Source organism: Tropicimonas sp., assembly GCF_047971885.1.
Taxonomy (GTDB): Bacteria; Pseudomonadota; Alphaproteobacteria; order Rhodobacterales; family Rhodobacteraceae; genus Tropicimonas.
The window spans coordinates 57,672-101,241 of the sequence record NZ_JBKEAE010000063.1 but is presented as its reverse complement, the minus strand read 5'-3'; the positions used below and the strand labels follow the sequence as shown (position 1 = coordinate 101,241).

Annotated in this window: 39 protein-coding genes and 1 pseudogene (1 of these 40 running past the window's edge); 15 read left to right on the top strand and 25 right to left on the bottom strand. The window is 65.7% G+C overall.

The window, feature by feature from the left end; all coding sequences use genetic code 11:
• The 6 genes and pseudogenes from ACK5IR_RS06675 to ACK5IR_RS06650 form a co-directional block, all read left to right on the top strand.
• Nucleotides 1-590: zinc-binding dehydrogenase (locus tag ACK5IR_RS06675; RefSeq protein ID WP_416927159.1), on the top strand; the 590-nt coding region annotated here is incomplete at its 5' end.
• Nucleotides 591-889: 299 nt separating this feature from the next.
• The gene (locus ACK5IR_RS06670; protein ID WP_416927157.1) at nt 890-1,774 is read left to right on the top strand and encodes a helix-turn-helix domain-containing protein; all 885 of its coding nucleotides are present in this window, start codon (nt 890-892) and stop codon (nt 1,772-1,774) included.
• Between the two features lie 114 nt (nt 1,775-1,888).
• Nucleotides 1,889-2,614 carry an SDR family oxidoreductase gene (locus ACK5IR_RS06665; protein ID WP_416927155.1) on the top strand — a complete coding sequence of 242 codons (726 nt, stop codon included), beginning with the start codon at nt 1,889-1,891 and terminating at the stop codon, nt 2,612-2,614.
• Nucleotides 2,615-2,645: 31 nt separating this feature from the next.
• A pseudogene (locus ACK5IR_RS06660) lies at nt 2,646-3,377 on the top strand (SDR family oxidoreductase).
• 40 nt (nt 3,378-3,417) lie between these two features.
• Nucleotides 3,418-5,025 carry an FGGY-family carbohydrate kinase gene (locus ACK5IR_RS06655; protein ID WP_416927153.1) on the top strand — a complete coding sequence of 536 codons (1,608 nt, stop codon included), beginning with the start codon at nt 3,418-3,420 and terminating at the stop codon, nt 5,023-5,025.
• Between the two features lie 38 nt (nt 5,026-5,063).
• Nucleotides 5,064-5,762 carry an HAD family hydrolase gene (locus ACK5IR_RS06650; RefSeq protein ID WP_416927151.1) on the top strand — a complete coding sequence of 233 codons (699 nt, stop codon included), beginning with the start codon at nt 5,064-5,066 and terminating at the stop codon, nt 5,760-5,762.
• A 59-nt stretch (nt 5,763-5,821) separates the two neighbouring features.
• On the opposite strand, the gene ACK5IR_RS06645 is transcribed toward ACK5IR_RS06650, so the two are convergent.
• Entirely contained in the window at nt 5,822-6,805 is a 984-nt protein-coding gene (locus tag ACK5IR_RS06645) for an aldo/keto reductase (protein WP_416927149.1), read from the bottom strand.
• A gap of 263 nt (nt 6,806-7,068) precedes the next feature.
• On the opposite strand from ACK5IR_RS06645, the gene ACK5IR_RS06640 reads away from it, so the two are divergent.
• Nucleotides 7,069-8,085 carry a LysR family transcriptional regulator gene (locus ACK5IR_RS06640; RefSeq protein ID WP_416927147.1) on the top strand — a complete coding sequence of 339 codons (1,017 nt, stop codon included), beginning with the start codon at nt 7,069-7,071 and terminating at the stop codon, nt 8,083-8,085.
• Here ACK5IR_RS06640 and ACK5IR_RS06635 read toward each other — a convergent pair.
• From ACK5IR_RS06635 to ACK5IR_RS06610, 6 genes are all read right to left on the bottom strand, one after another.
• Nucleotides 8,079-9,335 (bottom strand): TRAP transporter large permease, encoded by a 1,257-nt coding sequence (locus ACK5IR_RS06635; protein ID WP_416927145.1) that lies wholly within the window; start codon nt 9,333-9,335, stop codon nt 8,079-8,081. The two genes, ACK5IR_RS06640 and ACK5IR_RS06635, sit on opposite strands and share 7 nt — an antisense overlap.
• A gap of 11 nt (nt 9,336-9,346) precedes the next feature.
• Nucleotides 9,347-9,925 carry a TRAP transporter small permease gene (locus ACK5IR_RS06630; protein ID WP_416927143.1) on the bottom strand — a complete coding sequence of 193 codons (579 nt, stop codon included), beginning with the start codon at nt 9,923-9,925 and terminating at the stop codon, nt 9,347-9,349.
• Entirely contained in the window at nt 9,922-10,890 is a 969-nt protein-coding gene (locus ACK5IR_RS06625; protein ID WP_416927141.1) for a TRAP transporter substrate-binding protein, read from the bottom strand. Before ACK5IR_RS06625 ends, ACK5IR_RS06630 begins: the two co-directional genes overlap by 4 nt.
• 104 nt (nt 10,891-10,994) lie before the next feature.
• Nucleotides 10,995-11,747 carry an SDR family NAD(P)-dependent oxidoreductase gene (locus ACK5IR_RS06620; RefSeq protein ID WP_416927139.1) on the bottom strand — a complete coding sequence of 251 codons (753 nt, stop codon included), beginning with the start codon at nt 11,745-11,747 and terminating at the stop codon, nt 10,995-10,997.
• A gap of 29 nt (nt 11,748-11,776) precedes the next feature.
• Entirely contained in the window at nt 11,777-12,805 is a 1,029-nt protein-coding gene (locus ACK5IR_RS06615; protein WP_416927137.1) for a transketolase family protein, read from the bottom strand.
• The gene (locus ACK5IR_RS06610) at nt 12,802-13,656 is read right to left on the bottom strand and encodes a transketolase (protein ID WP_416927135.1); all 855 of its coding nucleotides are present in this window, start codon (nt 13,654-13,656) and stop codon (nt 12,802-12,804) included. Before ACK5IR_RS06610 ends, ACK5IR_RS06615 begins: the two co-directional genes overlap by 4 nt.
• Nucleotides 13,657-13,862: 206 nt before the next feature.
• Here ACK5IR_RS06610 and ACK5IR_RS06605 point away from each other — a divergent pair, with 206 nt between their 5' ends.
• Nucleotides 13,863-14,678: a sugar phosphate isomerase/epimerase family protein gene (locus ACK5IR_RS06605; RefSeq protein ID WP_416927133.1), complete on the top strand. Its 816-nt coding sequence runs from the start codon at nt 13,863-13,865 to the stop codon at nt 14,676-14,678.
• Between the two features lie 43 nt (nt 14,679-14,721).
• A complete protein-coding gene (dhaL, locus tag ACK5IR_RS06600; protein ID WP_416927131.1) occupies nt 14,722-16,494 on the top strand; it encodes a dihydroxyacetone kinase subunit DhaL in 1,773 nt (590 codons plus the stop codon).
• Between the two features lie 570 nt (nt 16,495-17,064).
• Here the strand turns inward: dhaL and ACK5IR_RS06595 are convergent.
• Genes ACK5IR_RS06595 through ACK5IR_RS06540 form a run of 12 tightly spaced genes read right to left on the bottom strand, consistent with a single transcriptional unit; the run spans nt 17,065 to nt 30,348 of the window.
• Nucleotides 17,065-18,570 carry an aldehyde dehydrogenase (NADP(+)) gene (locus ACK5IR_RS06595; RefSeq protein WP_416927129.1) on the bottom strand — a complete coding sequence of 502 codons (1,506 nt, stop codon included), beginning with the start codon at nt 18,568-18,570 and terminating at the stop codon, nt 17,065-17,067.
• Between the two features lie 9 nt (nt 18,571-18,579).
• Complete coding sequence (locus ACK5IR_RS06590; protein WP_416927127.1) at nt 18,580-19,716, bottom strand: fumarylacetoacetate hydrolase family protein; 1,137 nt, start codon at nt 19,714-19,716, stop codon at nt 18,580-18,582.
• Nucleotide 19,717: 1 nt separating this feature from the next.
• Complete coding sequence (locus ACK5IR_RS06585; protein ID WP_416927125.1) at nt 19,718-21,268, bottom strand: sugar ABC transporter ATP-binding protein; 1,551 nt, start codon at nt 21,266-21,268, stop codon at nt 19,718-19,720.
• A 1-nt stretch (nt 21,269) separates the two neighbouring features.
• A complete protein-coding gene (locus ACK5IR_RS06580; RefSeq protein ID WP_416927123.1) occupies nt 21,270-22,244 on the bottom strand; it encodes a sugar ABC transporter substrate-binding protein in 975 nt (324 codons plus the stop codon).
• Nucleotides 22,245-22,277: 33 nt separating this feature from the next.
• Nucleotides 22,278-23,240: an ABC transporter permease gene (locus ACK5IR_RS06575; RefSeq protein ID WP_416927121.1), complete on the bottom strand. Its 963-nt coding sequence runs from the start codon at nt 23,238-23,240 to the stop codon at nt 22,278-22,280.
• 2 nt (nt 23,241-23,242) lie between these two features.
• Nucleotides 23,243-24,010 carry an enoyl-CoA hydratase/isomerase family protein gene (locus ACK5IR_RS06570; RefSeq protein WP_416927119.1) on the bottom strand — a complete coding sequence of 256 codons (768 nt, stop codon included), beginning with the start codon at nt 24,008-24,010 and terminating at the stop codon, nt 23,243-23,245.
• Nucleotides 24,007-25,125 (bottom strand): carbohydrate ABC transporter substrate-binding protein, encoded by a 1,119-nt coding sequence (locus ACK5IR_RS06565; RefSeq protein WP_416927117.1) that lies wholly within the window; start codon nt 25,123-25,125, stop codon nt 24,007-24,009. The genes ACK5IR_RS06570 and ACK5IR_RS06565 overlap by 4 nt, the downstream gene beginning before the upstream one ends.
• Entirely contained in the window at nt 25,122-26,315 is a 1,194-nt protein-coding gene (locus ACK5IR_RS06560) for a CaiB/BaiF CoA transferase family protein (protein WP_416927115.1), read from the bottom strand. The genes ACK5IR_RS06565 and ACK5IR_RS06560 overlap by 4 nt, the downstream gene beginning before the upstream one ends.
• A gap of 10 nt (nt 26,316-26,325) precedes the next feature.
• Nucleotides 26,326-27,108: an SDR family NAD(P)-dependent oxidoreductase gene (locus ACK5IR_RS06555; RefSeq protein ID WP_416927113.1), complete on the bottom strand. Its 783-nt coding sequence runs from the start codon at nt 27,106-27,108 to the stop codon at nt 26,326-26,328.
• A complete protein-coding gene (locus ACK5IR_RS06550; RefSeq protein ID WP_416927111.1) occupies nt 27,105-28,280 on the bottom strand; it encodes an aldose 1-epimerase family protein in 1,176 nt (391 codons plus the stop codon). The genes ACK5IR_RS06555 and ACK5IR_RS06550 overlap by 4 nt, the downstream gene beginning before the upstream one ends.
• Before the next feature lie 53 nt (nt 28,281-28,333).
• Nucleotides 28,334-29,248 (bottom strand): sugar phosphate isomerase/epimerase family protein, encoded by a 915-nt coding sequence (locus ACK5IR_RS06545; protein WP_416927109.1) that lies wholly within the window; start codon nt 29,246-29,248, stop codon nt 28,334-28,336.
• Nucleotides 29,249-29,262: 14 nt separating this feature from the next.
• Nucleotides 29,263-30,348 carry a Gfo/Idh/MocA family protein gene (locus ACK5IR_RS06540; protein WP_416927107.1) on the bottom strand — a complete coding sequence of 362 codons (1,086 nt, stop codon included), beginning with the start codon at nt 30,346-30,348 and terminating at the stop codon, nt 29,263-29,265.
• A 278-nt stretch (nt 30,349-30,626) separates the two neighbouring features.
• Here ACK5IR_RS06540 and ACK5IR_RS06535 point away from each other — a divergent pair, with 278 nt between their 5' ends.
• A complete protein-coding gene (locus ACK5IR_RS06535) occupies nt 30,627-31,637 on the top strand; it encodes a LacI family DNA-binding transcriptional regulator (protein ID WP_416927105.1) in 1,011 nt (336 codons plus the stop codon).
• An 88-nt stretch (nt 31,638-31,725) separates the two neighbouring features.
• Here ACK5IR_RS06535 and ACK5IR_RS06530 read toward each other — a convergent pair whose 3' ends face one another.
• The 5 genes from ACK5IR_RS06530 to ACK5IR_RS06510 form a co-directional block, all read right to left on the bottom strand.
• The gene (locus ACK5IR_RS06530; RefSeq protein WP_416927103.1) at nt 31,726-33,303 is read right to left on the bottom strand and encodes a D-aminopeptidase; all 1,578 of its coding nucleotides are present in this window, start codon (nt 33,301-33,303) and stop codon (nt 31,726-31,728) included.
• Nucleotides 33,304-33,409: 106 nt separating this feature from the next.
• A complete protein-coding gene (locus ACK5IR_RS06525) occupies nt 33,410-34,924 on the bottom strand; it encodes an ABC transporter substrate-binding protein (RefSeq protein WP_416927101.1) in 1,515 nt (504 codons plus the stop codon).
• On the bottom strand, nt 34,921-36,585 hold the full coding sequence (locus ACK5IR_RS06520; RefSeq protein WP_416927099.1) for a dipeptide ABC transporter ATP-binding protein: 1,665 nt from the start codon (nt 36,583-36,585) through the stop codon (nt 34,921-34,923). The genes ACK5IR_RS06525 and ACK5IR_RS06520 overlap by 4 nt, the downstream gene beginning before the upstream one ends.
• The gene (locus ACK5IR_RS06515; RefSeq protein ID WP_416927097.1) at nt 36,582-37,433 is read right to left on the bottom strand and encodes an ABC transporter permease; all 852 of its coding nucleotides are present in this window, start codon (nt 37,431-37,433) and stop codon (nt 36,582-36,584) included. Before ACK5IR_RS06515 ends, ACK5IR_RS06520 begins: the two co-directional genes overlap by 4 nt.
• Entirely contained in the window at nt 37,430-38,368 is a 939-nt protein-coding gene (locus ACK5IR_RS06510) for an ABC transporter permease (RefSeq protein ID WP_416927095.1), read from the bottom strand. The genes ACK5IR_RS06515 and ACK5IR_RS06510 overlap by 4 nt, the downstream gene beginning before the upstream one ends.
• Before the next feature lie 390 nt (nt 38,369-38,758).
• Between ACK5IR_RS06510 and ACK5IR_RS06505 the strand changes: the two genes are divergently transcribed.
• Nucleotides 38,759-39,469, top strand: coding sequence for a helix-turn-helix transcriptional regulator (locus tag ACK5IR_RS06505; RefSeq protein ID WP_416927093.1), 711 nt, complete (start codon nt 38,759-38,761; stop codon nt 39,467-39,469).
• Nucleotides 39,470-39,545: 76 nt separating this feature from the next.
• Entirely contained in the window at nt 39,546-40,460 is a 915-nt protein-coding gene (locus ACK5IR_RS06500) for a proline iminopeptidase-family hydrolase (RefSeq protein ID WP_416927091.1), read from the top strand.
• Nucleotides 40,461-40,485: 25 nt separating this feature from the next.
• Here ACK5IR_RS06500 and ACK5IR_RS06495 read toward each other — a convergent pair whose 3' ends face one another.
• A complete protein-coding gene (locus ACK5IR_RS06495) occupies nt 40,486-41,517 on the bottom strand; it encodes a LacI family DNA-binding transcriptional regulator (RefSeq protein WP_416927089.1) in 1,032 nt (343 codons plus the stop codon).
• Between the two features lie 141 nt (nt 41,518-41,658).
• On the opposite strand from ACK5IR_RS06495, the gene ACK5IR_RS06490 reads away from it, so the two are divergent.
• The 3 genes in view from ACK5IR_RS06490 to ACK5IR_RS06480 are tightly spaced (each overlapping or abutting the next) and all read left to right on the top strand, a layout consistent with a single transcriptional unit that may run on beyond the window.
• The gene (locus tag ACK5IR_RS06490) at nt 41,659-42,675 is read left to right on the top strand and encodes a TRAP transporter substrate-binding protein (protein ID WP_416927087.1); all 1,017 of its coding nucleotides are present in this window, start codon (nt 41,659-41,661) and stop codon (nt 42,673-42,675) included.
• Entirely contained in the window at nt 42,675-43,211 is a 537-nt protein-coding gene (locus ACK5IR_RS06485) for a TRAP transporter small permease (RefSeq protein ID WP_416927085.1), read from the top strand. Before ACK5IR_RS06490 ends, ACK5IR_RS06485 begins: the two co-directional genes overlap by 1 nt.
• Nucleotides 43,208-43,570, top strand: the 5' end (the start) of a protein-coding gene (locus tag ACK5IR_RS06480; protein WP_416927083.1) for a TRAP transporter large permease. 915 nt of this gene lie beyond the right edge of the window; only the first 363 of its 1,278 coding nucleotides appear in the window; its start codon is at nt 43,208-43,210; the stop codon falls past the right edge of the window. The genes ACK5IR_RS06485 and ACK5IR_RS06480 overlap by 4 nt, the downstream gene beginning before the upstream one ends.

The following is a 43,570-nucleotide window of genomic DNA, read 5'->3' as shown; positions in this document are numbered from 1 at the left end:
TCGCCATCGGCATGCAGAGCGCGCTGCGCGCCCGCATCCAGCCCGGTGACATCGGTGTCGTGACCGGCGCGGGACCCATCGGCATGATGACGGCGCTCGCCGCACTCGCCGGCGGCTGTGCAAAGGTCTATGTCGCCGATCTTGCCCAACCCAAGCTCGACATCATCGGCGCCTACGAGGGCATCGAGACGATCAATATCACCCGGCAATCCGCGGCGGAGGCGATCGCCGAGGCGACGAACGGCTGGGGCGCCGATGTGGTGTTCGAATGCTCCGGCGCCGCGCCGGCGATCCTCGGCCTGCCGAAGCTCGCGCGGCCCGGCGGCGCCGTCGTTCTGGTCGGCATGCCGGTCGATCCGGTGCCGGTCGATATCGTCGGGCTTCAGGCCAGGGAACTCAGGATCGAGACGGTGTTCCGCTATGCCAACATCTATGATCGCGCGATTGCGCTGATCGGGGCCGGCAAGGTCGATCTCAAGCCACTGATCTCGGCGACGATCCCCTTCAAGGACAGCATCACCGCCTTCGACCGCGCCGTCGAAGCGCGCGAGACCGATGTGAAGATCCAGATCGAACTGCCGGCGGACTGAGCCGGAGGGACAGACGGATGACAGAAGGACGGCGGGCTTGCCCCTCGTTCTGTCCGGCGGACAACTTGGCCCCGGCGGTCGAATCGGTCGTTGCGCAGCGCCCCATGATACCGGGATGACGAGACGCTGCCCTTGCCCGGCGCCGGATCATGCGCTTTTTTCGCCGTTGACGGTTAAAAAACTATCAGGAACCCGGCTCTGCATGCGTGGAATACCTGCTGCCCGCCTTGCTACAGGTAGTTCACACCGACGGGGGATTCGACCGGGGAGGGCGAAACCCGAGGTGACGGGAGGGTGAGGTGAAGCCGGATCTGGAACTTGTCCATATCAGGAAAGGCGAGTCCTTCGCCGCCTGGCAGCACGGATACCCGTTCCGGACGGTCCGCTGGCATTATCATCCCGAATACGAAATCCACCTGGTCGTGGCGACCTCGGGCAAGTTCTATATCGGCGATCACATCGGCCGCTTCGAACCGGGCCAGCTTATCATGACCGGCCCGAACCTGCCGCAGAACTGGATCAGCGACGTTCCCGAGGGCCGTGTCGAATCCCGGCGCAGCCGGGTCATCCAGTTCACCGAAACCTTCATCGACGGCGCGCTCGATGCCATACCCGAGATGGAGGCGTTCCGCCCGCTGCTGGAGCGCAGCCGGCGCGGGCTTCTGTTCGACCCGGAAACGAGCCGTCGGGTCGAGCCGGTGATGGGCGAACTGGTGAATGCCCGCGGCATCCGGCGCATGACCCTGTTCTGCCAGATCGCCGACATTCTGGTCCGGGCGCCCGGGCCGCAGATTCTGGCCAGTCTCAACTTCCAGCTCAACATGGGCAAGGGAAAGGACAGCGGAATCAACCTCGCCATAGCGCATCTGCGCGAGAACCTGACCGAGCAGATCAGCGAGGCCGAGCTTGCCGCACTTGCCGGGCAGAGCGCCAGCAGCTTCTCGCGCTCCTTCAGGCGCCATACCGGCATGACGCTGGTACGCTACAAGAACCACCTGCGGATCGACCTTGCCTGCCAGATCCTGCTGACGGACCCCGGTATCCGGGTGGCCGATGTCTGTTTCGAGGTCGGCTTCGCCAATCTGTCCAACTTCAACCGCCACTTCCTGCGATTGAAAGGGATGCCGCCGTCGCAGTTCCGCGCGACGTTCGCCGCCAACAACGCGGTCTGGATGACCGCATGATCAACCGGATCGGATACGATAATCCCCGGCAAGGGCTGCAAGCCCGCCGCAGCGGGCAGCAGACAAAAACCGAACGCGGCCGCAGGGCGGCCGGAACATTTCGCGAGGCAGGTCATGGACTTCAGGGGTAAATCCGTCATCATCACCGGTGCCGGCAAGGGGATCGGCCGCGCGACGGCGGTCCTGCTGGCAGGGCGTGGCGCAGAGGTCGTCGCGATCAGCCGGGGGCGCGGGGCGCTGGAAAGCCTCGCCGTGGAAACCGGCGCCCGCGTCATCTCCGCCGACCTGTCGGACAGCGCTGCCGCCCGCGCGGCAATGAAAGAGGCCGGCACCTGCGATTTCCTCGTCAATTGCGCCGGCACCAACGTGCTGGAAACCGTGCTGGAGATGACCGACGATGGCTGCGACACGGTGCTGAACATCAACCTGCGCGCCGCGCTGATCTGCGCTCAGGAATTTGCCCGCGCGCGCGTCGCCGCCGGCGGCGGCGGTGTGATCGTCAACATCAGCAGCATCGCCGGGCATCGCGGCTTCGACGAACACCTGTGCTATGCAGCATCCAAGGCCGGGCTCGAGGGCGCAACGCGTGTCATGGCGCGCGAGCTTGGGCCGCACGGCATCCGTGCCGTCGCCATCGCCCCCACCGTCACGCTGACCGAACTGGCCGCCGTCGCGTGGAGCGATCCCGCCAGAAGCGGGCCGATGATGGTTCGCCATCCGCTCGGCCGTTTCGCCGAACCCGAAGACGTCGCCCGCGCCGTCGCGCTGATGCTGGGCGACGATGCCGCGATGGTGAGCGGCGCGGTGCTGCCGGTCGATGGCGGCTTCCTCGCCGTCTGATTGACGAATCCCCTCAGCAAGGAGACGAGAAATGGCTGAATCACTGACGGGCAGGATTGCCGTCATCACCGGGGCCGCCTCCGGCATCGGGCTGGCCTCCACCGAGGCGATGATCGCAGGTGGCGCGACCGTGGTCATGGTCGATAACGACGAGGCCGCGCTGGCGCGCGAGACCGCCCGGCTGGGCGAGCGGGCGATTGCGCAACTCACCGACCTGATCGATCCCGAAAGCTGCACCCGCATGGTGCCGGAGGTCCTTGCAAAGGTCGATCATATCGACATCCTCTATTGCAACGCCGGTACCTATATCGGCGGCGATCTGATCGAGACCGACGACGCCACCATCGACAGGATGCTCACCCTCAACGTCAACGCGGTGATGAAGAACGTGCGCGACGTGATCCCGCACATGATCGAGCGCAAGACCGGCGATATCGTCGTCACCTGCTCGATAGCAGGTCAGTTCCCGACCTACTGGGAGCCGGTCTAGTCCGGCTCGAAATGGGCGATCACGTCCTTCGTGCAGGGGATGCGCCGGCAGATGATCCCGCATGGCGTGCGCGTGTCGCAGGTCTCGCCCGGGCCGGTCGTCTCGGCACTTCTGGCCGACTGGCCCGAGGAGAACCTGCGCAAGGCAAGGGAATCGGGCAGTCTGATCGAGCCCGGCGACGTGGCCGACGCGGTGATGTACATGCTCACCCGCCCACGCAACGTCACCATCCGCGACATGCTGGTACTGCCCACCAACTTCGATAGGGTCTAAGCTCCCGACCGGATGCCGGCGGCGGAATGGAGGAATTGGCATGGGCCAGTATTACATGGGTATCGACGTGGGAACCGCCAGCGCACGGGCCGGGGTGTTCGACGCCGCCGGTACCCTGCTGGGCACAGCGAAACAGGATATCACCGTTCATCGCGCGCCGGGTTCGATGGTCGAGCAATCGTCGAACGAGATATGGGCCGCGGTCTGCGCCGCCAGCCGCGGCGCCGTCGCGGCGGCGGGGGTGGACCCGGCCGAGGTGGCCGGCATCGGTTTCGACGCGACCTGCTCGCTGGTGGTTCTGGGCGCGGGCGGGGTACCGCTCCCCGTCGGCCCGAGCGAGGAGCCCGAGCGCAACATCATCGTCTGGATGGACCATCGCGCCACCCCGCAGGCGGACCGGATCAATGCGCTCGGCCATCGGGTGCTCGACTATGTCGGCGGCACGATTTCGCCCGAGATGGAAACGCCCAAGCTGTTGTGGCTCAAGGAGAACCGCCGCGAGATCTTCGATGCCGCCTGGCGCTTCTTCGACCTCAGCGATTACCTGACCTGGCGAGCAACGGGCAGCGAGGCACGCTCGGTCTGCACCGTAACCTGCAAATGGACCTATATGAGTCACGAGGGACGCTGGGACGAAAGCTATTTCCGCAAGATCGGCCTGGGCGAACTGGTCGATGACGGCTTCGCCCGCATCGGGGCCGAGATCGTCGATCCTGGAACGCCGCTGGCCGCCGGCCTGACAGGGGCAGCGGCCGCCGATCTCGGCCTGGCGCCCGGCACGAAGGTCGGCGCGGGGCTGATCGACGCGCATGCAGGCGGCGTCGGCACGGTGGGGGCGCGGGGCGGCGGCGGGCCGCAGGAAAACCTCGGCTATGTCTTCGGTACCTCTTCGTGCACCATGACCACCACGGCCGATCCGGTCTTCGTGCCCGGCGTCTGGGGTCCCTATTATTCGGCCATGGTGCCCGGCGCCTGGCTGAACGAGGGCGGCCAGTCGGCGGCGGGAGCGGCGATCGACCGGTTGCTGCGCTTCCATCCCGCCCATGACGAGGCGGCAGCCCTCGCCAGCGCCGCCGGCAGGTCGCTGCCCGGCTGGCTCGGCGCGCGCGCCTCGGAAATTGCCGGAGATGCGGCGGCGCATCTGGCGGACGGATTGCACGTGGTGCCGGAATTCCTCGGCAACCGCGCACCCCATGCCGACCCCTACACCCGCGCGGTGATCGCCGGGCTGGGGATGGAGGCGGATGTGGACAATCTGGTTGCGCTCTATGTCGCGGGCATCTGCGGGCTGGGCTACGGCCTGCGCCAGATCATCGAAACGCAGACCGCGAACGGTGCTCCCATCGGGACCATCGTCATCAGCGGCGGCGCCGGGCGCAGCGACCTTGTGCGTCAGCTTCTGGCCGATGCCACCGGCGTGCCGGTTGCCGCCCCCGCAACCGAAGAGCCGGTGCTGCTGGGCTCTGCCATTCTCGGCGCCGTGGCTGCCGGCGCCTATCCCGACATGCAATCGGCGATGGCGGCGATGTCGTCCAACGTGGCGAGCTATCGGCCCGGAACGGCCGAAACCCGTGCCTATCACAACGTCCGTTATGCACTGTTCGGCAGGTTCCAGGCGCTGGCACGGGATGCGGCCGTTCGCGGCTGAAATCCGGATTGCCTGAACATGCGAAATTCGGAGGCAGGATGACCCCACCGCAAGCCGTGATCTTCGATCTGGATGGCTGTCTCGTCGACAGCGAGCCGCTGTCGCTTGGGGCACTGGCCACCGAGATGCGCGCCGTCGGCATCCCGTGGGCGACATTCGAGGTGGCGCGCGACCGCTATCTTGGTGTCACGGTCGGCGATGTCTGCGGTGCCATCGCCACGGCGCTAGGCGAGCCCTGCCCGGCGGATTTCGTCGAAAACTACCAGCGCCACCTCTACGCTGCCTATGAAGCCGACCTGATGCCGATCGCCCCGATGGTGGACCTGCTCGACCATGTTCAGGGCGCCGGAATCGCTACCTGTATCGCCTCGGGCGGTTCGCCCGATCGGATCGGCCGCACGCTGGAGATTGCCGGCATTGCGGATCGTTTTGACGACCGGACATTCAGCGGCGAGCAGGTGGCGCGCGGCAAACCCGCCCCCGATCTGGTGCTTTACGCCGCCCGCCGGTTGGGCGTGAAGCCCGCCCGTTGCGTGGTGATCGAGGATTCGCCGCACGGGATCGCGGGGGCGCGATCCGCCGGCATGCGTGCGCTCGGCTTTACCGGCGGCAGCCATCTCGACGGCATCCGCGAGGCCCATGCCAGACGTCTGCTCGACGCCGGGGCCGAATGTGTTTCGTCCGATGCGGCGGATATCCTGCGGTCGATCATGGGCGAAATGGCCGATACGATCTGACCGGCTGTCCGGCCGGAAACGGAAAAACCACAGTTGGCTGCCGTCGAACCGGGCGGTGCTCAGCGGTCGATCCTGGCCATTGCGTTTGCGTTGTAGCGCGCGCCGACGATGTCGATCGCGGCCAGCGCCTCGTCGATTGCCCGCAGATCGTCCACGTTCAGCACCACATCCGCCGCGCCGAGGTTCTCTTCCAGCCGTTGCGGCGTTCTTGTCCCCGGAATCGGGACGATCCACGGCTTTTGCGCCAGAAGCCACGCGAGGGCGATCTGCGCTTTCGTCACGCCCCTTGCATCGGCGATGCGGCCGATCTCGTCCACAAGGCGCCGGTTGACACGGCGGTTTTCCCCGGAAAAGCGGGGGACGGAATTGCGGAAATCGCTGTCGCCGAGATCGGTGGTCTCGTCGATGGCGCCGGTCAGAAACCCCTTGCCGAGCGGGCTGAAGGGAACGAACCCGATGCCGAGTTCTTCCAGCACCGGCAGGATCGCCTGTTCGGGTTCGCGCCACCAGAGCGAGTATTCGCTTTGCAGCGCCGCCACCGGCTGCACCGCATGGGCGCGGCGGATCGTATCGACGCCGGCTTCGGACAGGCCGAAATGCAGAACCTTGCCCTCGGCGATCAGGTCCGCGACCGTACCCGCCACATCCTCGATCGGCACGTTCCGGTCGACGCGATGCTGGTAGAACAGGTCGATCCGGTCGGTCCGCAGCCGGCGCAGCGAGCCTTCGCAGGCACGGCGTATGCTCTCGGGCCGGGAATCCTGCGGTTTGGATGCAAGGCCGTCGAGGAAGCCGAACTTGGTGGCGATGACAACCTCGTCCCGCATCGGCGCCAGCGCCGCGCCAACCAGTTCCTCGTTGGTGAAGGGGCCGTAGACCTCGGCGGTATCGAAGAAGGTAACGCCGCCGGCATGGGCCGCCCGGATGATGCCGATGCCATCTTCGGTGGTGACGGGCGTCCCGTAACTGAAGCTGAGGCCCATGCAGCCATAACCAAGGGCCGAAACCTCAAGCCCGCCGGATCCAAGCGTTCGTTTCTGCATGTCTGTCTCTCCTGGCGGCCCGGTCGGCCGCACCTCCGTGAATGGTTGCGGCGATAATAGGGCATTGGGCTTGCGGAAACAGACGCTGAATTTCGATAGCACTTATCGACAGACGATATGAATGCGGCACCATGCGCATCGCGACATTCCGGGCCACGGGGTCGGCAGCGGGCCGGTTTCGTTCATTGCGCGATGGCGCAGGCAGGGGCCGCTTGCTAGGTTGCCCCGCATGGTCCTGTCCGCAACAACCCCGGGGATGTGGGATGCTGAAAGAGGTGAATCTCAACGGGATGCGTTACTTCGAGGCCGTCGCGCGCCTTGGCCAGGTGGCGCGGGCGGCCGAGGAGCTTCAGGTTACCACCTCGGCGGTCAGCCAGCAGATCCGCCTGCTGGAACAGCAATTCGGCGTGAAGCTGTTCCGGCGTCACAACCGGCGGCTGGTTCCGACCGAGGACGGCGAGCGCCTGTTTCACGCCACGTCGCGTGCCTTTCGCATGGTGGCGGATGTGCATTCTGCGATCGTGCGCCAGCGGCACAGCCGGCAGTTCATCATGCGGGTCAGCCCGTCTTTCGGGGTGCGCTGGCTCGGCCCGCGCATCAAGACCTTTCTCGACCGCAACCCGACCTGGAGCGTACGGGTCGACGCGACACCCGAATTCACCGATTTCGCCACCGAAACCGTCGACATCGACCTGCGCTACGGCGGGGATTCCCGCTCGGGCATGTACGAGATCTGCGTCATGCACGATTTCATCCTGCCCATGTGTTCGCCCGAATATCTGAAGGTGTTGTCGGAAAAGGGCGACGACCCGATGGAGCAGATCGGCCGGGCCCAGCTGATCGACAGCGTCAAGACGCTCTATCGCTGGGACATCTGGCTGCCCCAGCAAGGCGTGGGAGAGGTGCCACCGGTCTATGCGCTGCGGTTCGACCGTTCGTCCATGGCGATTCAGCTTGCGGCGGACGGCGCTGGTGTGATCCTCGAAAGCGCCCTGCTGGCCTGGCGCGAACTTGACGCCGGCAGGCTGGTGCCGCTGTCGCCCCGGCTGCCGGTGATCGAGTTCCCCGGCTATCACATCGTCTGCCCGCCCCGGCACACCAACAGGCGGATCGTCCGGCTGTTCACCGACTGGATGGTGGCGGAAGGCGCCGGCCACGAGGCCGAGGTACGCAACTATCTGGAGCGATGCGGCTGCGAGATGGTGCTGGAGGACGGGCCGTCGCGGGACAGGGAGAATTCTCCCGCCACGGCCCGTCCAATGGCGCCGGACCGTCAGTAGAGGGTCAGCGCCGGTACGTAGGAAATCAGCGCCAGTACCAGAAGCGCGACCAGGTAGAACGGCATCAGCGCCCGCACCGTCTCGCCGATCCCGCAGCGGGCGATGGCCGCCGAGATAAAGAGCGTGGTCCCGACCGGCGGCGTATAGAGCCCGATCGACAGGTTGACCACCATCATCAGGCCAAGCTGTACCGGATCGAGCCCGATCGCCTGACCGATGGTGACGAAGAGCGGCCCCAGCAGCAGCACCGCCGCCGGCAGGTCGAGAAACGCACCCACGACGATCATCACCCGGTTGAGCGCCAGGATGACCATCCACGGCTCCGAGAAGGCCGAGGTGACCCAGAGGCTCAGCTCCTGCGGCACGCGTTCGGCGGTCAGCACCCACTGGATCGTCGACGACGCCATGATGATCAGCATCACCGCGCCGGTCATCATCGCGGTCTCGACGGCGGCCTCCCAGATTCCGCGCGGCGTCAGGTCGCGATAGACCAGACCACTGACGATGAGAGCGTACGCCACCGCGAGCACGGACACCTCGGTCGGCGTCGCGATACCGAAACGCAGGGTTCCGATCACGAACACCGGCATCAGCAGCGCCGGAATCGCGGTCAGGATCTGGCTGCGGAACGCCTTGAAGCCGCCTTCGAGCGGCGAGCGCGGCAGGTTCATCCGCCCGGCGACGAACCAGACAGCCGTGAACATGCCAACACCCAGCAGGACACCGGGCAGGATGCCCGCGACAAACAGGTCGATGATCGAAACGTTCGATACCAGCCCGTACAGGATCAGCGGGATCGAGGGCGGGATCAGCACCGAGACGGTCGACGAGGCCGAGTTGATCGCGGCAGCGAAACCGCCCGGATAGCCCTCGGCCTTCTGCACCGGGATAAGCGCGTTGCCGAGCGCCGAGGCATCGGCCACCGCCGAGCCCGACACGCCGCCGAACATCACCGAGCCGATGATCGAGACCTGCCCGAGCCCGCCCTTGAAATTGCCGACCAGAAGCCGGGCGACATTGACCAGATAGACCCCGAACCTGCCCGACATCATCAGGCTGCCGGCCATGATGAAGAAGGGGATGGCAAGCATCGGGAAGCTCTGCGTCGGCGTGTAGAGCCGCTGGGCGATCACCGCCATCGGCTTGCCGTCGAACCACAGCGCGGCCGCGACCCCGCCCAGCATCGCATGCGCGACGGGCACCGAGATCGCCAGCAAGAGAAAGAACACCCAGATCAGCGGAGCGGTCATGACGTCTCCTTTCAACTCAGGCTTGAGGTTTCGGGATCGTACCCGAAATCGAAATCCGCCTTGCTGGTCAGTGCGCGGACGATATCGACCACAGCAATGATCGCCATGCCGGCAAAGGCATAGACAAGGCTCGCGTAGCCCCAGATCTGCTTGATGCCGAGCGTCGAAAGCGTCTGGAATTTCGCCGCCCTGAGGATCGGCTGGCTGGATTCCAGCACCGCGAGCGAGATCACGAGAATGGCGATGTTGACCAGAACGGCGATCACCTGCCGGCCACGCGGCGGCAGAAGGTCGGGCAGCAGGGTGATGGCGTTGTTGCGGCCGCGCGCGGCGGCGATGACAACCCCGCCCGCCACCAGCCCGGGCAGAAGAAGCGCAGGGATTTCATAGGCCCAGGCGATGCCCGAACCGAATGCGTAGCGCAGCACGACATTGACCAGCAGCGCCACGAAGATGAACAGAAGGCAGGTGGCCGCGATCAGCCGCCCGCTCCAGTCGAGAAGCGTCGAAACCCCGGCGATCCAGGCAAGGAAGGGGCGTTTGGGCCCCTTCCCGTCCTTTGCCGGCACGCCTGTGCCGGTGCCGGTCATTCCAGCCCCGCCGCCTGTCTGAGCGCGGCAACCAGTTCGGGATACTGGGCTGCGTACTTGTCATAGACCGAAGCGGTCGCCGCCCGATAGGCATCACGGTCCGCATCGGCGAAGATCGCACCTTCGGCCTCCATCTTCGGGCGCAGATCGGTGTCGCTGTCCAGCACCATCTGGCGTTGCAGCTTGCCGGCCTCGGCAGTTGCTTCCAGCGCGCAGGCCTGCGTCGCCTCGTCCAGCCCCGACCACCAGACCAGCCCGGCGACAACCGGGGTCGTCTCGTATTTGTGGCCGGTCATCGTGACATAGGGCGTGATCTCGTGAATCTTCGCCGTATAGATATTGACCAGCGGGTTTTCCTGCCCGTCGAAGACGCCCGATTGCAGGGCCGTCGGAAGCTCGGACCATGCCAGCGGCGCGGGCGCGGCGCCAAGCGCCTCGAAGATATCGACTGCCATCTGATCCGGCGGGGTGCGGATTTTCATCCCCTTCAGATCCGCGGGCTCCGAGACGTTCTTTTTCAGATGCGTGACATTGCGGATACCGTTGTCCCAGAAGCCGATCACCTTGAGCCCGGCATTCTGCGCGCGCTGGTCGAGCATCTCGCCGACCTCGCCGTCCAGAACCGCCCAGGCGGTCGGCAGGTCATTGAACAGGAAGGGCAGACCGAGCATGCCGAACTCGGGCACGATCTGCGCCATCGGGCCCTGGCTGTTGGCCGTCACCTGAATGACGCCGGCGGCGGCCGAGGTCAGCATCTCGGCATCGTCGCCCATGGTCGCCGAAGGCGCGACATTGACGGTGCTGGCCCCGCCGGTGCAGGCGGTGAAGAGCTCGGCCCACTTTTCGGCGGCAAGAAAGCGCGGGTTCCCCGGATTCTCGCCATGGGCAAAGATGATCTCGTCGGCCTGCGCGGCGCCGGCAAGCAAGGTCGCGCCCAGCAGTGCGGTGGTCAGGGTCTTTTTCATCGGTTTTCTCCTCCCGATCGTGTGTGTTCCGGCGGCACGGATGCCGCATGTACGATAGCGGTCCGCCGCCCGCGCTTCTCCGGCGCGGGCCGCAGTGTCCCGTTTCAGTGGATGAGCGAGCCGCCGTTCACGTCGACCTCGGTTCCGGTGCAGTAGGCCGAGAGGTCCGAGGCCAGAAACAGCGCGCAGCCGGCAACATCGGAGGCTTCGCCGGCGCGGCCCATCGGAATACCGGCGAGGACCTGTTCGCGCATCTGCGGCGTCAGCTTGCCGGCGGTGATGTCGGTAGCGATGAATCCCGGGCAGATGGCATTGACGCGCACGTTGTCGGGCGCCAGTTCGCGCGCCATCGCCTTGCTCAGGCCCAGCACGCCGGCCTTGGCGGCCGAATAATGCGGACCGCCGAAGATGCCACCGCCGCGCTGCGCCGAAACCGACGACAGGTTGACGATCGAGCCCGATTTCTGCGCCCGGAACTGCGGGATCAGCGCCTGCGAGCAATAGAGCGTGCCGCGCAGGCTGACATCGGTGACCGCCTCGTAATTGTCGGGTTCGATCTCCATGATCTTCAGCGGCTGGGTGATGCCGGCATTGTTGACCAGAATGTCCACCCGGCCCCATTTCGCCACCAGCGCGTCCATGACCGCCTGCACCATCGGCTTGTCGGTGACGTTGCAGGCCATGCCGACATGGCCCGCGCCGAGATCGGCCGCCGCCGCCTCGGCCTGCGCCGCGTCGAGATCGAGGATCGCGACCTTCGCGCCATGTTCGGCGAAAAGCTGCGCCGTCGCCTTGCCGAGCCCGCGCGGCGAGGCCGCACCGGTGATGACCGCATACCGGCCTTCGAGAAGTCCCATCTGTTGTCTCCGTTCTTCTGTGAGGGCTGTCAGAGCCAGCCCCGGATCTGGTCGGCAACGGCGCGGCGGCTGATGCCATACATGTCGTGCAGTGTCGGCAGGGCGCCGGCTTCGAGGAATTCGTCGGGCAGACCGATCTGGCGAAAGACCGGTGTCACCCCGGCCGTCAGGAGCGCCGCCGCCACCGCCTCGCCCAGGCCACCGATGCGCGTGTGATTTTCCGCCACGACCAGCAGCCGGCCGTGGCCGGCCTGCGCCAGGATCGTCGCGGTGTCGAGCGGCTTGATCGTCGGGCAGTGCAGGACGGCCACGTCGATGCCATCGGCGGCAAGATCGGTCGCCGCGTCGAGCGCGCGCATCGTCATGATCCCGGATGAGACCACCAGCACATCGCGCCCGTCGCGGATCATCTGCGCGCGGCCGATCTCAAAGCGATAATCGGGCTTGTGGCGGGTCAGCACATCGGCGACCTGCCCGCGCAGCAGCCGCGCATAGACCGGGCCCTCGTGCGCCGCCATGGCCGGAACCATCTGCGCCACGTCCGTCGCATCGCAGGGGTCGATGATGGTCAGTCCCGGGATGCCGCGAAAGATCGCGATATCCTCGGTCGCCTGGTGGCTGGGCCCGTAGCCCGAGGTCAGCCCCGGCAGGGCGCAGCAAATCTTGACCGGCAGGTTCTCCTCGGCGATCGTCTGGCTGACGAAATCGCAGGCGCGGCGCGAGGCGAAGACCGCATAGGTCGTGGCGAAGGGGATGAACCCCTCGTGCGCCAGCCCGGCAGAGGCCGCCATCAGCACCTGTTCGGCCATTCCCATCTGATAGAACCGGTCCGGGTGGGCCCTGGCAAAGACATGCAGGTCGGTATATTTCGACAGATCGGCCGAAAGTCCGACGATGCGCCGGTCGCTGCCGGCCATCCGGACCAGCGCGTGCCCGAACGGCGCCGACACCGTGCCATAGCCCTCGGCCTCGAGCGAGGCGATCATCGCCGAGGTCGCCTGCTGCGTCGCCGGAACGGCGCGGGGCTGGTATTTCCGGGCGCGGGATGACGTGCTCATTGCGGGGCCTCCTCGTCGAGCGCGGCGAGCGCCTTTTGCCATTCGTCGGGTTCGACCCGGACGAAATGAGTCATTTCGCGGCGTTCGAGGAACGGCACCCCCTTGCACATCACCGTGTCGCAGATGATGACGCGCGGGCGTGGCTCGTCGAGCGCGCGCGCCGCATCGAAGGCCGCGACCAGCGCGTCGATATCGTTGCCGTCGACCCGCTGGGCGAACCAGCCGAATGCCCGCCACTTGTCGAGCACCGGCTCGGCCGAAAGCATGTGCGTCGACGGGCCGTCGGCCTGCTGGTTGTTGAAATCGACGATGCAGATCAGGTTGTCGAGGCGATGGTGGGCGGCGCTCATCGCCGCCTCCCAGGTCGAACCTTCGCCCATTTCCCCATCCGACATCAGATTGAACACAAAGGCCGGATTGCCCTTGCGTTTCAGCCCGAGCGCCCGGCCAGCCGCAACCCCCAGCCCGAGCCCCAGCGAGCCGCCGCTCATCTCCATCCCCGGCGTATAGCTCGCCATGCCCGACATCGGCATGCGGCTGTCGTCCATCCCGTAGGTGGCAAGTTCCTCCTCGGGCAGGATGCCGGCCTCCATCAGGGCGGCATAGAAGGCGATGGCGTAATGACCGATGGAGAGCAGGTACCGGTCGCGCCCCTCCCATTCGGGGTCTTCGGCGCGAAAATCGATGGCATGAAAGAAAGACACCGCCAGAACGTCGGCAACGCCGAGCGCCTGCCCGACATAACCCTGACCCTGAACCTCGCCCATCTGAACGGCCTTGCGCCGGATGTTATGGGCACGCCGTGCCAGCGATACATTCGACCGCTGAGCGGCCCGGTCGTCGATTGCCATGATCCCTCCCACCGGTATGTCGGATCACACCGGTGTATCGAGACTGCGGCAAATTCCGCCGCAGATATACAAACAAGAATTACCAAGATGCGTAGCAGAGCTACATATAAACCCGATGATTTTTGGTTTCTGATCGGGCGCGCCTGCCGGCGCGACGATACCCGCACCCGGGGATCGGCACCGCCAGTCGATGTGGAGGAAATACCATGCAACTCGGTCTGGGAAGTTACGCCTATCGCTGGTCGATCGGGATCAGAGAACAGGTCCCCCCGCGCCCGATGACACCTTTCGACGTGCTCAACGCGGCTCAGGGGCTGGGCCTCGACCTGGTTCAGTATGCGGACAACATGCCGCTCGACCGGCTGCCGCCCGCCGATCTGGAGCGGCTGGCCACGACCGCACGCGACAAGGGCATTACCCTTGAGGTCGGCACCCAGTGTTTCAATGCCGAGGAGGTCGCGCGCTATCTCGGCATCTGCCGTGTGATCGATTCCCGCATCATGCGCGTGGCGCTTGACGCCGCCGACAGCAGGGTGCCGGTACCGGAACTGGCCGCCGAGCTTCGCCCGCTGGTCGAGGACGCGAAATCGGCCGGCATCCGGATCGCCATCGAAAACCACTTCAACTATCCTTCACCGCGCATGGTCGAATTGCTCGATACCGTGGACGACCCGGCGCTCGGTGTCTGTCTCGATGTCGCCAACTCGATCTGTGCCGGCGAGTGGCCGGAAGAGACCATCACCATGCTGGCGCCCTATGCCATCAACCTGCACCTGAAGGATTACGTGATCGAACCCGATCCCTACGGTGTGGGTTTCCGTATTCGCGGCGTGCCGCTCGGCGAGGGGCGGGCGAATATCCCGTGGATACTCGATCAGATTCCGGATCGCGCAGAAGGCATGAGCGTGATCCTCGAACACTGGCTGCCACTCGGCGCGACGCTCGAGGAAACCATGGCACAGGAACAACCCTGGCTGGAACGTACCGTCGCGGCGGCAAGAAATTTCGTCGGCGGGCGCTGAACGCCGGGGCGGGCTGCCCGACGCGAAAGTGGAGGAGAAACAGATGACCGAGAGGCGCGAAGGAATGACCAAGAAGCTGATGAACGGACCCGAGGCGATCATTCCCGAGATGATCGAGGGGATGGTATCGGCCCATCCGGACATGCTGCGGGTCGAGGGCGCGACAGGGCGCGCCGTCGTCGCGGTCGACGGGCCGCGCGACGGCAAGGTGGGCATCGTGATCGGCGGCGGCTCGGGACACGAGCCCGCCTTTGCCGGCTATGTCGGGCGCGGACTGGCGGATGCGGCGGCGGTGGGCAATGTCTTCGCCTCGCCCTCGCCCGAGCAGATCAAGGAGGCCGCGATGGCGGCCGATGGCGGCGCGGGCGTCGTGTTCCTGTACGGAAACTACACCGGCGACGTGCTGAACTTCGACATGGCGGCCGAGGAATGCACCCGTCTCGGGATCGACGTCCGCTCGATCCAGGTGATCGACGACGTGGCTTCGGCGCCGCAGGCACGCGCCGGGGAGCGACGGGGCATCGCGGGCGATTTCTTCGTCTTCAAGATCGCCGGCGCGGCGGCCGATCTGGGCTGGCCGCTCGGCGCGGTCGAGACGGCGGCCCGCAAGGCCAGCGCGGCGACACTTTCGATGGGGGTTGCGCTGTCGGCCTGCTCGATGCCGCAGACCCTGAAGCCGAACTTCGAAATCGGCGAGGACGAGATGGAAATCGGCATGGGCATCCACGGCGAGCCGGGAATGCGGCGCGGCAAGGTGGAAAGCGCCGATTCGGTGACAGACCAGCTGATGGCCCCGATCCTGAACGAAATGAACCTGTCCGATGGCGCGCAGGTTGCGGTGCTGGTGAACGGGCTCGGCTCTACCTCGCTGATGGAGCTTTACCTGCTGCACCGGCGGGTGGCGCAGATACTCGGCGACAGGGGTGTGGGCATCTATCATAGCTGGGTCGGCGAATACTGCACCTCGCTCGAGATGGCGGGCGCCTCGGTCACGTTGCTGCGACTCGACGACGAATTGCGCATGCTGCTCGATCATCCCTGCCGCACGCCCGCCCTGACGGTGGGCGCCCCGCCCGCCCCCGCTGCGGGCGCCCGCCGCAGCCGGCGGGAATATTCGGCAGCACGGGACGCCGCGCAGGTGGACCGTGCCACGCTGAAAGCGGACGGTCCGGTTACACCGGCGTCGTTCCGTGCGATGATGTATGCCGCCGCCGCTGCGATCGCCCGCGACAAGGATCGCCTGAGCGCGCTCGACGGCGTGATCGGCGACGGCGATCACGGGGTGACGATGGATATCGGCTGGACGGCGGTGCGCGCCGCACTGGACGGAAGCGACCAGTCGGCGACGATCAGCGAGACCTCGAACCTGATGGCCAAGGCGTTTCTCGACGCGGTCGGAGCATCGTCCGGCCCGCTCTACGCCACCGCTTTCGCCAGCGCGGGACAGGCGGTATCGGACCGGCTGAACCTCGACGCCGGGGCGATGGCAGCCTGGGTCGAGGGGATGCTCGCGGGTATCCTGAGCCGCGGCGGGGCCGCACCCGGCGACAAGACGATGATCGATGCCTGGAAACCCGCCGCCGAGGCCGCCCGGCGGGCAGCAGACGGCGGTGCCGACACCGCCGGCGTGTTGCAGGCGGCGACGGCGGGGGCGCTGGCGGGGGCGGAGGCAACGAAGGACATGGAAAGCCGGCGCGGAAGATCCAAGAAACTCGGCGCCCGCTCGATCGGCCATGTCGATCCCGGCGCGGCCTCGACCCATGTCATCCTTGACGCCATGACCCGATCCTTCGACACTGCCCGCCGATATAGCTGACGGAAGCAGATTTGATCATCAAATTTGCGCGGCATCAGCGTAAAATCAAAAAGTTATGGCCTGACAACATGATCAGAAGGAAGTCGTCAGGCTATAGCCGCAACCGGGCGCGGGCATCTGCCACCTATCCGAAAGATAGCGTATCCGGCCGGATGCCCGTTTCCCAATTTCGGCCGGCTGACGTAGCATTAAGACAGGAGCAACCCGGGTAACCAACGGCAAAGGGGGTACAACAGGAAAGCCCGGACGGTTCCGACGACGCCGAGGCCGGAACGGCGCATCCGATGATCGGTCCCATCAGCACGCACAGCGCCCGAATACAGCGGAATTCCTGAACAATCAGGAATGACCGGGGCGGACAACCGAAGGCTTCGCAAGCGAGGTCTTTCTGTCCGAACGGCGTGAACGAGGAGCCGCTCGAGAGAACAGCGCGGTATGCCGGACTGTTCTCTGGTGACTCGTCGCCACTCACCCGGTGGTTTGACGGCGGAGCGTATCGCCCGGCGATACGACCATTCCGCCGTCAAACCTGGATTCCATGCATTCTGCAAAGCACGGCCCAAAGGATCGTCAGCGCAGGTCGTCGGGCAGGAGCGTTTCGGGGAAGCCCTGATAGCAGACCGGTCTGAGAAAGCGGCGGATGGACAGCGTGCCGACCGACGGTGCGCCGAACTTGGTCGAGGCGGGATAGGGGCCGCCGTGGACCATCGCGTCGCAGACCTCGACCCCGGTGGGATAGCCGTTGACCAGCAGCCGGCCGGCCCTGCGCTCGAGCACCGGCAGCAGCGCCCGGGCGGTGGCTGCGTCGGCCATGTCCATGTGCAGTGTCGTGGTAAGCTGACCCTCGAGCGCGCGGGCGATGCTCAGGCGTTCGGCCGCATCCGCCACCGTCACGATCAGCCCCACCGGGCCGAAGACCTCCTCGGCGAGCGCGGCATGCGCCAGCCAGTTCGCCCCGTTCGTCGCGAAAAGACCGGGGCGGGCATCGCGCGGGCCGGACGGTACGCCCAGCACCGCGCGCACGCCGGGTATTGCGGCGATCCGGTCGCGCCCCGCCCGGCAGGCCGAGGCGATGCCGCCAGTCAGCATGATCTGGGCGTCGACCGGTTTCAGCGCGGCTTCCGCCGCCTCGACAAAGGCATCGGCCGCCGGGCCGGCGGGCAGCACGACGATGCCAGGATTGGTGCAGAATTGTCCGGCGCCGAGGGTCAGCGACGCCGCCCAGCCGGCGGCGATTTCGCTTCCGCGCGCGGCAAGCGCCGCATCGAGCACGAACATCGGATTGACCGAGCCGAGTTCGCCGAAGAAGGGGATCGGATCGGGCCGCGCGGCGCAGAGATCGAACAGAGCCCGCCCGCCGCCGAGCGATCCGGTGAAGCCCACCGCCCGGATCAGCGGATGCTGCACCAGCGCCTGCCCCACCGCGCGGTTACCGCCCTGAATCTGGCTGAAGGTGCCGGGATGCAGATCGCAGGCCACGCGCGCCGCATCCACCGCCTGTGCGACCAGATCGGAAACGCCGGGATGGGCCGAATGTCCCTTGACCACCACCGGGCAGCCGGCGGCGAGCGCGGCGGCGGTATCCCCGCCGGCGGTCGAGAAGGCCAGCGGGAAGTTCGAGGCGCCAAACACCGCTACCGGGCCGATCGGGCGCTGCATCAGGCGCAGGTCGGGCCGGGGCAGCGGTGCACGATCAGGCAGGGCGGGGTCGTGGCGCCGGTCGAGGTAATCTCCCGCCTCGATGTGATCGGCAAAGAGCCGGAGCTGGCCGGTCGTGCGGCCGCGCTCTCCGACCAGTCGCGCCTCGGACAGGCCGGTTTCCCTCACCCCCATGGCAGTGATCTCGGCGCCGCGCGCCTCGTTCTCGTCGGCGATCCGGCGCAGGAAGGCGACACGGGCGGCGCGGCGGCTGTAGCCAGAGCTCCAGAACGCGTCCTCGGCCGCTGCGGCGGCGCGATCGACCAATGCCGGCGTGCCGGCGGCGAAGGTATCCGCTTGCCCGCTCAGCGGTTCGTTGGTGAAGGTTGCGTCGCTGCCGACCCACTCGCCGGCGATCAGGTGTTTTCCTCTCAGCATCTCGCTTCCTCAGATCAGTTCGCGTTCCGACAGGTTCCGCATGAGGTGGCTCATGCCAAAGGTCCACGACGGGCATTCGGTGGAAAGATGCACCGTGTTGCGCAGGGTTCCCAGCCCCGGCGCCGAGATTTCGACCACATCGCCCCGCTTGTGGGTAAAGCCCTGGCCGGGAATGTCGCGGTCCTGCGTCGGCGCGAAGAGCGTGCCGAGAAACAGCACCAGACCGTCGGGATACTGGTGATGGCGTCCGATGGTCTGGGCCACCAGATCCTCGGGATCGCGGCTGATCTCGGCCATCGACGAGGCGCCGCGCAGCACATGGCCGTCCTCGCCGGTAACGGTCAGTTCAAGTTCCGCGCGCCGGATATCGTCGAGCGTGAAGCCCGCGTCGAACAGCCGGATGACCGGCCCGATGGCGCAGGAGGCGTTGTTGTCCTTGGCCTTCGACAGCAGCAGCGCGGACCGCCCCTCGATGTCGCGCAGGTTGACGTCGTTGCCGAGCGCCGCCCCGACGATCCGGCCCGTCGAATCGACGACCAGAACGACCTCGGGCTCGGGGTTGTTCCAGGTCGAGACCGGATGCAGACCGACCCGGGCGCCCGGCCCGACCGATGAAAGCACCTGCGCCTTCGAAAAGACCTCGGCATCCGGGCCGATGCCGACCTCGAGATACTGGCTCCACAACCCCTCGGCGATCAGCGCCTGCTTGACCCGTAGCGCCGCCTCGGACCCGGCCCGCAGGTTGCGAAGACTGTCGCCGATGGCCGAGCCGACACGGGCCCGGATATCCTCGGCGCGCTTCGGATCGCCCGATGCGCGTTCCTCGATCACACGTTCGACCATCGAGCGGGCGAAGGTCACGCCGCAGGCCTTGACTGCCTGAAGGTCGCACGGGGCAAGGAAATGGCACGCCGCCGGATCGCCGGGATCGGCGGCGGCCAGCGCCTCGAGCGCACCCAGATCGCGGCCCTTCGCCTGCCGGACATAGCCGGCCGGATCCTCCATCTCGCAGATGTCGCGGACCGTCGGCGCGGTGCGGCAGGTGATGTCGATCACGCGCCCCGCGCGCAGGGTGACGACCGCCGGCCCTGCCGCCTCTGGCAGCCATACCCGCCCGAGCGCCACGCCAGCCGTTCCGAAATCCATCTCAACTCTCCCTGTGTTCGCTGAAGGCGGCTTCGAGAAGCCGCTCCTCGGTCGCCTCGCCGTTGGAATACACCGCCACCAGCCGGCCGCGCGACAGCACTCCGACCCTGTCGCAAAGCGCCGTGATCTCCGGGATCTCGGACGAGGCGACGAGCACCGTCGTGCCCGCCTCGGCCGCCCCGCGCACGATTTCGTAGATCTCGGCCTTGGCCCCTACATCGACGCCATGGGTCGGCTCGTCAAGCAGCAGAAGCCGCGGCGCGGCGAGGAAGGCGCGGGCAAAGACGACTTTCTGCTGGTTGCCACCCGACAGGGTGGTGATCGGGTCGGTATCGGCACCCATGCGAATACCGAGCTTTTCCTTCTCGGCCATGATGGCGGCATGTTCCAGCGCCGGGCGTACCATGCCGCCGCCCAGATACGACTTCAGGCTGGAAACGGTGGCGTTGCGGCGGATCGAATGCTGCGGCAGGATACCGGCGGTCTTGCGCCCTTCGGGAACCAGCGCGATACCGCGCGCCAGCGCCTCGGCCGGCCGGCGCGGCCGCAGGGGCGTGCCGAAGAGCCGCATGTCGCCCGACACCAGCGGCCGCGCGCCGCAGACGAGGTTCAGCAACTCGGTCCGCCCCGCCCCGACCAGCCCGAACAGGCCGAAGATCTCGCCGTGCCGGATGCATAGGTCTACCGCGTCGAGCAACCGGCCGTCGCCGACCTGCGAAAGCTCCAGCGCCGGTTCGGCCGAAATTGCCGCGCGCGGACGATAGGCGAACAACGCCTCCTTGCCGGTCATGTCGCGGATCAGCCCGTCCTCGTTCGTTTCCGCCGGCAGGCGTTCGGCGACGATCCGCCCGTTGCGCAGCACCAGAATCCGGTCGCAGATATCCAGCGCCTCCTGCAACCGGTGGGTGATGAAGACGATCGAGCCGCCCCCGTCGCGGACCCGCCGGATATAGGATTTGAACCCGTCCACCTCGTGCGCGGTGAGCGACGATGTCGGCTCGTCGAGGATAAGCAGATCCGGCAGGCGCGCGGCGGCCCTGGCAATTTCGACCAGTTGCTGCTCGCCGGTGCGCAGGTTTCCGGCCCGGCTTGCCGGGTCGATGGCCCCGGCACCGACATCGGCAAGCATGGCGCGGGCCTCGCGCCGCATCCGGGGAAAGTCGATCAGGCCGGCACGTGTCCGGAGCAGGCGGCCGAGAAAGAGATTCTCGGCCACCGAAAGCGCGCCCACGACCGAAAGCTCCTGATGGACAAAGGCGATGCCGGCGACGATGCCCTCGGCCACGTTCGCCAGCCGCAGCGGATGGCCGTTCAACTCCATACGGCCCTCGTCGGGGTGAAGCCCGCCCGAGACGATGTTCATCATCGTCGATTTCCCGGCACCGTTCTCGCCCAGCAGGCCGACGATTTCGCCACACCGGATCTCGAGGCTCACCCCGTCGAGCACCCGGTTCGGCCCGAAGCTCTTGCCGATGCCGGTCAGGCGCAGGCGCACCGGCCCGGCGGCAGGGCAGGCGCCCGTTCCCTCAGCGATCGTGACGGGCTCCGCCACCTTACCTGACCGATTCCGGCGTGATCAGGTTGCCCTCGACCGCGATCACCTTGGCCGGCGGCTCCTGCCCGGCAACCAGATAATTGTAGAGCATCACCGAAGCGTCGAACGCCTGCTGGAACGGCGCCTGATCCAGCAGGCCGACCATTTCGCCGGTGGCGAGATACTGCATGTTGTCGGGCGTATGATCGAAGCCCACCACCCCGACCTTGCCGGTCAGCCCGAGATCCTGAACCGCCTTGGCGGCACCGAACGGACCGCCGGCGGTGACATAGACCATCTCCAGGTCGGGATGCGCGGTATACATGTCCTGCACCAGGCTATAGGCGCTTTCGGCCTTGTCGCGGTTTTCGAACGGACCGATTATCTCGATATCGGGGTATTCCTCCTTGATCAGGTCGAGCGCGCCGTTCATCCGGTTTGTGTGCTGGGTGGCGCCGAAATAGCCGGTGATGACCCCCAGCTTGCCGTCTCCGCCCATTTTCCCGCCTATGAATTCGCCGATCTGGCGGCCGGCCGAAATCGCGTCCTGCCCGATGAAGGCGAGCCGCTCGGAGGGAACGCCGCCCTCGGCGACGATGTTGAGCACCGGGACGCCCTCGTCCGTCGCCTCGTTGATGATCCGCGCCGTGCCGTCGAAGATCGGCACCACCACGATGCCGTCGTATTTCTGCGCCAGCGACGCCTCGATTCCCGCCACCACCGCCTCGGCGGAAAGCTCGTCGCCCAGATCGACGTAATCGAGCGTGGCATCGTAGCCCGCCAGATATTCCTTCGCCGCCAGCGCACCCTCGGTCACCGGGCGCCAGAAGGGGTTGTTCTGAAACGACAGGAAGGCGATGCGCACCGCGCCCTTTTCGTTCGGCAGGGCGACGACGGTACCGCCCTCGGGCAGATCGGTGGCCAGCGCCGCCCCGCCGAGCAGCGCCGCGCAGGCAAACACTCCCAGTGATTTCAGACTGTTCCATCCAGACATGGTTTTCTCCTCCTCCGTTGGTTGGATATCCGGCTAGTCGTCGTCGGCGCCCCGCCGCTGCAACCCGTCGGCGCCAACCGCAAGGATGATGATCAGCCCCTTGGTCACCACCTGCCAGTAGGCGGAGATTCCGAGCAGCACGAAGCCGTTGTTGAGCAGCGCCATCAGCATGGCGCCGACGAAGACGCCGAAAATCGAGCCGCGCCCGCCGTTGAGCGCGGTGCCACCGAGGATCACCGCCGCGATCACGTCAAGCTCGTAACCCATGCCGAGGTTGGGATCGGCGCTGGCGAGGTTCCCCGCCAGCAGGATGCCGCCGAGTCCGGCAAGCAGGCCGCAGAAGGCGAAGACGAAAATGCGCGTGCGCGCGATGTCGATGCCGGCCAGCCGGGCGGCCTTGGGATTATCGCCCACCGCATAGATCTCGCGGCCACGAACGGTACGGCTGGCAAGGATGTGCACCAGAACGCTCAGCACCAGCATCAGCAGGAACGAGACCGGAATGTCGGCGATCCGCCCGGCGCCGAGGAACTCGGACCATCCGGTATAGGTGATGGGAATGCCGCCGGTCAACAGCAGCGCGATGCCACGGGCGATCGAGAGCATGCCAAGGGTGGCGATGAACGGGTTGATGCGGAAGGTCACGAACATCATCCCGTTGAGCAGGCCGCAGAAAAGCCCGGTCCCCAGCCCCGCCGCGAGCGAGAGCGCGTCGATGCCGCTGGCCCGCTGAACCATGGCGGCAACCACGGCGGAAAGCCCGATCAGCGAGCCGACCGAAAGGTCGATGCCACGCGAGATGATCACCAGCGCCTGGCCAAGCGCGACGATGCCGACAACCGAGGCCTGCCGGCCGACATTGAGCAGGTTGCGCCGTTCGAGGAAAAACTCGTTGGCGAAGGCCAGATAGAGCGCGACGATCAGGAACATCGCCACGACCGACGCCTCCCGGTGAGACAGCAGCGATCGGAGCCGGCGGCCGGCGGTCTCGCGCACCGTCATCTCCTGCGAAACGCCGGCTGGCGTTTTTCGGCAAAGGCGGCGCGGCCTTCGGCGGCGTCCTCGGTGGCAAAGCAGATCGCCTGAAGGTCGCGCTCGTAGGCGATGGCGCGTTCGAGCGGCATGTTGAAGGCGGCCTTGAGGTTCTCGCGCGCCGTCTCGGCGGCGATCGGCGCGCGGGCGGCGATGGCCGTGGCGATTTCGGTCGCGCGCGCCAGCAGGTCCTCCGGTGCGGTCACCTCGCTGACCAGGCCCCAATCGGCCGCCTGCGCCGCGTCGACGGGATCGCCGGTAAGAACCATCATCGCGGCGTTCGACGGCCCGACCGAATGCGCCAGCAGCGCGGTCATGCCGCCGCCGCCGATCCACCCGAGCTTGATTTCGGGGGCGGCGAAGCGGGCGGTCCCGGCGGCGATGCGGATATCGCAGGACAGCGCCATTTCCAGCCCGCCGCCGAAAGCGTAACCGTTGATCGCGGCGATGGACGGCTTGAGCAGCGCCCGCAGCGCATCGCAATATTCCGGCCGGTTGCGGAAGTTCCACGCCGTCGCGTAGCGGTCCAGTTCCGAGATATCCGAACCAGCGCAGAACGCGCGGCCAGCGCCGGTCAGGATCACCACCCGCACCTCGTCGGCGGCGTTGCAGCGGCGCACCGCGTCCCACATCAGATCCGCCATCCCGGGTGTCATGGCATTCAGCTTTTCGGGCCGGTTGTAGGTGATGGTTGCTATCCCGTCGGCGATGTCGAACCTGAGAGGGGCGGTCATCGGAAGGGTCCTTTCCTGCCGTCGAGGCTGCGGGCGAACAGATCGCTTATCGCCCGGGCGGTGGGGGCGGCGGCGGCGCCATCGTCCAGTGCCCTGCGCACCAGGGCCGAGGCCGCAGCCTGGAACGCGATATATCCGTCGTGCCGCGGGCGGATGGCTGCGGCTTGCAGGGTTTCCACGGTCTGGGCGAAAAATCCGCCGCAGGCGCTGTTGATCGTCGGGTCGTGCCAGGCGGCAGCATGCGCCGGCTGGCCGTCATGGGCGGGAATGAAGCCACACTGGGCCTCGCGGCCAAGCAGCCAGAGCAGGTGATCGCTGAGCGCTGCGTTCACCTCGACCCGCGAAGATACGGCGATACCGGTCCCGCCAAGGATCGACCCCGGCCGGCCGGCGATCCGCGGCGCGTCGTGAAAGGCGATGCGGTTCTCCAGATCCGGAGTTGAGTAATTCACATACCCGTAGATCAGCGGCACCAGCGCCACATCGTCGTGGCACAGCATGTGATCGAGGATTCCGATGGGATTGAGCGCGCGCACCGAATGAACCGAGAAAGCCGCGATCAGGGCGAGGAGCGTAAAGGCATCGCTCAACGTGCCCTGATCGGGCCAGCCGCCATCGGCCATGTCGAGCGCCGGATCGAGCGCGGCGCAGACCGACAGCAGGCTGAGAAATGCATGCGGCCCGGCCAGCGACAGCGCGACACCGCCGCCAGCGGCCATGTCCGCCACCCCGGCCCACGTTGCCGGCACCGTCGCCACCAGATCGGGGCGCAGCGCCATTACCTGGGTTGCCGCGTCGAGCGGCAGCGCCCATTGCCGGCCCGCCATCGCATAGCTGGCGAAAACCGGCCCGATGCTGTCCCGGGCGATCGCCGCCAGCCGGTCGGCGGGCAGCAGGTCGTCCAGCGGCCGCAGGCAGTTTGTGGCCACCGCCTCGCCCAGATGGGGATGGTCGAGCACCACCAGATCGTAGCGCGCGCAGAGATCGGCGATCGGTGCGCTTTCGAACCCTTCGAGCGGCTGGACCTCCCAGTGAACCGGGCCGCCGGCCGCTTGCGCCGCCGCCAGCGCGTTGTAGCCGCGCGGATGATCCCAGGTCAGGCCGCGATAGCTCATGGCCTGCCCCGGCCGATGGCGCCCTCGGCCTCGAGCGCCGCCAGTTCGGCCTCGCCGAAACCTGCGGCACCCAGAATCTCGTCGGTATGCTCGCCGGTCAGCGGCGCCCCCCGGCGCACCGCGGACGGTGTGCGCGAAAAGCGGATCGGGAAGCCCGGCGTCTTCACCCGCCCCTCGGTCGGGTGGTCGTATTCGACGAAGGTGCGGTTATGGGCGATCTGCGGGTCGGCCAGCAGGTCGGCATAGGAATAGACCGGACCGGACCAGACCCCTTCGGCCAGCAGCCGGTCGAGCGCCTCGCGGCTGGTGTATTTCGCCACCGCTCCGCGCACCAGTGCAAAGGTCTCGTCCCTCTGGTGCCAGCCGGCGATGTCCGGATCCAGCCCATCCAGCCGGGGTTCTTCCAGCGCCCGGGCAAGGCCGGGGAAATTGGGCATGGCGATGGCAATATAGCCATCCCTGGTGGCAAAGGTGCCGTAGGGCGAGCGGATATAGACATGGGCATGCGGCTCGGCGCTGCGTTCCTGCGGCACATGGCCGACCGTATAGACCGACAGTTCCTGCATCTGGATGGTGGTGATCGCGTCGAGCATGTTGACCTCGACCTTCTGGCCCACGCCGGTGCGCTCACGGTGAAGCAGCGCGGCCAGCGCGCCCTCGAAGGCGCTGTAGGCGGTTATCGCATCCACGAGATACTGGCCCGCCGCCTGCGGCGGCTCGCCCTTGCGCCCCGAGGACAGCATCGCCCCCGACATCGCCTGCAACAGCAGATCCTGACCGGGCCATTGCGCATGCGGCCCATCCTCGCCATAGCCGGTCATCGACACGTAGATCAGGCGCGGATTGATCGCCGACAGGGTTTCGTAATCCACCCCGAGCCGCCCGGCGACCCCGGCGCGGTAGTTCTGGATGAATACATCCGCACCGGCAACCAGCCGTTCGATCACCCGCCGGCCACCGGGGGATTTCAGATCCACGGCGAGCGACCGCTTGTTCCGGTTCAGCGACAGGAATGAAACGTTGATCCGGTTGCCCCTTGCATCGCCGGCGGCCTGATGCCGCTGCCATTCGCCGCCGACCGGCTCGATCTTGATCACGTCGGCCCCCAGGTCGCCAAGCCGCTGCGCGGCAAAGGGCCCGGCCATGGCGATCGAACAGTCGAGGACCGTATAACCTTCGAGAATGCTCATGTTTCCGCTTTCAGTTCATGTTCCAGCCGCCATCCACCGCCAGCGACTGCCCGGTGATGAAGCCCGCATCTTCCGAGGCGAGGAAAAGGATGGCCGCCGCGATGTCGCGCGGGGTGCCGCGCCGCTTGATCGACTGGTGGTCGAGCACGAAACGCCGGTAGCCCTCGGGATCGGGGTGGATCTTCTCGGCGTCGGTCGGGAAAGCGCCGGGCGCGATGGCGTTGCAGGTGATGCTCCATTTGCCGAACTCCCGCGCCCAGGCCCGGGTCAGACCCAGCAGCGCGCCCTTGGACTGGACATAGGGCGCCAGGTTCTCCCACCCGCCTGTCAGGGTGATCGAGGTCACGTTGACTATCCGTCCCCAGCCCTGCGCCCGCATCCCCGGCAGCGCGGCCGCCGTACAGCGCAGCGCCGATTCGACGTTGACCGCATGAACGGCGCGGTGTTCCTCCATGGTGAAATCCTCGAAGGGCTTGGACGGATAGATCGCGGCGTTGTTAATGACCACGTCGAGCGGCCGCCCGGCGACGATCCCGGCAAGGGTCGCATCGAGCGCGTCGCCATCGGCAAGGTCCAGTTCTATCAGGTGCAGCCGGTCGGACGCCCCGGCGGGGGTGGCCGCCAGCAGGCTCTCGTTCTTGGTATGATCGCGGTCGACGGCAAAGACCTCGGCCCCTTCGGCCAGCAGATCGAGCGTGGTCTGCCGGCCCAGTCCGCCCGAAGCGCCGGTATAGAGAACACGCCGGCCTTCGAGGATGCCGCGTGGCACGCCGGTGGCTTGCGCCGGGCTCATGTGCGGCCCCCGATGGGGCGAAAGTCGTTCGAAAGCGCGGGGTAATCGGCGTCCGGCTGAACGGCGATGGATGCGATCCGGGCCTCGGCTGACGCAACCGCGCCGGCATCCGGCAGGACGGTGAACCGGGTGTCGTAGCGGCGCGACTGCCCGTGGGTCAGCCAGATCATTTCGCCGCGTTCGCGCGCCGCGGCATTGCCCAGCACGTGATGCGTTGACGGCTCCAGCCCCAGCGCGTACTGGCCCGCCTGAAGGTTCTGCCATTCGTACATGCAGGGAAACTGCTCCTTGCGGGTGGTGACCATGAAGCCGAGCCCCAGCCGGTCGTTGACCAGCGCCACCGGCACCTCGCCGTTGGTGTCGGCGGCCATCTCGTGCTGCCAGACCTGTTCGTGAAAATCGTTCTGCGGCCCGCGAAGGTGGCGATAGCCGCTGCCCTGCGCCTCGTAGCTGTCGGCATGGGCGGCCCAGACCACATCGGCGATCGGGGCAAGATAGCGCGCGCCCTCGTCGAGCACCGGATGGCCGACATTGATGTGATAGCAATACATGTGCGGCGTGCGATAGAAGCCCCGGTTCACCACCTCGTCGGTCAGCCGGATTTCGTTCGTGCCGACCTCGGCCTCGATCCGGCGGTGAAGCTCCAGATGCTCGCCGAAGACGGCGGCCTGCCGGACGATTCCCTCTGCCCAGAGAAAGCAGCGGTCCCCCTCCCACCGCTCGCCGTAGCCGGTGAGCCGGGCCGGAATCGTCCCGACGCGGCCGTGCAGCGAATGCGCCGCCGTCCGGCGCGGCCCATAGATGTAACTTTCCGCCGGCGCGTCATACATGAACAGCGTGTGGTCCAGCCCGCATGTCACCATCATGCCGGAAAACGAACGCAGCCAGCCGAGCCCCCCCTCGCCCTCGTATTCGTGCAGACAGGGCGAACGGAACCCGGTGGGGGAATGCCAGCCGATCGCCCGGCCGGCATGTTCGCAATCGGCGATATCCATCGCCCGGTCGACCAGCACCGTAAACCGCAGGCCGGTGCCGGTGCGGAATTCGAGCATCCTGATGCCGCGTTCCAGCCCGTCCGAGAGCACCATGCTGCGCACGCCGGCCGCCCGGCCGACGCCGCCGAGCGCCTCGAATTCGGACCGCGAAAGATCCCTGCCGTAAAGTCTGATCATGATGTCTCGCCTGTCAGGCCGGATGGCCGGGGTTGCTGTTGATGCCGGGCGGATCAGAGCCCGTTCGACCGCATCCTGCCGTCGATGAAGGCCTTGGCGCGCGGCACGTCGGCCTCGTCGAGATGCTCGATGATCATCGGGATGTTCGGATGCTTGCGGGCAAGGCGCTTGAAATACAGATCGTAGTTGAGCGCTCCCAGGCCGGGCGCCGGCAGTTCGATCTCGCCCACGCCGCGGAAGGTGTGGCTTTCGGCGGCGTCCTCGTCGCCGATGTCCGAGTGCTTCTCGGTCTTGTCGTCGCCCGAACGTTTGACATCCTTGGCATGGGCGATCCTGATCCGGTCGGATAGCGCATCGAAGACATGGTTCAGCGTCTCGTCCATCCGGTCGATGTTGTGCGCCTCGAAATAATTGGTCGGATCCATCAGCAGGCCGAGCCCGGGATGGTCTACCTCGGCGAACATGCGCAGGGTTTCCTCGACCGAGCCGACAACGTTGTTCACATAGGTTTCCAGCAGGAAGACCGCGCCGTGATCGTGGGCGTGCCGGGCCAGATCGGCGATCACCGTCCGGCAATCCTCCCAGCCCTCCTCGGTCTTGTTCTTCGGGTGGTGCACCCAGTCACTTTCGCTATCGAAGGTACCGGTCTCGGATATCACATAGGGCGAGCCGAGATATTGCGCATGGGCGATGATCTCCTTCAGCCGGTCGAGCCGCTGTTTCCGCGTCGCCGGATCGGGATGAACGATGTTGGTGTAGCCCGAGATGCAGCAGACCGGCAGGTGATGGTCGCGGAAGGTCTCGCCGATGGTCCGGCATTTTTCGCGTGTCAGCTGGCCGTCGCTGACGTCGATATCCCTGAAATGCAGGTCGAGCTGCACGGTATTGAAATCGTGGCCGCGGATCACCTCGGCGGTTTTCTTCAGATCGTAGGGGAAATACCCGGTGAAGATTCCTGTCTGCATCATGGCGATGTCCTCCCTCAGTCGTCGCTCAGGTCGAGCCGCACCGTGCGGCCCTCGTCGATGGATCGGTATGCGGCCTCGACCAGCGCCATGGTGCGCACGTTGTCGGCCACGTCGAGCGCCGGCCGGGTACCGGTCTCCAGCGCGTATTGAAGCTGCTCCATCACGCCGATGAAGGCGTGCGGGAACCACATCGTCTCCCATTCCGGGCGGATCCAGGCACCACCGGTCGCCCCGGCGGCGGCATATTCCAGCGTCGAGGCCGCGCCGGTGGGCCAGCCGATGGTTCCCCGGGCCACGCCACGGGTGCCCTCGACCCGCCAGGCGATATGCTGATCGTCGGGGTACCCCTCCTCGCGCGGGCCGGACCATACGTCCTCGAGGCTCAGCGCCATGAGGCCCGAGGGAAAGCGCAGGATCGTGCTGACGATCCCGTCCCGGTGCGCGAAGCGGGTTCGCGGATCGGTGCGGGTCAGGCTGGTTACCTCCTCGGGCTCGCCGAACAGGAAACGCAGCGCATCCAGATGGTGAACGCTCATGTTGGAAAGCGTCAGCCGGTCGTAGCCCTCCAGAAACCCCTGCCAGTGCGGAATGGCGTGCATGTCGATCTGGGCAAAGACCGGATCGCCCAGAACGCCGGCGTCGAGCAGTTGCCCGAGAACCCGTATCGACTGGTCGTAGCGCATGTTCTGGTTGACGCTCAGCAGCTTTCCCGCTGCCTTCGCCGCGTCGCGCAATGCCCGCGCCTCCTCCAGCGAAAGCGCCAGCGGCTTCTGCGCCAGGATGGCCCGGATATTGGGCGCGGCCAGCGCCTTGCGGATCAGGTCGGGCTGGCGGTCGGGCGGATAGGCGATATCGACGATCTCGACCTCGGGATCGGCGATCAGCTCTTCGGGCGTGTCATGCACCCGTCCGATGCCCCAGCGCTCCGCCACCTGCCGCGCATGGGCCGGGGTGCGCGACGCGATGGCGACAACCGGGAATTTCGCCAGATCATAGGCCGCCAGATGGCATTCGGCCATGATCATGCCGGCGCCGATACAGCCGATCCTGTGCGTCCTGCACCGGACCTCCGGGTCCGGTCGTGCCACGAAATCCGTCATTTCCCCCTCCCGTTTCCGCCCGCCGCACTGCCATGGGGTGGGCACGGCGCTCGGTGAGCCGCACCATCCGGGCATCGGCCCGGCCGGTCGCGTCAGGGCAATGATTGGGGATTCGCCGCACGGGGACAAACCTCATTTCAAATCATTTTACCTCATCAATCTGCAATACTCGGCTGCTTGCAGCCGAATATCAGACAGATATTGCAATAATGATTGCTATAGATGTAGTTTACGACGTGATCTGATTGACTCATCCGGAACAGGATCGGGAGGGTGCCGTGCGCACGACCGTGGCCCGGATCGCGCGCGAGGCCGGCGTGTCTCCCGCGACGGTGGACAGGGCCCTCAACAACCGCGACGGCGTGCGACCCCGTACGCGTGACATCGTCCTGCAGGTGGCGGCGCGGCTCGGCTATTTCGGCCCGGCCGCGCAAGAGACCCCGCCGCGCGTCCGGCTCGCCTTTGTCCTGCCGGTCGGAACCAACACCTTCCTGCACACGCTGCGGCGCCATCTGATCGAGGAATCGCAGGCGCGCGGGGATTGCGACGTCTCGATCCACCAGATCGAAAGCTTCGAACCGGCCCGGCTCGCCGACGAGGTTCTGAGCCTGCGCGGCACGGCCGACGCTGCCGGGCTGGTGGCGCCCGATCACCCCGAGGTGCGCGAGGCGATCAACACGCTCGCCAACAGCGGGGTAAAGACCTGCACCATGGTGTCGGATATCCACACCGTGAAGAAGGTGGGGTATGTCGGCATCGACAATCGCGCCGCCGGCCGGCTCGCCGGGCTGCTTCTGGGGCGCTTCCTGCCGGCCGGCGACGGCGAGCACAGGGTGGCGCTCTTCATGGGGTCACTGGCCTATCGCGGCCACGAGGAGCGCGAGATGGGCTTCCGCTCCATCCTCGCCGAGGAATTCCGCCGCATCACCATCGCAGGCCATTACGAGGTCAGCGACGACCGCGAACTGGCCTATCGCGCCACCCTGCGCATGCTGGACGCCGGAGAGATCTCGGCGATCTACAGCATCGGCGCCGGCAACCAGGGAATCGCCCGGGCCCTGCGCGAACGTCGGCTCGAGCGCAGGATCGTCTTCATCGGGCACGACCTGACCGATGCGACGCGGATCATGCTGCTGGACCGGACGATCGACGCGGTGATCGAACAGAACCCCAAGGTGCAGGCCCGCGAGGCGATCAGGCTGCTGGTTTCCGCCGTCAACGGCAAATCCGAGCCCGACTACCCGCCCCGCCTTCAGGTGATCTTCCGCGAGAACATCCCCGCAATCTAGCTGTCTGGTCCCGGGATGAGATGGTTCGGATGGCCTGGCACAACCCTGGTGCGCGAATGCCGCGGAAGGGACGGCCGGCCCGGTCGGTTCATCGGCGATCGAGCGGCCGAACGCGACGATAGGGGATCTGCCGCGCAAGCCAGCAACCGAGGCTGAACCCCGTCACCTGCCCCGCACTGTCGCGTTCGACGATCAGCGTCCAGTCGCCGGGAGGCGGCGCATCCATCGAGCGCCGCGTGACGAGGGTCCAGACGTCCGGACCGACGGGCGCCATCCGTTCAAAACGTCCGGTCCCGAGAAGCCCCGTGAAGCGGGCATAGGCGCCGCCATCCTGCCAGGAGATTTCCATCTCCGCCTCAAGCTCCTCCGAACGATAGCGCCCGGCGATTTCGGCTCCATCGGCAGTGTCCCGAACCTCCAGCGGGGCGAGCCGGACGGTAAGGTTGTCGCCCGGCCGTTCCATCGTCACCGCTTCGTCCCCCCGCGTCACCCGCACACCGCTGGCAGATGCAAGCGCGCCATCCTTCGCCAGCACCAGATTGTCAGGATCCGTCGCGTAGGACAGAGTTGCGCCGCGACGGCCGCTGGCAATACACACACGCAACCCGTTCGGCGCGAGAAACTGCCCATCCCAGACAGCGGGAACAGTATCCGGCTGCGGCCCGGAGGCGCCGAGCGCCGCATGGATCAGACCGGCAGCCGCGCCATGCACATCGGGTTCATGATTGCAGATCACCACGGCGGACAGCCTCGCCTCGCGGGAATGCAACCGCTGCGCACGGATCCCGCGCAGCGCGCCGCCGTGGCCGGTGAACTCGAAATCCGCGATCCGTTCGCGTGCCAGCCCGTAGCCATAGGCGGCGGGCCTGCCGTCTGCAAAGCCGGGCGGTACGGAAATCCGGCGATAGAGGCTGCTTTCGTCGTCCCGGGTAGCGTCGATCCAGCATTCATAGGCCAGCATGTCGTTCAGCGAGGCCGAAATCCCTGCATCGCCGATCCAGAAAATGGCGTTCTCGGCAGGGAAATAACCCGTCGTATCGTTACCTTCGTAGGCGACAAGCCCGTCCTCGGGGTGTCTTGTGTCGGAGGTCAGAACCGCCGTCTTCATTCCAGCCGGCTGCCAGACATGTTCGCGGTAGAGATCGTCCAGCTTGCGGCAGGTTTCGGATTCGATGATCTCGGACACGATGCGGAAATTGCAGTTGCTGTAGGAATACTGAGTGCCCGGTGCGAAATGCGCGGTCTTCATGCGCGCGATCAGCGGAAGCGCATCGTCGCGGCGGAATTCCTGCTCGGCCAGCGCCCCCTGAAGAATGGTCAGCGCCCAGTAGTCGCGCAGCCCCGACTGCATGTCGCAGAGATTGCGCATCGTCGGCAAACTATCGCGGTAATCGGGAAGGAATTCTGCGACACGGCCGTCAAACCGCGCCGGATCACCAAGCGCGCCCAGCAGCGCCATGCAGGTGAACTGCTTCGAAATCGAACAGATCGGCAGGCGCGTGGCCGCCGTCATCGCCTGCCCGGTATCCAGATTTGCATAGCCCCACGCCCGCGCGCCGACGATCCGTCCATCCTTGACCACGCCGGCCACGCCGCCGGGTCCCGAACAGCGTTTGGGCAGCACATCGAGCGCTTCGGTCAGCGCATCGAGTTGAATATCGCTCATTATCCCTCTCCGATCCTCGCCGGCGTCATGGTCTGCCGCGGCGTGCGGTCTTATCCGTGCGTGAACGAAAGACGGCCCGTGATTGGCAAGGGCCGCCTGACTATCCTCAGTCGTTCTTGACGGTTTCCTCCAGATAGAAACGACCGAGCGGATTTTGCCCGAAATTCTCCACATTCCTGCCGGTGACGCTGATGTAGGGGCTGTAATAGAGGTCGATCCAGTGAACGTCGGCCTTGGCCAGACGCTGGATCTCGGCATACATCCCGGCGCGTCCGGCATCGTCGCTCTCGAGTCTGGCATCCGCGACCAGTTGCCTGACCTGCTCGTTCTGGTAACGGGTCATGTAGTTCATGTTGACATCATGTCCCAGAACGAAGGTGGTTTTCTGATCGGGGTCGAGAATGTCGTTGGTCCAGTACATGACCGAGATATCGTATTCGCCGTTGACCAGCATGTCCCAGCTCTGGCTCGCATCGACCTTCTGCAGATCGACGCCAATCCCGACTTCGCCAAGCTGCTGTTGAAGCAGCACCGCAATCTGCTCGTCAACCTCGTTTCCGGCATTGACCACGTAGTCCAGCGTGATGTCTTCGACACCCGCCTCGGCCAGCAGCGCCCTTGCCTGCCCGGGGTCGTATTCGCGCGCGCCGTTGTCCTCCAGATGATAGAGCGCACCGCGCGGGACATAGGAGTTTGCCACTTCGCCCTGACCGAAGGTAACCGTGTCGACAATGGCCTGCTTGTCGATGGCAAAGTCGATGGCTTTACGGACGGCGGGATTGTTCAGCGGCTCGTGTTCCTGATTGAGCAGCAGGTGATCCTCGCGGGTCGACGGGTTGATGACCACATTCAGGCTGGCATCGTTCTGCAGTTCCGAAACGCGCGAAAACGGAACATAGATCGCCGCATCCAGCTCGCCGGCCTGTACGGCCAGCATGCGGGTGTTATCGTCGGGGATCGAGATCCAGACCACGCCGTCGAGGCTGACATTCGCCGCGTCCCAGTATTCCGGGTTTTTGGCAAGGATCACCCGGTCGCCGCGGCGCCATTCGTCGACCATGAACGCGCCCGAGCCGACAGGTTTTTCGGCAAATGCTTCCTCGCCCATGGTGGTCATGGCGGCCTTCGACACGATCGAAGCACCGGGCATGGCCATGGTCGACAGAAACGGAGCCGAAGGTCCGGACAGCGTGACGACAGCAGTTTGCAGGTCCGGGGTCTGAATATCGGCGATGATCTTGTAGCTGTCGGACCACAGCGACAATTCGCTGTCGCGGATACGGGTCAGCGAATAGGCGACATCCTCCGAGGTCACGGGCGAACCGTCCGAGAATCTCGCCTCGCGCAGATGGAAGGTATAGGTCAGTCCGTCCTCAGACTGTTCCCAGCTTTCGGCAAGACCGGGGACAAGTTTCCTGCCTTCGTTATCGACACGCACCAGCACGTCGAAGACATTCGAAAACACCCAGAAATCGATATTCTGCGCCGAGGCGATCGGATCGAAGGTCGATGAATCCTCGCGCCGCCCGATGGTCAGGATGCCAGCAGCCTCCGCAACCGAGACGATTGCGGTCGAGAGTGTCAGGCCGGCAAGGGTGAGTTTGGTGAACTTCCGGATCATATTGCATACTCCTGTTGCGGTTCCTGTGTTGGTCTTGCTCCGCCGTTGATGGGGCGGTTGGGGTCGATGTCGGGGATGGCGGCGATAAGGGCAGCGGTGTAATCGCATCGGGGGCGATCAAAGACGCGCGCCGATGGGCCGTCTTCAACGATCTCGCCATGATGCATGACCACAACCCGCTCGCACAGGTTGCGTACTATGGCGAGATCATGGGCGATGAAGATCAGCGTCAGCCCGCGCTCCTCGGTCAGCTTGCGAAACAGCGCCACAATCTGGGCCTGAATGGTGACATCCAGCGCGGCCACGCATTCATCGGCCAGTATCACCCGCGGATTGACGGCAAGGGCGCGGGCGATGCCGGCGCGCTGACACTGACCGCCGGACAGGCTGCGGGGGCGACGCGCCGCGAAGGTATGGTCCAGACCGACCATTTCCAGCAGTTCGACGATACGCTCGGGAATGCGGGCGCGGGGTGTTTCTCCCTGTGTTCTCAGCACCTCGGCCAGTGTCCTGCCGATGGTCATGCGCGGGTTGAGGGAGTTGAACGGATCCTGAAACACCATTGCCGCATCGCGCCTGAGAGCCGCCAGAGCGGCGGATCGGTCGCCGACAAGGCTCTGTCCCTCGAACGAGACCTCGCCGCGGGTGATCGGGTTGAGGCCAAGCATGGTCCGCGCCAGCGTGCTCTTGCCCGAACCGGATTCGCCGACGATGCCGACCGTCTCTCCGGGCCAGATATCGAGCGAAATATCCTTCAGTGCCGGAAACACCCGGCGTCGTCCCGGCAATCCGCCCGTCCGGAACGCGACGCGCAGATCGGTCACCCGAAACAACGGCTGCTTGTCATGGCTGTGGACCGGCACCTGCTCACCCGCTTTCGAAAGCGACGGGTGCGAGGCAATCAGTTGCTGCGTATAGGGGTGCATGGGCTTTGACAGCAGGCCACGCTTCTCTCCGGTCTCGACGATTTCCCCATCCTTCATCACGGCGATTCGGTCGCAGGTCTGGGCGACGACACCAAGATCATGGGTCACCAGGATGATCGACAATCCGCGCCGGTCGCGCAGGTCCATCAGAAGCCGCAGGATCTGCGCCTGAATGGTGACATCCAGCGCGGTCGTCGGCTCGTCCGCGATCAGGATTTCGGGGTCGCAGGACAGGGCGATGGCGATCATCGCGCGCTGCCGCATGCCACCGGAAAACGCATGGGCATAGCTCGACCAGGCGCGGGCCGGATCGGGAAAGCCGACCTGATCGAGCAGCGCCACCCCTTCGCGGCGAACCTCGCGACGGCTCAGCCCGCGATGTTTGGCCAACCCCTCCGCGATCTGTCGCCCGATGGTCATTACCGGATCGAGATGGCTGGTAGGGTTCTGGAATATCATGCCTATCCGGCGACCGCGCAATGCCCGCACGGCCGCCGGATCCGACAGTTCCACCCCGTCCAGCAGGATGCGCCCGCCGGTTACATGAAGCTTCCGCGACGGCAGCAGCCCCATCACCGTCCGACACAGCAGGCTTTTGCCCGAGCCGGATTCGCCCACGAGACCGAGGATTTCCCCCCCGCGCAGGTTGACCGAGACCTGCCTGAGAAGCGCGCGCTCCACGCCCTCGTCGCGATAGCTGACCGACAGGTTTTCAACGCTGAGTTGCCAGGTCATTCCTGCACCTCCAGAAGCTCGGCCAGCGCATCGCCTGTCAGTGAAAATCCGAAGGCCAGAACCACAATGGCGATGCCGGGGAACAGCGTGATCCACCACGCCCGGGTGATGAAGCCCTGTGCTTCGGCAACCATGATCCCCCATTCGGCCGTCGGCGGCTGAACGCCCAGACCGAGGTAGCTGATCGCCGCCCCGTTCAGCAGCACCAGCACCGCATCCGACATGACAAATACCAGCGACCCGGCGAGCGCATTGGGCAGCAGATGGCCGAACATGATCCGAATGCGCGAAAAACCGAGGCTGGCGGCGGCGACGGCAAAGTCCTGCGTCTTCAGAACGAGGATCTGCGCACGTACCAGCCGCGCATAGCTGACCCAGCCGACCAGGGCCATGGCGATGTAAAAGCTGCCGAGGCCGGGCCCGAGGATGGTCAGGATCGACAGCATCAGCACCAGAAAGGGGAAGGCCAGCACCACGTCGACGACGCGCATGAAAATCGTGTCGACCCAGCCACCGAAATATCCCGCGACCGTGCCGATCGCCGTGCCGATCAGGAAGGGAAAGAGAACCCCGATCACGGCGATCTGCAGATCGACCCGCGCGCCGAAAATCACCCGGCTCAGCACGTCGCGGCCGAAATTGTCGGTCCCGAACGGATGCGCCAGCGACGGAGGCATCAGCCGCATGTCGGGGTTGTGCCGCAGCGGATCGAAGGGCGCTATCAGCGGCGCCAGCATGGCGACGAGAACGAAGGAGACGAGGATCGCCAGCCCGATGCCCAGCATCCTGCGGCGGCCGAACCGGCCGCTCCAGCGCAGGACCGGGACGCGGCGCGCGCCCGCGCTCACAACTCGATCCTCGGATCCAGCGAAACGGTGATGATGTCGGCGAGGAAATTGATCAGCACGGTGGCGACAGCGAAAGTCAGCGCCACGCCCTGCACGACCATGTAATCGCGAGTGAAGATGCCGCGCACCATGAGCTGGCCCAGTCCCGTCACCGCGAAAACGCTTTCCACGACCACGGTACCGCCGATGAGCCAGCCAATGTTCACCGCCAGCAGATTGACGGTCGGTACCATCGCATTGGGTACGACATGCCGCCAGAAAACGACATTCTCGCTCATCCCCCTGGCGCGTGCGGCCGTCGCCACATCCGATTGCAGACCCTGGATCATGCCTGCCCGCAGCGATCGGGTCAGGATCGCTGACAGCGACAATGCAATGGTCAGCCCCGGCAGGATCAGATGGGTCAGCTTTTCGCCCGGCGTCTGGCCATAGCCGGAAACCGGCAGCCAGCCCAGCCTGACCGAGAACAGCATGATCAGCATCGCGCCCAGCCAGAAGGAGGGAAACCCGATCCCTGCGGTCGAGATGGCGCGTATGGCGTGATCGGCAAGGCTGCCCTGACGCCGGGCGGAAATCGCCGCGAACGGAACCGAGATCGCAAGCGCCAGCAGCACACCCGTCACGACCAGCGCCAGCGTGGGTTCGATCCGCGTGGCGATCAGGCGCAACACGTCGATCTTGTAGAGCGTCGAGCGGCCCATCTCCCCTTCGAAGAGGTTCCTGATGAAATAGAAATACTGCACCCACAGCGGCTCATCCAGACCGTACTGGGCGCGGATATTGGCAATGGCCGAGGGCGTGGCCCGCGCACCAAGCAGAATGCGCGCCGGATCGCCCGGTATCAGGCGCACCAGCACGAATGTGATGACCGAAATGCCGAAAAGAACCGGAACAAGTTGCAGCGGACGGTAAAGGACGAATCGATAGCGATGCATCGGCGTTCAGCCCATCTCCCTGCTGCCCGGGATTCAGGCACCCGGATCAATTGCATGCATTTTCTGCCGGTCTGTAACGATCGTGGCACCACACCAAATCCAGCCACGGAGCCGGCCGGCATACATCACCAGACCCTATCGGCGCGAATATCGTCCTGTATAGCTATCAGTTTTTATAGGTTGCCCCGCGTTCTCCGACCAATGCTGTTCCAGCGCACGGGCTGGTGGCGCTTGTGTCGTACTCCTGGCCGGCGCCAGAATCCCAACCGGCTTTTTTGGGGGAAAAGTTGACACGACCTGCGTATCGGCGAAGCTGTCGTCATGGATCAGCACTCCGCAGGCCAACCTTACGGTTTTCAGTCGCCGATGACGCCGGATTCGGCGGTCAGCTTGGCCGTCCAGGTCCTGGCACCGCGTGGATTCGATATCGTTGCCTATGATTATTCGCCGGTTCCGCTCAGTCATGAGGGCGCGTTCATTCTGCCCACGATACTGGCGATGAAGAACGTGCCCGACGACATGGAGAAACTCTGGTGCCATCAGGGCTATTACGGACGCGATCCGGTGATGGAGGCGGCACGCCATGTGTCGCAACCGTTTTTCTGGACGCATCGCGGCCGGCGCCAGAGCGATATCATGCGCAAGACCCTTGCCGAAAGACATGTGGTGGTGGTCGACTATCTGCGCGACACGCGGATGCACTCCGGCATCACGGTTCCGATCCGCATGGCCGGAGGCGGACTTGCGACTTTCACGGCGATGCGGCTGGACGGGGACGATGCCGATCTCGACCGGCAGCTATCCGCGGTAGGGTATCTGGGCCATGTCCTGCACGACGCCATCATGGCCGGCATGTCGCCCGACGATCTGCGAACCACCCATGTGCGGCTGACTCCGCGTGAACGTCAGTGCCTGTCGCTGTGCGCATCGGGCATGACAGCCAAGGAAATCGCCCATGAACTGCGGCGTTCGGTGCCCACGGTTACGCTTCACCTTTCGTCGGTGACCAGAAAGCTCGGGGCACGCAACCGCTTTCATGCGGTGGCGCTGGCGGGATATTACCGTCTTCTTGACAGCCCGGAAGCGCAGCCGAACCTATAAGATCTTCCAGCTGTCGCGGCAGCGGAACCTGCTGCTAACCTGATCGCAAGAGACTGCGTTTCCGGAGGAGAAAGAGATGGTCGAAACTCGCGAGGGATTCTCCCCCTACGGCGAAAGCAGGACCTGGTATCGCGTCACCGGCGATCTGGGTTCCGGCAGATTGCCATTGGTCGTCGCACATGGCGGGCCGGGCTGCACCCATGATTACGTCGATAGCTTCAAGGATCTTGCGGCCGGCGGGCGGGCAGTCGTTCACTATGACCAGATCGGGAACGGCCGGTCCACCCATCTGCGCGAAAAGAGCCCCGATTTCTGGACGGTGAACTTCTTCCTCGGCGAAATGGAGGCGCTGCTGGCGCATCTGGGTATTGCCGGGCGATATGCTCTTCTGGGGCAAAGCTGGGGCGGCATGCTGGGTGCCGAACATGCGGTGCGACAGCCGGCAGGACTGCGCGGCCTGATCATTGCCAATTCACCTGCCTCGATGCCGCTATGGGTCGCCGGGGCGTCGAAGCTGCGCGCCGAACTTCCTGCAGAGGTCGAGGAGACCCTCGACCGGCACGAAAATGCGGGAACCACGGATCATCCTGACTATGTTGCCGCGACAGACATATTCTATGCGCGCCATGTCTGCCGGATTCAGCCTTATCCGGCAGAGGTGCAGCGGACGTTCGATGCCATGGCGGACGATCCAACCGTCTATCACGCGATGAACGGGCCGAACGAATTTCACGTCATCGGAACGCTGAAGGACTGGTCCGTGATTGACAGGCTGCCGCAGATCGCCGTTCCGGCGCTTGTGCTGCGCGGTGCGCATGACGAGGCGACCGAGGAATGCGTGCAGCCCTATCTGGACATGATCGCCGATGTCCGTGGTCATGTTTTTGCGGACTCCAGCCATATGCCACATGTTGAGGAGCGGGCAGACTGCATGCGGGTCGTTGAAGGGTTCCTGTCCGGGCTGGAATCGCCACCGGCAACCGGAGATTAGAAAATCCCGCGCAAGACTCCGGGGCTCAATCCAGATTCTCCCGAAAGAAGATATCGAACTTCGGGCGCGCGGGATCGTCGCCGGGGCGGGTCAGGCGAGCGATCGCCCCGTCGATCAGGGTTTCCGGGGCCAGTTCGAAAACCGCATCCATGCTGCCATCGATCAGGGCCTTTCGCGTGTCGGTCGTCAGACCGTGACCGATCATCACGACATCGCGCCGGTTCCGTTCGCGCAACGCGCGGCAAATCGCGCCCGAGGCGCCGCCAACGTTGTAAATGCCGGCCAGGTCCCGGTGCCGGTCCAGCAGCTCCAGCGTCAGGCGGTAATTCTCGCCCGAATCGTCATGCCCTTCCCGCATCGGCATGACATGCAGATCGGGGAACATCTCGTCCATGATGCTCATCACGCCGGCCTCGCGTTCGGAATGCGCCCGGTAATGCCGCGACCCGGCGACAAGCGCTACCGTTCCGCCCCCGCCCGAGAACCGTCCGATCAGCAGACCGGCGGTCCGGCCGACGGCATGATTGTCCAATCCGACATGATCGATCCGCGAGGACATGCCAAGATCCGACACGATGGTGACAAGCCGCGTGCCCTGTTCGGCGACCTCGGCGGCGGCCTGCCGCACCGCAGGGTGTTCGATGGCAAAGAATGCGATGCCATCGGCCCAGGAAGCATTGCGCCTGAGCGCGTTGGCCAGGGCATCGGCGTTGAAGCCGTCAATGAAGAAGCAGCGCAGGTTGGGCGCACCCGTCGCGCCGCCATCCATCCTTGCCCGCAACTTGCGGCCGAGCAGTTGCAGATAGGGGTTGGTGCCCGAAGGCAGCAGAAAGGCGATATTGGCCGGTCGCTGTGTGGAATAGCCGGCAGCCGCCTCGGAACTGAGCAGCCCCATCTCCTTTGCCAGTTCCAGCACCCGCATCCGCGTCCGGTCCTTTACACCGCGGCGGCGGTTGATGACCCGGTCGACCGTCGCCAGCGACAGCCCGGCGCGCACGGCCAGATCGGCAAGCGTCGGGCGTCTGCCCTCAGCCCTGGTCGAATCCTCAGAATACATCAGAACACGTCATTTCATTCGTTTTGACCGATTGTCCTGTCTTTCATACCCTAGGTCAATACAGCACAGATGTTCGGGTGTGGCCGTCAGATGCCGCGAGTGAGACATCAAATAACGTCATTCGGGTAAGGGAGGAGACCCATGACCAACCACTTCGATACGATCGGCCGTCGCGGCTTCATCGCGCTTGGCGCCGGCGCCGCCGCCATGACCGTGCTGCCGCGCCGCGGCCGCGCGCAGACCAGCCTGCGCTACGGCCACAACAACGAACCTGTCTCGGTAGCCGGCGCACAGGCCGACTGGTTCGCCGAGGCGCTTGGCCAGACCTCGGGCGGCGATATCCAGGTACAGGTCTTCCCGGCCAGCCAGCTTGGCAAGTTGCAGGAACTCGCCGAGGCGGTATCGCTTGGTACCATCGCGTTCTCGCATAACACGGCCGGCGCGCTCGGGTCGCTTCACGAGCCCTTTGCGGCGCTGGATACGCCCTATCTGTATCGCGATATCGACCACCTGATGAAGGTTACCGATGTCGACAGCCCGGTCATGCAGGAACTGAACGAGGGGCTGATCGCCGCTGCCAATGTCCGCGTGATCTATGCCCATTACTTCGGCAAGCGGAACCTGACCTGCAACAAGGCGGTGATGTCGCCCGCCGACCTGGCGGGCGTGAAGATCCGGGCGGTGCCCTTCCCGATCTATACCGCTGCGGTCGAGGGCATGGGCGCTGTCGCCGTGCCGGTCGACTGGTCCGAGGTGCCGACGGCGCTGGCGACAGGTGTCGTGCAGGGGCAGGAAAACCCGGTGAACGTGATCCTGAACGTCAAGCTTTACGACGTGCAATCGCATCTGATGCTGACCGGGCACATGTCCAATGCCGAGGTCGTGGTGATGAACGAGGATGTCTGGCAGGGCATGAGCGACACCCAGAAAGATGCCGTGCGCGAGGCCGCGCTGCAAACCCGCGAAAAGGCAACCAGCGCCATTCTGGACAATGAAGAAGCCGAGACGCAGGCACTGCGCGAGGCCGGCATGACCGTGATCGGACCAGATGACGGCCTGCGGATCGACGCCTTCCGCGAAGCGGTCAACACCGTCGTGCAGGAGCGTTTTGGCCGCCAGTACGGCGATCTCTACGCCAAGATCGCGGCGATCGGGTGATGCGTACCGGTGCAGGCCGGCCGGGCCTTCTGTCCCGGTTGACAGGGTGGGGTATTACCGCCGGTATGGTCCTGCTGGCGCTGATGGCCGGGCTTGTCGTCTTGCAGGTACTGGCGCGCAACCTTGCCGCGACCGGCCTGCCCTGGGCGGACGAACTGGCGCGATTCTGCGGCATCGGGCTGGTCTTTCTGGGCGTGCCGGCACTGGCCGGGCGCGGGGTCATGGTATCGGTAACGGTACTGCCGGATGCGGCTTCGCCACCCGCCCGGCGCCGGATGGTGCTTGTCGGCGACCTCGCGACGCTGGCCTTCGCCGCGCTGCTGCTGTGGAGCTTTGCCGATTTTTTGCCCCGCGCCGGAAAGTTCCTGACCCCGGCCATGCGCGCGCCCAACTGGGTCTATTATTCGCTGGCACTGACCGGCAGTCTCCTGCTGGCGGCGGTTGCCCTGAAACGGGTGATCGCTGGCCTGCGCGGCGCGGATCCCGACAGTGATTTCGCAACCGAGGCCGCCGCCCCGCAGGTGCCCCGCCCATGAGCCTGCTTCTGCTTGCCCTATTCGCCGTGCTCCTGGCGCTTGGCGCACCGGTTGCCGTTTGCCTGGGGCTGTCCTCGGCGGTGGTGATCGTCACCCAGGGGCTGCCGGTTTCGGTGCTGGCGCAGCGCAGCCTGAACGCGCTCGACAGTTCACCCCTTCTGGCGGTGCCGCTGTTCATCCTCGCGGCCAGCCTGCTGAACGCGACAGGCGTCACCGCCCACATGTTCGACCTCGTCCGCATGATCTTCGGCCGTATCCGGGGTGCGGTGGCGCAGGTCAGCATCTTCGTGTCACTGATTTTTTCCGGTGTCTCGGGCGCCGCGCTCGCCGATATAGGCGCGCTTGGCAAGATCCAGGTC

Excerpts from the sequence above, each read along its gene's own strand:
- ACK5IR_RS06615 (WP_416927137.1), bottom strand. The coding sequence starts at position 12,805 with ATGAGCACGTCATCCCGCGCCCGGAAATACCAGCCCCGCGCCGTTCCG.
- ACK5IR_RS06595 (WP_416927129.1), bottom strand. The coding sequence starts at position 18,570 with ATGCTGAGAGGAAAACACCTGATCGCCGGCGAGTGGGTCGGCAGCGAC.
- ACK5IR_RS06590 (WP_416927127.1), bottom strand. The coding sequence starts at position 19,716 with ATGGATTTCGGAACGGCTGGCGTGGCGCTCGGGCGGGTATGGCTGCCA.
- ACK5IR_RS06530 (WP_416927103.1), bottom strand. The coding sequence starts at position 33,303 with ATGAGCGATATTCAACTCGATGCGCTGACCGAAGCGCTCGATGTGCTG.
- ACK5IR_RS06525 (WP_416927101.1), bottom strand. The coding sequence starts at position 34,924 with ATGATCCGGAAGTTCACCAAACTCACCCTTGCCGGCCTGACACTCTCG.
- ACK5IR_RS06665 (WP_416927155.1), top strand. The coding sequence starts at position 1,889 with ATGGACTTCAGGGGTAAATCCGTCATCATCACCGGTGCCGGCAAGGGG.
- ACK5IR_RS06645 (WP_416927149.1), bottom strand. The coding sequence starts at position 6,805 with ATGCAGAAACGAACGCTTGGATCCGGCGGGCTTGAGGTTTCGGCCCTT.
- ACK5IR_RS06650 (WP_416927151.1), top strand. The coding sequence starts at position 5,064 with ATGACCCCACCGCAAGCCGTGATCTTCGATCTGGATGGCTGTCTCGTC.
- ACK5IR_RS06620 (WP_416927139.1), bottom strand. The coding sequence starts at position 11,747 with ATGGGACTTCTCGAAGGCCGGTATGCGGTCATCACCGGTGCGGCCTCG.
- ACK5IR_RS06550 (WP_416927111.1), bottom strand. The coding sequence starts at position 28,280 with ATGATCAGACTTTACGGCAGGGATCTTTCGCGGTCCGAATTCGAGGCG.
- ACK5IR_RS06610 (WP_416927135.1), bottom strand. The coding sequence starts at position 13,656 with ATGGCAATCGACGACCGGGCCGCTCAGCGGTCGAATGTATCGCTGGCA.
- ACK5IR_RS06560 (WP_416927115.1), bottom strand. The coding sequence starts at position 26,315 with ATGAGCATTCTCGAAGGTTATACGGTCCTCGACTGTTCGATCGCCATG.
- ACK5IR_RS06485 (WP_416927085.1), top strand. The coding sequence starts at position 42,675 with ATGCGTACCGGTGCAGGCCGGCCGGGCCTTCTGTCCCGGTTGACAGGG.
- ACK5IR_RS06570 (WP_416927119.1), bottom strand. The coding sequence starts at position 24,010 with ATGACCGCCCCTCTCAGGTTCGACATCGCCGACGGGATAGCAACCATC.
- ACK5IR_RS06580 (WP_416927123.1), bottom strand. The coding sequence starts at position 22,244 with ATGTCTGGATGGAACAGTCTGAAATCACTGGGAGTGTTTGCCTGCGCG.
- ACK5IR_RS06605 (WP_416927133.1), top strand. The coding sequence starts at position 13,863 with ATGCAACTCGGTCTGGGAAGTTACGCCTATCGCTGGTCGATCGGGATC.
- dhaL (WP_416927131.1), top strand. The coding sequence starts at position 14,722 with ATGACCGAGAGGCGCGAAGGAATGACCAAGAAGCTGATGAACGGACCC.
- ACK5IR_RS06625 (WP_416927141.1), bottom strand. The coding sequence starts at position 10,890 with ATGAAAAAGACCCTGACCACCGCACTGCTGGGCGCGACCTTGCTTGCC.
- ACK5IR_RS06510 (WP_416927095.1), bottom strand. The coding sequence starts at position 38,368 with ATGCATCGCTATCGATTCGTCCTTTACCGTCCGCTGCAACTTGTTCCG.
- ACK5IR_RS06655 (WP_416927153.1), top strand. The coding sequence starts at position 3,418 with ATGGGCCAGTATTACATGGGTATCGACGTGGGAACCGCCAGCGCACGG.
- ACK5IR_RS06495 (WP_416927089.1), bottom strand. The coding sequence starts at position 41,517 with ATGTATTCTGAGGATTCGACCAGGGCTGAGGGCAGACGCCCGACGCTT.
- ACK5IR_RS06500 (WP_416927091.1), top strand. The coding sequence starts at position 39,546 with ATGGTCGAAACTCGCGAGGGATTCTCCCCCTACGGCGAAAGCAGGACC.
- ACK5IR_RS06635 (WP_416927145.1), bottom strand. The coding sequence starts at position 9,335 with ATGACCGCTCCGCTGATCTGGGTGTTCTTTCTCTTGCTGGCGATCTCG.
- ACK5IR_RS06545 (WP_416927109.1), bottom strand. The coding sequence starts at position 29,248 with ATGATGCAGACAGGAATCTTCACCGGGTATTTCCCCTACGATCTGAAG.
- ACK5IR_RS06520 (WP_416927099.1), bottom strand. The coding sequence starts at position 36,585 with ATGACCTGGCAACTCAGCGTTGAAAACCTGTCGGTCAGCTATCGCGAC.
- ACK5IR_RS06640 (WP_416927147.1), top strand. The coding sequence starts at position 7,069 with ATGCTGAAAGAGGTGAATCTCAACGGGATGCGTTACTTCGAGGCCGTC.
- ACK5IR_RS06630 (WP_416927143.1), bottom strand. The coding sequence starts at position 9,925 with ATGACCGGCACCGGCACAGGCGTGCCGGCAAAGGACGGGAAGGGGCCC.
- ACK5IR_RS06565 (WP_416927117.1), bottom strand. The coding sequence starts at position 25,125 with ATGAGCTATCGCGGCCTGACCTGGGATCATCCGCGCGGCTACAACGCG.
- ACK5IR_RS06555 (WP_416927113.1), bottom strand. The coding sequence starts at position 27,108 with ATGAGCCCGGCGCAAGCCACCGGCGTGCCACGCGGCATCCTCGAAGGC.
- ACK5IR_RS06490 (WP_416927087.1), top strand. The coding sequence starts at position 41,659 with ATGACCAACCACTTCGATACGATCGGCCGTCGCGGCTTCATCGCGCTT.
- ACK5IR_RS06540 (WP_416927107.1), bottom strand. The coding sequence starts at position 30,348 with ATGACGGATTTCGTGGCACGACCGGACCCGGAGGTCCGGTGCAGGACG.